This is a genomic window from Firmicutes bacterium HGW-Firmicutes-1 (assembly GCA_002841625.1).
Lineage (GTDB): Bacteria > Bacillota > Clostridia > Lachnospirales > Vallitaleaceae > HGW-1.
Map to the genome: position 1 here is coordinate 57,672 of PHAG01000007.1, position 57,671 is coordinate 115,342.

51 protein-coding genes (1 of these 51 only partly in view) are annotated in these 57,671 nt (G+C 33.6%); 39 read left to right on the forward strand and 12 right to left on the reverse strand.

What is annotated here, in order from left to right:
* The 3 genes in view from CVU84_09050 to CVU84_09060 are tightly spaced (at most 44 nt apart) and all read left to right on the forward strand, a layout consistent with a single transcriptional unit that may run on beyond the window.
* Window positions 1-170, forward strand: the final stretch of a protein-coding gene (locus CVU84_09050) for a response regulator (GenBank protein PKM94654.1). The gene continues 1,027 nt to the left of window position 1, outside the view; the window shows 170 of its 1,197 coding nt (coding positions 1,028-1,197); the start codon falls outside the window, past its left edge; its stop codon occupies window positions 168-170.
* Window positions 171-214: 44 nt separating this feature from the next.
* Window positions 215-1,267: a hypothetical protein gene (locus CVU84_09055; GenBank protein ID PKM94655.1), complete on the forward strand. Its 1,053-nt coding sequence runs from the start codon at window positions 215-217 to the stop codon at window positions 1,265-1,267.
* Window positions 1,268-1,302: 35 nt separating this feature from the next.
* Window positions 1,303-3,492 carry a hypothetical protein gene (locus CVU84_09060; protein ID PKM94656.1) on the forward strand — a complete coding sequence of 730 codons (2,190 nt, stop codon included), beginning with the start codon at window positions 1,303-1,305 and terminating at the stop codon, window positions 3,490-3,492.
* Window positions 3,493-3,621: 129 nt separating this feature from the next.
* Here CVU84_09060 and CVU84_09065 read toward each other — a convergent pair whose 3' ends face one another.
* Window positions 3,622-4,062, reverse strand: coding sequence for a hypothetical protein (locus CVU84_09065; protein PKM94657.1), 441 nt, complete (start codon window positions 4,060-4,062; stop codon window positions 3,622-3,624).
* Between the two features lie 103 nt (window positions 4,063-4,165).
* Here CVU84_09065 and CVU84_09070 point away from each other — a divergent pair, with 103 nt between their 5' ends.
* From CVU84_09070 to CVU84_09095, 6 genes are all read left to right on the forward strand, one after another.
* Window positions 4,166-4,405 (forward strand): DUF2164 domain-containing protein, encoded by a 240-nt coding sequence (locus CVU84_09070; protein PKM94658.1) that lies wholly within the window; start codon window positions 4,166-4,168, stop codon window positions 4,403-4,405.
* A gap of 657 nt (window positions 4,406-5,062) precedes the next feature.
* Window positions 5,063-5,656 (forward strand): 50S ribosomal protein L25, encoded by a 594-nt coding sequence (locus CVU84_09075; GenBank protein ID PKM94659.1) that lies wholly within the window; start codon window positions 5,063-5,065, stop codon window positions 5,654-5,656.
* 196 nt (window positions 5,657-5,852) lie between these two features.
* Window positions 5,853-6,896 carry a nucleotidyltransferase gene (locus CVU84_09080; GenBank protein PKM94660.1) on the forward strand — a complete coding sequence of 348 codons (1,044 nt, stop codon included), beginning with the start codon at window positions 5,853-5,855 and terminating at the stop codon, window positions 6,894-6,896.
* Between the two features lie 149 nt (window positions 6,897-7,045).
* Window positions 7,046-8,131 (forward strand): glycosyl transferase family 1, encoded by a 1,086-nt coding sequence (locus CVU84_09085; GenBank protein ID PKM94782.1) that lies wholly within the window; start codon window positions 7,046-7,048, stop codon window positions 8,129-8,131.
* Window positions 8,131-9,177, forward strand: coding sequence for a glycosyltransferase (locus CVU84_09090; protein PKM94661.1), 1,047 nt, complete (start codon window positions 8,131-8,133; stop codon window positions 9,175-9,177). The genes CVU84_09085 and CVU84_09090 overlap by 1 nt, the downstream gene beginning before the upstream one ends.
* Window positions 9,108-10,187 (forward strand): glycosidase, encoded by a 1,080-nt coding sequence (locus tag CVU84_09095; protein PKM94662.1) that lies wholly within the window; start codon window positions 9,108-9,110, stop codon window positions 10,185-10,187. Before CVU84_09090 ends, CVU84_09095 begins: the two co-directional genes overlap by 70 nt.
* Window positions 10,188-10,640: 453 nt before the next feature.
* On the opposite strand, the gene CVU84_09100 is transcribed toward CVU84_09095, so the two are convergent.
* On the reverse strand, window positions 10,641-10,838 hold the full coding sequence (locus CVU84_09100; GenBank protein PKM94663.1) for a hypothetical protein: 198 nt from the start codon (window positions 10,836-10,838) through the stop codon (window positions 10,641-10,643).
* 21 nt (window positions 10,839-10,859) lie between these two features.
* Window positions 10,860-12,314 (reverse strand): hypothetical protein, encoded by a 1,455-nt coding sequence (locus tag CVU84_09105; protein ID PKM94664.1) that lies wholly within the window; start codon window positions 12,312-12,314, stop codon window positions 10,860-10,862.
* 306 nt (window positions 12,315-12,620) lie between these two features.
* Between CVU84_09105 and CVU84_09110 the strand changes: the two genes are divergently transcribed.
* Window positions 12,621-13,439, forward strand: coding sequence for an undecaprenyl-diphosphatase (locus tag CVU84_09110; protein PKM94665.1), 819 nt, complete (start codon window positions 12,621-12,623; stop codon window positions 13,437-13,439).
* A 133-nt stretch (window positions 13,440-13,572) separates the two neighbouring features.
* Here the strand turns inward: CVU84_09110 and CVU84_09115 are convergent, their stop codons facing one another.
* A complete protein-coding gene (locus tag CVU84_09115) occupies window positions 13,573-14,247 on the reverse strand; it encodes a hypothetical protein (protein PKM94666.1) in 675 nt (224 codons plus the stop codon).
* 691 nt (window positions 14,248-14,938) lie between these two features.
* Between CVU84_09115 and nifH the strand changes: the two genes are divergently transcribed.
* The 12 genes from nifH to aksA all read left to right on the forward strand — a co-directional run bounded on the left by nifH (window position 14,939) and on the right by aksA (window position 26,787).
* The gene (gene nifH / locus CVU84_09120; protein PKM94667.1) at window positions 14,939-15,757 is read left to right on the forward strand and encodes a nitrogenase iron protein; all 819 of its coding nucleotides are present in this window, start codon (window positions 14,939-14,941) and stop codon (window positions 15,755-15,757) included.
* Between the two features lie 268 nt (window positions 15,758-16,025).
* Window positions 16,026-16,352: a P-II family nitrogen regulator gene (locus CVU84_09125; GenBank protein PKM94668.1), complete on the forward strand. Its 327-nt coding sequence runs from the start codon at window positions 16,026-16,028 to the stop codon at window positions 16,350-16,352.
* A 31-nt stretch (window positions 16,353-16,383) separates the two neighbouring features.
* The gene (locus CVU84_09130) at window positions 16,384-16,767 is read left to right on the forward strand and encodes a P-II family nitrogen regulator (protein ID PKM94669.1); all 384 of its coding nucleotides are present in this window, start codon (window positions 16,384-16,386) and stop codon (window positions 16,765-16,767) included.
* 67 nt (window positions 16,768-16,834) lie between these two features.
* Window positions 16,835-18,445, forward strand: a complete 1,611-nt coding sequence (nifD, locus tag CVU84_09135) for a nitrogenase molybdenum-iron protein alpha chain (protein ID PKM94670.1) — start codon at window positions 16,835-16,837, stop codon at window positions 18,443-18,445.
* A complete protein-coding gene (nifK, locus tag CVU84_09140; protein PKM94671.1) occupies window positions 18,439-19,806 on the forward strand; it encodes a nitrogenase molybdenum-iron protein subunit beta in 1,368 nt (455 codons plus the stop codon). The genes nifD and nifK overlap by 7 nt, the downstream gene beginning before the upstream one ends.
* A gap of 204 nt (window positions 19,807-20,010) precedes the next feature.
* Window positions 20,011-21,306: a nitrogenase iron-molybdenum cofactor biosynthesis protein NifE gene (locus CVU84_09145; GenBank protein PKM94783.1), complete on the forward strand. Its 1,296-nt coding sequence runs from the start codon at window positions 20,011-20,013 to the stop codon at window positions 21,304-21,306.
* Window positions 21,307-21,365: 59 nt separating this feature from the next.
* Window positions 21,366-22,754, forward strand: coding sequence for a nitrogenase (locus CVU84_09150; protein PKM94672.1), 1,389 nt, complete (start codon window positions 21,366-21,368; stop codon window positions 22,752-22,754).
* Window positions 22,755-22,770: 16 nt separating this feature from the next.
* Window positions 22,771-23,649 (forward strand): hypothetical protein, encoded by an 879-nt coding sequence (locus CVU84_09155; protein PKM94673.1) that lies wholly within the window; start codon window positions 22,771-22,773, stop codon window positions 23,647-23,649.
* Window positions 23,650-23,702: 53 nt separating this feature from the next.
* Window positions 23,703-24,008 carry a 2Fe-2S ferredoxin gene (locus CVU84_09160; GenBank protein PKM94674.1) on the forward strand — a complete coding sequence of 102 codons (306 nt, stop codon included), beginning with the start codon at window positions 23,703-23,705 and terminating at the stop codon, window positions 24,006-24,008.
* Between the two features lie 29 nt (window positions 24,009-24,037).
* Window positions 24,038-24,847, forward strand: coding sequence for a molybdate ABC transporter substrate-binding protein (gene modA / locus CVU84_09165; GenBank protein PKM94675.1), 810 nt, complete (start codon window positions 24,038-24,040; stop codon window positions 24,845-24,847).
* Between the two features lie 22 nt (window positions 24,848-24,869).
* Window positions 24,870-25,715 (forward strand): hypothetical protein, encoded by an 846-nt coding sequence (locus CVU84_09170; GenBank protein ID PKM94676.1) that lies wholly within the window; start codon window positions 24,870-24,872, stop codon window positions 25,713-25,715.
* A gap of 19 nt (window positions 25,716-25,734) precedes the next feature.
* Window positions 25,735-26,787: a homoaconitate hydratase gene (gene aksA / locus CVU84_09175; protein ID PKM94677.1), complete on the forward strand. Its 1,053-nt coding sequence runs from the start codon at window positions 25,735-25,737 to the stop codon at window positions 26,785-26,787.
* A 124-nt stretch (window positions 26,788-26,911) separates the two neighbouring features.
* Here the strand turns inward: aksA and CVU84_09180 are convergent, their stop codons facing one another.
* On the reverse strand, window positions 26,912-27,790 hold the full coding sequence (locus tag CVU84_09180; protein PKM94678.1) for an aldose epimerase: 879 nt from the start codon (window positions 27,788-27,790) through the stop codon (window positions 26,912-26,914).
* Window positions 27,791-27,941: 151 nt separating this feature from the next.
* Between CVU84_09180 and CVU84_09185 the strand changes: the two genes are divergently transcribed.
* Entirely contained in the window at window positions 27,942-29,201 is a 1,260-nt protein-coding gene (locus CVU84_09185) for a UV DNA damage repair endonuclease UvsE (protein ID PKM94679.1), read from the forward strand.
* A gap of 25 nt (window positions 29,202-29,226) precedes the next feature.
* Complete coding sequence (locus CVU84_09190) at window positions 29,227-30,018, forward strand: lantibiotic ABC transporter permease (GenBank protein PKM94680.1); 792 nt, start codon at window positions 29,227-29,229, stop codon at window positions 30,016-30,018.
* Between the two features lie 417 nt (window positions 30,019-30,435).
* Here CVU84_09190 and CVU84_09195 read toward each other — a convergent pair whose 3' ends face one another.
* Window positions 30,436-31,449, reverse strand: coding sequence for a low-specificity L-threonine aldolase (locus tag CVU84_09195; GenBank protein ID PKM94681.1), 1,014 nt, complete (start codon window positions 31,447-31,449; stop codon window positions 30,436-30,438).
* Window positions 31,450-31,652: 203 nt separating this feature from the next.
* Here CVU84_09195 and CVU84_09200 point away from each other — a divergent pair, with 203 nt between their 5' ends.
* The 11 genes from CVU84_09200 to CVU84_09250 all read left to right on the forward strand — a co-directional run bounded on the left by CVU84_09200 (window position 31,653) and on the right by CVU84_09250 (window position 47,674).
* Window positions 31,653-32,840, forward strand: a complete 1,188-nt coding sequence (locus CVU84_09200) for a peptidase M24 (GenBank protein PKM94682.1) — start codon at window positions 31,653-31,655, stop codon at window positions 32,838-32,840.
* Window positions 32,841-33,090: 250 nt separating this feature from the next.
* Window positions 33,091-35,628 (forward strand): hypothetical protein, encoded by a 2,538-nt coding sequence (locus CVU84_09205; protein PKM94683.1) that lies wholly within the window; start codon window positions 33,091-33,093, stop codon window positions 35,626-35,628.
* 49 nt (window positions 35,629-35,677) lie between these two features.
* The gene (locus CVU84_09210) at window positions 35,678-37,342 is read left to right on the forward strand and encodes a hypothetical protein (protein PKM94684.1); all 1,665 of its coding nucleotides are present in this window, start codon (window positions 35,678-35,680) and stop codon (window positions 37,340-37,342) included.
* Window positions 37,343-37,566: 224 nt separating this feature from the next.
* Entirely contained in the window at window positions 37,567-39,705 is a 2,139-nt protein-coding gene (locus tag CVU84_09215) for a hypothetical protein (protein ID PKM94685.1), read from the forward strand.
* Between the two features lie 396 nt (window positions 39,706-40,101).
* Window positions 40,102-41,055: a hypothetical protein gene (locus CVU84_09220; GenBank protein PKM94686.1), complete on the forward strand. Its 954-nt coding sequence runs from the start codon at window positions 40,102-40,104 to the stop codon at window positions 41,053-41,055.
* An 87-nt stretch (window positions 41,056-41,142) separates the two neighbouring features.
* On the forward strand, window positions 41,143-42,429 hold the full coding sequence (locus CVU84_09225; GenBank protein PKM94687.1) for a hypothetical protein: 1,287 nt from the start codon (window positions 41,143-41,145) through the stop codon (window positions 42,427-42,429).
* Between the two features lie 164 nt (window positions 42,430-42,593).
* A complete protein-coding gene (locus tag CVU84_09230) occupies window positions 42,594-43,022 on the forward strand; it encodes a hypothetical protein (protein ID PKM94688.1) in 429 nt (142 codons plus the stop codon).
* Window positions 43,023-43,409: 387 nt separating this feature from the next.
* Window positions 43,410-44,819 carry an RNA helicase gene (locus CVU84_09235; GenBank protein PKM94784.1) on the forward strand — a complete coding sequence of 470 codons (1,410 nt, stop codon included), beginning with the start codon at window positions 43,410-43,412 and terminating at the stop codon, window positions 44,817-44,819.
* A 293-nt stretch (window positions 44,820-45,112) separates the two neighbouring features.
* Complete coding sequence (locus CVU84_09240; GenBank protein ID PKM94689.1) at window positions 45,113-45,982, forward strand: radical SAM protein; 870 nt, start codon at window positions 45,113-45,115, stop codon at window positions 45,980-45,982.
* A gap of 87 nt (window positions 45,983-46,069) precedes the next feature.
* Complete coding sequence (locus CVU84_09245) at window positions 46,070-46,765, forward strand: PadR family transcriptional regulator (protein PKM94785.1); 696 nt, start codon at window positions 46,070-46,072, stop codon at window positions 46,763-46,765.
* A gap of 117 nt (window positions 46,766-46,882) precedes the next feature.
* Complete coding sequence (locus CVU84_09250) at window positions 46,883-47,674, forward strand: flavodoxin family protein (protein PKM94690.1); 792 nt, start codon at window positions 46,883-46,885, stop codon at window positions 47,672-47,674.
* Between the two features lie 17 nt (window positions 47,675-47,691).
* On the opposite strand, the gene CVU84_09255 is transcribed toward CVU84_09250, so the two are convergent.
* From CVU84_09255 to CVU84_09270, 4 genes are all read right to left on the reverse strand, one after another.
* Window positions 47,692-48,138 (reverse strand): hypothetical protein, encoded by a 447-nt coding sequence (locus tag CVU84_09255; GenBank protein PKM94691.1) that lies wholly within the window; start codon window positions 48,136-48,138, stop codon window positions 47,692-47,694.
* Window positions 48,138-48,497: a hypothetical protein gene (locus CVU84_09260; GenBank protein ID PKM94692.1), complete on the reverse strand. Its 360-nt coding sequence runs from the start codon at window positions 48,495-48,497 to the stop codon at window positions 48,138-48,140. The genes CVU84_09255 and CVU84_09260 overlap by 1 nt, the downstream gene beginning before the upstream one ends.
* A 12-nt stretch (window positions 48,498-48,509) precedes the next feature.
* On the reverse strand, window positions 48,510-49,910 hold the full coding sequence (locus tag CVU84_09265) for a hypothetical protein (GenBank protein PKM94693.1): 1,401 nt from the start codon (window positions 49,908-49,910) through the stop codon (window positions 48,510-48,512).
* 162 nt (window positions 49,911-50,072) lie between these two features.
* Entirely contained in the window at window positions 50,073-50,777 is a 705-nt protein-coding gene (locus tag CVU84_09270) for a hypothetical protein (protein ID PKM94694.1), read from the reverse strand.
* Between the two features lie 232 nt (window positions 50,778-51,009).
* Here CVU84_09270 and CVU84_09275 point away from each other — a divergent pair, with 232 nt between their 5' ends.
* The 3 genes from CVU84_09275 to CVU84_09285 all read left to right on the forward strand — a co-directional run bounded on the left by CVU84_09275 (window position 51,010) and on the right by CVU84_09285 (window position 55,083).
* Entirely contained in the window at window positions 51,010-52,131 is a 1,122-nt protein-coding gene (locus CVU84_09275; GenBank protein PKM94695.1) for a spore gernimation protein, read from the forward strand.
* A gap of 190 nt (window positions 52,132-52,321) precedes the next feature.
* Window positions 52,322-53,899 (forward strand): spore germination protein, encoded by a 1,578-nt coding sequence (locus CVU84_09280; GenBank protein ID PKM94696.1) that lies wholly within the window; start codon window positions 52,322-52,324, stop codon window positions 53,897-53,899.
* The gene (locus CVU84_09285; GenBank protein ID PKM94697.1) at window positions 53,896-55,083 is read left to right on the forward strand and encodes a hypothetical protein; all 1,188 of its coding nucleotides are present in this window, start codon (window positions 53,896-53,898) and stop codon (window positions 55,081-55,083) included. The genes CVU84_09280 and CVU84_09285 overlap by 4 nt, the downstream gene beginning before the upstream one ends.
* 65 nt (window positions 55,084-55,148) lie before the next feature.
* Here the strand turns inward: CVU84_09285 and CVU84_09290 are convergent, their stop codons facing one another.
* The gene (locus tag CVU84_09290; GenBank protein ID PKM94698.1) at window positions 55,149-56,003 is read right to left on the reverse strand and encodes a hypothetical protein; all 855 of its coding nucleotides are present in this window, start codon (window positions 56,001-56,003) and stop codon (window positions 55,149-55,151) included.
* 179 nt (window positions 56,004-56,182) lie between these two features.
* Here CVU84_09290 and CVU84_09295 point away from each other — a divergent pair, with 179 nt between their 5' ends.
* On the forward strand, window positions 56,183-56,872 hold the full coding sequence (locus CVU84_09295; GenBank protein ID PKM94699.1) for a DNA-binding response regulator: 690 nt from the start codon (window positions 56,183-56,185) through the stop codon (window positions 56,870-56,872).
* 106 nt (window positions 56,873-56,978) lie between these two features.
* Here the strand turns inward: CVU84_09295 and CVU84_09300 are convergent, their stop codons facing one another.
* Window positions 56,979-57,638 carry a hypothetical protein gene (locus tag CVU84_09300; protein ID PKM94700.1) on the reverse strand — a complete coding sequence of 220 codons (660 nt, stop codon included), beginning with the start codon at window positions 57,636-57,638 and terminating at the stop codon, window positions 56,979-56,981.
* Window positions 57,639-57,671 lie beyond the last annotated feature (33 nt).

A 57,671-nucleotide genomic window follows, 5' to 3' on the forward strand; every position in this document is an offset into this window, starting at 1 on the left:
ACGAAAACATAACGAATAATGAACTAGTATGTGCACTTCATATTGCACAGAGATATGCATGGGACTTGATGAAAGAAGAAACGTATGAAGATTTTGATCTGCGTGTTTTTGAATATTTAAAAATATCAAAAGGTGATTTTGAGATTAGTTTGGCTTCGTTTAAATTATAAAATTCTTTGAAAAAATAGTTGTTATATATAGGGGGGGTAATACAGTGTATGAAAAATATTCGGTACTATTTGTAGATGATGAAGTTAATATATTAAACTCTCTTCAAAGAGGGTTGATGGATGAAGAATATAAATGCTATTTTGCTTCAAGTGGGAAAGAAGCTTTAAAGCTTTTAGAAAAAACAAAGATCAGTGTGATCGTAAGTGATATGCGTATGCCAGAAATGGATGGACTAAAATTGCTTAAAGAAGTTGAGGATCAGTATCCTCGAATGATTAAAATAGTACTATCAGGTTATACACAATTGCCTCAGATATTGGTAACCATAAATCAAGTAGATATTTTTAAATTTATTACCAAACCATGGAAGTTAGAAGGAGAGTTCAAAGTAGTTATTCACAAAGCCCTTGATTATTATATTATGCAAGAAGAAAATGATGAAATTAAAAAAGCCTTACAAAATAAAAATTTAGCATATACCAACATTCTAAAAAATATTGAGGATACAGTTGCTTCGGCAAAGAAAAGCAGTGAAATTCTTGCAGAATGCGGAAAACAAATAATAGATTTTAATCGTAAAACCAGTAACCAATCAAAAGAAGTATACACGAGCTTTATAGATTTGCAAGGGAAGGTGTTTGACTTATTTATTCAAGCAGTAAAAGGTGATGAAAAAGAAACCTCATGTGAGGCATTATTTAATGAAGTTATTCAAGTTATTGAGACGTATATACCTATTTCAAATACCGAATTAAAAACTAGTTTCCGACAAAAAGCAAAAATTTATTATAAGATTGCAGTAGCACTTTTGTTGTCATGTACATTGATATTAGAAGATTTATATAATAAAAATGGCTTGTATATTGTTGCAGCTGTTAACAATACAAATAATCCAACCATTAGTTTGATATGTCCAAAGGTAAGCTTAAATCAATCAGAGGATGCTGATAAAGAAGGTTTGTTGTTAGACATAAGAATGGATTTACTTAATTCGGTTATTGCAAATGTTGCAAAGCTGAGCAAGATGGATTTTTATGTGACCCAATTGAATGGTAGTTTGATTGCAGTATTGACATTAAGTTTACAACAGGAATAACATTGCCTTGTAGCGAGTGAAAGGATGGTCGATCAATGAGTGCACATCAGATTGCGATTTTAGTGAGTATGACTAATTCTATTGTTATGTCTCTATTATTGCTTTTATTTTCAATAAAAAGTAAAGAAAAGTATTTATTGTATTGGGCTTGGGGATGGGGTATGTTCAGTATACACTGTATAAATCACTTGCTTTGTAGTTTCTTTTTTCATTTACCTAGTTTGAGCATTCTTACAAATTTTTTTGCTTGGATAAGTATACTTCTTATTTATAAGGGTGTTATGGTTTATAGAAATAAGAAAATTAACAAAATATATATTAGGATTAATTTAACTGCATTGCTTTTAATATACCTATTACATACTTTGTACAAAACAATAGATATGTTCAGTGTTTCAATATATTTTGCCTTATTGTTTTTTTGGACAGCATTTTTGATCTTTAAATATTTTACAGAAGGCTTGCTGGGAAAAGTCATAGCTGGTGGTGGATACATGGCTATGGGAATGATTTATGCGATTTCTCCTTTTTTAGCTGTAGTATTTAAGGAAGGAGTTTTTGATCATGTTGCAATTTCTGTTATTTCCCTTTTATGTGCGATTGGATTTGTTGTATTTTATTTTGAACGAATGCATCAAATAGTGATTCTTGAAAATTCAGAAATAAAAGCACTGCAGAGGGCATTGGAAAAATACAAGAGTCTTGCAGACTATGTAACTGATCTTGTGATTTTTATTGACAGCGATGGGAAAATAATAGATGCAAATCAAGCGGCAATCGAAAAGTACGGATATACAAAGGAAGAGCTTTTAAATAGCACAATCTATAAACTAAGAGGCTTGATGGATGTATCAATAATAACGAATCAAATAAATACAGCAATAAATGAGGGTATTCTATTTGAGACCATTCATTATACTAAAGATGGAAGAGCTTTTCCTGTTGAAGTTAATGCAACTGGAATACCATTTGATGGCAAGCGGATGATTGTTAACGTTATTCGAGATATCTCGGATAGAAAGAAGACAGAAGAAAACCTATTAAAGTTGACTAGAGCTGTTGAGCAAAGCTCTAGTGGGATTGTAATAACAGATATTTATAGTCATATCGAATATGTGAACCCGAATTTTACAAAAGTAACTGGATTTAAAAAGGAAGAGGTTATTGGTCAAAATCCTAGGTTTCTTACTTTGGGGCTCAATGGAGATGATAAATATAAAGAACTGTGGGGAACAATTACGGCTGGATTAGAGTGGAGAGGAGAGCTACTTTATAGAAAGAAAAATGGTGATGTCTATTGGGGTCTTACGACTATTTCTCCGGTAAAGAATGTAAATGGTGATATTGTTAATTATATTGCTATACAAGAAGATATAACTGAAATTAAAAATCTTCATGAGAGACTTTGTCAGAGTAATTTAGAAGCCAACAAACTATTAAACGAACTTCAACTGACCCAAGGTCAACTCATTCAACAAGAAAAACTTGCAGGGGTTGGTCAATTGGCGGCAGGAGTAGCCCATGAAATTAATAATCCACTAGGTTTTGTTGCAAGTAACTTTGAGACCATGAAAAAATACATAGAAACTTTAACAGAATTATTAAAGGATAAATTACAGGGTGATTCAACTAGTAAAAAGATTACTTTTATGATGCAAGATATTCCAGAGCTACTTAAGGACACAGAAAACGGACTCGATAGGATTACTTCTATTGTAAAAAGTCTTAAAAACTTTTCTAGAATCGAACAAACCGATATCCAACAACCGTATGATTTAAACGAAGGAATTAGAGATTCATTAACCATAATAAATAACGAAATTAAATATTGTGCGGTAGTTCAGACTGACTTAGGTGAGATTCCAGATATCATAGCAAATGGAGGCCAAATCAACCAGGTGCTGTTGAATATTTTGGTCAACTGCACACAAGCCATCAAATCCAAATACAAAGAACCTCTAGGGTGTATCCGGATTATTACTAAATGTATAAATGATCAGGTCATTTGTATGATTGAAGATAATGGTCCAGGAATTCCTGAAGAATTAAGGGAAAAGATTTTCGCACCATTCTTTACTACAAAACAAGTTGGGCAGGGAACAGGACTCGGATTGGGAATTGCTTACGATATTATTGTTAATAAACATAAAGGACGAATTACCGCTACTGAGTCTGAATTAGGAGGTGCTTTGTTTCAGATTTGTCTTCCCATTCAAAAAACATAAGTGAAAGCACACATCAAAGCTTTCTGATTAGTAGATCTATAAGCGATGTATTCAAAATATATGAAATAAACTGGGTAGAGATTTTTTCTACCCAGTTTTGAATTTATCTAACTCAACATATTTGACTTGTTATAAATCAATTCTCTTTATTTGTTGCCTTAAGTCTTTAAATAAATCAAGCATAAAAAGCTGCTCATCAATAATATGCTTCACTAATTCTTGCCAAGCCTTATTTTCCTCACCAAATTCTAACAATTCAGGATAAAAACATAAAGCTTGAGAATCATAAAGCAAAAAATCATGAATAGTCTTCTTCACTGCCCTAATATCTTTATCATTTAAGTCTGGATTTCCTAAAATATGTTTTTTTAAGCGTTTAACGTAGGTATATAATCCGTGAAATGTTTTGTGTAAATCGTCAAGGGTAGCGACTGCCTCTTTGGGTAACTTCACATTGGATAGAGAAGCTACAATCTTTAGAAAATTAGGATGATCACTAGATATATGACTCCATAATTGAAGTTCATTGAAAATACAAGAGAATTCATTTACAAAAGTGTAACAATACATGCCATTTCCTCCTAAAAAATTGTACCAATACATTATATGTGAGTTATAATATTAGGTGACGGAGAATAGGAAAGAATAATCACATTATACGAGGAGATTAAATATGAGAAAAGCTGGGATAAGTACAATTGAACTTACGAAAGAACAAAAGAAACAAGCATCGCAAGAAATCATAGAATACTTTGCTCGGGAGAGAGAAGAATCGATTGGAGATTTGGCAGGAGAGCTTATTTTGGATTTCATAACAAACAAAATCGGTCCATATTTTTATAATCAGGCAATTGTTGATGTACAAAAATACATGAGTGAAAAAATTGAAGATATGTATGGGCTTATGCACTAAGCTTTTGAATAAATCTTTTCCTTTACATAGATACTAAAGAGAACTATAAACCATTTAGTAGAAAGGAAAAGAAATATGGATAACAACAAAAATAGAATGAGAGATAGAGAAAAAAGCACTCCTGATTTAAGAAAGATGCAGCCAAAAGACAATGAAGATGTTGGGATTATTGATGGTCAGAAAATTGAGGTACATGAAAGCAAGCATGAAAAATAGTTACATGTTCAAAGGTTATCAATGAAAAGATAGCCTTTTATCTTTATAATATGACATACTGTTGTCAAGGAGCAGGTGTTATATTACTGAAATTATGATTAAAGTGAATTTTTTGACGCTAAATACTCATTAGGAATTATTGCGCGACAAAAGCATTTGTTCCGATGCAAAAAATTGAATTTTCAGAATTACATTGACGTTACATATATATAAAGGTATAATTATAGTATTAGCACTCGGATGTGGCGAGTGCTAATACTATAATTGATTAGACATTATCTCAAGGATTTATCCATTTCTTGAATATTTTCAAATACATTAACAAAGGATATTATTACCACAATGAACAAGCTGAACTAGCAGAGATTATTGAAAAGTTTGAATGAGCTTAAGTAATCTTTTGCATAATGATGAATGGCTATATGCCAATATAGGAGAAATATGGAAGAGATTATTTTAGAAGCAGTAGAAAGAACGAAACAACCAGGAAAATTCAGAGAAGCTGGTTTTGTACCGGGTGTAATTTACGGAGATAGTGTTGCTGGAGCAACTTCTGTAAAATTTAATGCAATTGCCTTAAGAAAGATAATTAACAAACATGGCTCTAACGCTAAAATATGGATTAAGTTTAATGACAGTAAGAAATTTGGATTTATTAAAGAGGTACAACAAAATCCGATCTCAAGGAATATTACTCATTTAGATGTTCAAATGGTTTCAAAAGAGCATGAAATAAAAATGCAAATCCCTATTATATTTAATGGTGATGAAGCGTTAAAAACGAGACAACTACAGCTACAAATATACAAATCTGAAATATCAGTTTTTGGGAAGATGGCTTTAATGCCCGATTCATTGACTGTCGATGTATCAGATATGCAATTAGGTGATTCCATCACTTTAAATAATTTTACTTTGGATGAAAAGTTGAAAGTGAATGAAATGGAAGATGTAATCTTAGGAATGATAATTCATTTAAAGAATCAAGCAGCAGAAGTTGAAGATGAAGCTGAAGTTGAAGCTGAAACTAAGTAAGAAATTCTACATTATATCTGTCTATTAACATGAAATATAAATTCAAACTGAACTGGGACTTTGTTTTAGGTCACAGTTCATATTTGAACTTTCTTTATCGACAACCATATCTTAAACACCTCAATTAACTTATCTTAAACTCAAATCAAATTTACGACTCTTGATTAACCTGCCTAGAAAATTACGGAGGAAAAAAATGAAAGCACTATTTCTTGCCGGAGGGATGGGCACTAGACTTCAACCTCTAACGGATAAGCTGCCCAAACCGATGGTTCCTATTATGAATAAACCATTACTTGAAAGAACTATGCTCAACCTTAAAAAGTGCGGCATATCGGATATTATAATAAGCACTTGCTATCAACCCGAATACATTGAACACTATTTCGGAAATGGAAGTAGTTTGAATTTAAACATAGAATATATAGTAGAAGATAGTCCAATGGGTACTGGTGGAGCTGTTAAAATGGCAGAAGATAAATTCGATGATTCTTTTGTTGTGTTTAACTCAGATATACTAAGTGATATTGACTTAAGCAAAATGATCGATTTCCATAAATCAAAACAAGCAATTGCCACAATAGCAGTAACTGAAGTTCAGGATCCTTCGATGTATGGCGTCATTGAATGTGATTCAAGTGGATATGCGACTTCGTTTAAAGAAAAGCCAAAACAAGGGGAAACATCGTCAACATCCATAAATGCTGGTATTTACATATTTGAGCCAGAAATCTTCGAAGAGATTGCATTCGATAAGTTAGTATCTATTGAAAGAGAAACTTTCCCCAAATTACTTGAAAAAGATAAAAAAATTGGGGTTTATCATAGTGGTAGTTATTGGATGGATATTGGCACAATTGCAAAATATATGCAGACGCATATAGACATATTGGATGGAAAATGCAAGCTTGTTGATTGTGAATTAAATAGTGACAAAATTAGCTTTGGTGAAAATGTTCAAGTCCATCCGAATTCTAAAATTATTGGTCCGGCATATATCGGAGATAACGTTATAATTGGAGAAGAAGTTGTCATAAAACATTCTGTAATAGGTAATAACGTTTCCATTGAGGCTAAAAGTAGGATTACTGGAAGTATTCTTTGGGATGGCGTCATTATAAACAAAAATGTGAGATTAATGAACACCATAGTTACATCAAACAGTTGTGTAGATAAGGACATAAATCTTTTGAACACAGTATATGATAGTGAAATTACCCAGCTATATGAAATTATCTAACGTAGTAACAGATTTTTAACAGATTGAAAATATGAAAGGATGTTGTTAATTTGAAACAAGCGAAAGCATATAAAAACATAGCATTTTTAAGCACGTATCCACCTAGAGAATGTGGAATAGCTACATTTACAGAGGATCTCATTACCACCATGGATCATATTGGGAAATTAAATACACATGTCATTGCTATTAGTAATTCTGAGAAGTGTTCTTACGGTAGTAAGGTTATGGCAGAAATTAGGCAAAATGAACAAAATGATTATATTGAAATGGCAAAGCAGTTGAATGCTTCAAATATTGAATTGCTTGTCATTGAGCATGAATATGGGATTTTTGGTGGCGATCATGGAGATTATATCCTTGACTTAGTGAACAATTTAGAAATACCAGTTGTGACTACTCTCCATACGATATTATCAAAACCTACGCCTAAACAAAAGCATATCATTCATGAGCTTGGAAAAAAGAGCGAGAAAATAATAACGATGGCTCAAAATACCAAACGAATACTTCAAGCTGATTATGGTGTTAAAGCAGAAAAAATCGAAGTCATTCATCATGGAGTTCCCAAAAAACCGCTACAATTAAGGGAAACGGTAAAGAAGAAACTTGGATATGAAAATAGACAAATTATATGTACCTTTGGTTTAATTGGACCGGGAAAAGGTATAGAACATGGTATTGAAGCTATAGCTAAGGTAATCAATAGTAGTTCTACTAGAGACAATAGTGATGTACTGTATCTTATTCTGGGACAGACGCATCCGTCATTGAAAGAAAAAGGAATGGCTTATAGAAATAAGTTAGAAGATCTTGTAAATGAGCTTGGCATAAGTGAAAATGTTAAATTTATTAACAAATACCTTACAAAAGACGAAATAATACTGCACTTGTTGTTAACGGATATTTATATGACGCCGTATCTGGCTAAGGATCAGGCAGTGAGTGGAACATTGGCTTATGCAGTAGGTTATGGCAAGGCAATCGTTTCGACGCCTTACCTATATGCAGAGGAAATGCTTGCAGAAGAAAGAGGATTACTTGCTGAATTCAACAATCCTGACTCATTGGCTACTTGTATAAAACAAATTTTAGAAGAGCCTATTAGAAAATCAAAAATGGAAAGAAATACTGCTAAGATTGGACGAACAATGTATTGGGATAAGGTTGCATTACGATATACAAATGTATTATTAGGTATTATGACAGCAACCACCGAAATTGGGGTAGTGTAATGGAACTAAAGAGCAGTGATGCATTATTTGAAAATTATCTAGCAGACATAACTGATGATGTGGGTATATTCCAACACAGCATTTACGGTATCCCAGACTTAAGTAAAGGGTATACGACTGACGATAATTCAAGAGCATTGATATTAGCAGTATTGCTTTTTGAACGATTTAAGAAAAGAAAACATTTAAAACTTATATATAAATACCTGGCTTTTCTGCTTTATGCTCAAAATGATAATGGAAAGTTTAAAAATTTCATGAATTATAACAGAGAGTTTTTAGAAGAAGAGGGGTCCGAAGATTGCTTTGGAAGATGTCTTTGGGCTATAGGACGTACAATTTCAAGTGATGCTATTCCGGAAAATATGAAAAGAAGTTGTTGGCATATTGTTAATAAAGCCTTAGAACAGTGGCCAACACTTAATTCGCCAAGGGCAAAAGCCTACTCTATAGTTGGATTAAGCTATTTGACACAGAGACCAGAAGTGATTAAACATATTGAGGATTTATCAATGTCCTTAGTAAAGCAATATTCAAAGTTCAAGGATGGCGATTGGCATTGGTTTGAAGACTCTATGACTTATGGAAACGCTTTTTTCCCGTGGTCTCTATTTAAAGCATATCATATTCTGGGAACAGATATTATGCGTGAAACGGCTATTGAAAGTATGGATTTTCTTGGTAGCATAACCTTAAAGGAAGCCTATTTTAAACCGATCGGATGTAATGGTTGGTTAATGAAAGGTGAAGCACCAGCAGCGTATGATGAACAACCCTTAGAGGCATGCGAGACACTACTTGCGTATCTAGATTATTATGAAATGACTTCAGATAAAAAGTATCTTGAGAGTGCAGAAAAATGTTTTAATTGGTACAAAGGTCAAAATTCAAAGGGACTATCTTTAATTGATGAAGATACCGGAGCTTGTTATGACGGTCTAAATGAAAATGGCTTGAATTTAAATCAAGGCTCAGAATGTGTAGTATCATATGGTATAGCGTTTATGGAAATATCAAAACATTTAAAAGTCCAAACTATTCTTTAATAGTTTGGATTTTAACTCGATTAGAAAGGAATTCTATAATGATAAAATTTACTAAACTAGGTGTTGTGATGAGACCATTTAAGGATCAATTTGGAAGCTTTGCTAGATTCAATCCTGGCATACAATTGAAGGACGGAATTGTACATATGTTATATAGAGCGACAAATAGTGATATTAAAGATAAAGAAAAATATATATCTTACATTGGTTATGCGAAGTTAGATACAAAAACCAATATTTTATATGACTCAAATGATAAGGTGATTTATCCAACACTACCTGAGGAGATTAAAGGTTGTGAAGATCCGAGAATTGTTGAATTTGAGGGTTGTTTTTACATTTTTTATACTGCCTATGATGGAATCACAGCTAGAGTGGCTATAGCTAAAACAGAGGATTTCATTAAATATGATAAACTGGGCGTAATAAAACATTTTAGTTGGGATAAAGACGCGTTTATTTTTCCTGAAAGAATTAATGGAATGATTGGATATTTGCACAGAATTTCGCCGAATATTCAGTTAGACTATTTTGAAAGTTTTGATGAACTTCTTTCTATAAATTCATGGGAAGATTATGAAAATAAGATTGAAACATCAACAATTATGAAAAGCGAGTATTTCTGGGAGAATCAAAAAATTGGCGGCAGCGTGCCACCAATTAAAACAGCAAAGGGATGGCTATTATTATATCATGCAGTTGATGATCAGTTTGTATATCGCGGTAGTGTAGCGCTTCTTGATTTAGAGAATCCTTCAAATGTAATTGCTCGCATACCTTACCCTCTTCTTGAGCCGGTGGAAGAATATGAACTATTCGGTGATGTCAATAATGTAGTCTTTCCCGAAGGTGCTTATATCCATGAAGGAGAATTGTATATATATTATGGTGCAGCTGATAAGTATATAGCCGTTGCTAAAATAGAAGTTGATTTACTACTTGCGGAACTAACCAAGTATCCTGTAAATTATAAGCTAGTTAAGCTACAATCATTGCCAAAGGATATTTAGGATTGGTTGATTATTATCGTATTAAATAGTAGATTTAAGTTTATTGCATAGACTGAATTAATCAAGGTAAAAATAAGTAGTGATAATAATACATTGCAAATTTGCGTAATTAATGGAGGTCTAAATATGAATTTATTGAAATGGGTAGGTGGAATTGTTGTAGGTTTTTGGATATTAGGGTTGGTATTTAGGATCGGTGGAGGGCTTATTCATTTATTACTTATTGTAGCGGCAATTGTGTTTATAGTAGATTTTATTAAAAGAAAAGTTTCTTCATAAAACTTGATGCAAACGTAGATTTTAGTGGTAGTCAGATTATAGGGGAGAAAGGTATTAGTAAATACTTTTCTCCCCTTCAAATATATTATATGTAATTTTTAACAAAAAAAACTTAAACCTTTTTATCGATTTAAGTATGGCAGAATATATGTAGTTATAGTGATATTTGAAAACTCACTTGCTATTGCTAGCTCCATCATATGCCTCATTGCGGTCATCTGAAAATAGACAGCTGCATCTACAAACATTTTCATTGGTTTGACCATTGCTTGCTCCATCAAAAGTACTGTTTTGATCATCAAATTGACTGCACTTACAATTACAAGTTGCTCTTACTGCATCTGATTCAAAATTACCCTTAACTTCCTTCATCTTATTTCACCTCCTTATTGATTAATAAATAGTTGCATTATCCCATTCTTGTATTTTCTCAGGGTATGTTTTTGATATACTGATATAATCAGCGATTTTTTGGTTGAAGGAACGTCTTACCTTTTCGCAATTAATTCTTTTCTTATCTTGGTTAAACAAACCATTTTCATAAGCATGAAGATAACACAAGGTACAATTAGAAATGGCAACACAAGACTGACAATCCTCGAAGGATTTTTCTGCATATTCCGCTATCACATTCTGAATATTTAAAAGATCAATTCCTGTGAGAGCATGACCAATATTTGGGCAACCATGAACGCGTTCACATATTTTGTAATGTCCCTCGACTGATACATAGAGTTTTTGAACTGCGGGTACACAACATCCATTAGGATAAAAACTATTCCTATGACCTGAAAAGGTAGGTCGTTGGTGAAAAAACAAGTATGATTTATCAAACATATTTTCGAGCAATGTGTTTTTTTTCTCGATTCTGATTTCTGATAACCATTCATCGTAAAGGCTCATGTCAATTCCTTTATGAGGAGGTTCCTCAAAAATGAAATGTTCAGGAGCATCTACAAGGGAAGTTTGCGCACGAATGTTTCTTGGTAGCCAAGACTCTTGGTCCCAAAGCTGATGAAGCTGGCTCAACCAACTCAAGGAAGGAATAACCATATTGAGACCAATTAAGTTGTGTCTTTCGGAGGGATATATATCTAATAAGGTTTTCAGTCCATTAATCGTAGTCTCATAGCTACCTGTCCCATTAGGATATTGGCGAAAACGATCATGCATATCCTTTGGACCATCAAGACTTACTAAAACGTTAAATGAATGGTCATTTAAAAATTGAGCTATTTCAAAATTAATGAGTGTTGCATTGGTAGTAATAGAAAAGCTTATAGGACGAAGGGAATGTGTTTTAGCAAAAAATACTGCATACTTTATTTTTTCAAAAGCTAATAAAGGTTCACCACCATAAAATCCAATAGATATACGTTCGCTTTCTTGACTACATTGGATGGCTTCTAGGATTGCCTTTTCAAGAATGACAGTGGACATTTCCAAATTGCCATGGGTACGATGGTCGCTGTAACCACCACCAAACGCACAATATTTACATCTTAAGTTACACTTGTCGGTTATTTCAACTAGAGTTTTTGCTCTTTTGCTGTTGATTAGCGTTATGATTTCAGGCCAAGATGCATGAAATGACAAGTATTGTGGAGGATTACATGAAAATAAGCCCCGTTCAATCATTGTCTTAATTTCAGATACAATTTCCGAGAATTGAAGCTGGAGATCGGTAAGACTAGTTCCACTTAGCCATCGGCTGAAAACCTCGCTTTCTGACTCGGATATTTCAAACAAACGATTCGTGTGGTGATCGAGCACATAGTGGCCATCAGGAGTATTGTAAAGTGCAATATATGGTGGAGCTGAAATGAAATCGAACATGTCATTGATCATAGCTGAATTTGCCTCCCAATAGAGTTGACTGTAGAAAAAAGAGTAAGGGGGAACGATTATTTAAAAAACAGTATAATACTGCTATATATTACCACTAAATCGATTGTTTTTCAATATATCAACGAAATAAATTCGTATATTTTTGATAACTATGATAGTGAGGATTTTCTATAAAGGAGAACATATAGATGTTTTTTGCTTTCTGTGATAAAATAACTTAAAGGGAATAATGAAATAGTTGAGATTGTTCAACTCCTAAGTTTAGATGTGAGGATAAGTAAGAACATAAAATGGAGGAATTTTTAAATGCAATTTATCGAAATTATTAAGGCGATTATTTTAGGTATTGTTGAAGGTCTTACGGAGTGGATACCTATCAGTAGTACAGGACATATGATTTTAGTGGATGAGTTTTTACAGCTCAACATGAGTGATGCTTTTAAAGAAATGTTTTTTGTAGTGATACAACTAGGTGCAATCATGGCGGTTGTGGTGTTGTATTGGAAGAAGCTAATGCCCTTTCAATTCAAAGAGAAGTTAATTGTAAAAAAAGATACGATGTCAATGTGGTTTAAAATTATTACGGCTTGTTTACCAGCAGCAGTAATTGGTCTTCTATTTAATGATAAAATTGATGAACTATTTTACAACTATTTGACTGTTGCAATTACTTTGATCGTGTATGGAATTCTATTTATTGTAATTGAGAGTAAGAATAGAAAGCCCTGGATAAATGAGCTTTCTCAAATTACGTATAGAACCGCAATATTAATTGGTGTATTTCAAGTACTGGCGTTGATTCCTGGTACATCTAGATCAGGAGCGACGATACTTGGTGCAATATTAATAGGAACATCACGAACAGTTGCTGCAGAATTTACCTTTTTCTTAGCTATTCCAGTTATGTTTGGAGCGAGTTTGGTAAAAATATTGAAATTTGGTTTGGTATTTACCGGAGATGAACTTATTATATTATCGACTGGGATGCTGGTTGCCTTTGTAGTTTCAATATTAGCGATTAAATTCTTGATGGGATATATTAAGAAACATGATTTCAAGGCATTTGGATGGTATAGAATTGTTTTAGGTGTGATTGTTATTGCGTACTTCTTAACGATGGGTTAGATAGGAAAAAATAGATTACATACTATTTGTATTTGAAAAAGAAAGAGGATGTTCTTTATTGCACATCGCATTTGCGGTCATGTATAAAGAACGTCCCTTTATTTTTAATTAATGTTTGTATGAGCCGATATTTTTATTTTATTTCAATGCCACCACAGATGAGGAAACATTTGATAGTAACTACCTTGGCTGATGGATTAGGAGTTACATTTGACCTGCGTTTATTATCCCAACCACCAAGTAATGGCAAGCCTTTCATTTCTACTCGCCATTCATCTGGCACTTTGAAGGTAATGCCTCCGAAGGCTGTAAAGGCGTCAATCACAATAGGTTCATTAGTTGTTATAACTGAATTTCTTAGGTCAACATCCATACCACCAAAGATTGCTGTTACTTCTCCGCCTCTAAAATCTTGAGAGGTATTAATGATATTTGCGCCTGAAAAAATCACAGTATTATTAAGTGTATCGAAGTTGAAGGCTTGTTTTCTTTTTGGAAATATAAACCAAATTCCTACTAAAATGATGATGGTAGGCCATATGAATTCCCATATATTCACTCCTTCAAAGAACCATCCAAGTATTTTTAATTGATAAAACACCCCGATTATGATAGCCATCAAGCCAAAGGAGTTACGCGTTGATCGATCCAATAAGGTATAAAGGCCAAAGATAATAAGGAGTATTGGCCAATAGGTTTCAAAGATATTTTCATCTAATATACCCATCGTATTCAAAAACAAACAAATACCAACTAACATAATCATGACACCTAAAAAAGAACGTTTGCTAAATTTATATTTTTCCATTTTTCATCCTCCCAAACATAATGCATTTGTCTATAACCTCATTATATACATTAATATTTTTTAAAGCATTAGAATTTGGTTAAAATTCAATCAAATATTCTTAAGGATTGAGTTCTAATTCTAGATTGCTAATAAAAAGATATATTTTGAAAAATGAATCAAAATTTTCTTGAAGCTTCAAAATTAATAAAAAAACCAATGTTCATAAAAAATAATTTTATAAAATAAAAAAATAATTGTTAGAAATTACTAACATATATCATGAAATTGATATACATTAGGCATTTTAACACGGAAAATATCCGATATATTAAAAAAATAGATAATATTATTGAGTCATAACAGTGGCGATTGGTGATATTAACCATATAAAAATATGCAAGAAAATAAAATGGAACTTGTAAAAACTTGATTTCTTTAAATTGTCATGTTATAATTTCATCAGCATCATAGATTAGATAAAGATAATGTTGTCTTTATACCATAATCGATGAGGGCATAGGAGCTCTAACAAATCTACGTACGTCAAGTATGTGAATTTGTTAGAGCTTTTTTATTGATAAGAAAGTCCTGCATAAGCAATTGGAAAAGCGGCAGATAGGTAACGCGAGTTTAACTCGGAGTAGCCGATTTTCTTATCTATCAGGAAGGTTCTAAAACCCAATTCATTGTTTGAAAGGATGGTAATTATATGAGACAAGTAGCGATTTATGGAAAAGGCGGTATTGGTAAATCAACAACAACGCAAAACCTTACAGCAGCACTAGCTGAAATGGGAAAACAGATTATGATCGTAGGTTGTGACCCTAAAGCTGACTCAACAAGACTAGTACTTGGTGGTATGCACCAAAGAACAGTTCTAGACACCTTAAGAGAAGAAGGCGAAGACATTGATCTAGATGAGATTTTAAAGATTGGATATGGAAATATACGAGCGGTTGAATCTGGTGGACCAGAACCAGGAGTTGGCTGCGCAGGAAGAGGAATCATTACATCAATTAATATGCTAGAACAACTAGGTGCTTATACAGATGATTTAGATTATGTTTTTTATGATGTACTAGGAGATGTTGTTTGTGGTGGCTTTGCAATGCCAATTAGAGAGGGGAAGGCAGAAGAGATTTATATTGTTGCTTCAGGAGAAATGATGGCAATGTACGCGGCCAATAACATCAGTAAGGGTATACAAAAATATGCAAATACAGGGGGAACAAGATTAGGTGGTATCATTTGTAACTCTAGAAAAGTGGATAATGAGCTAGAAATGCTTGAAGCATTTGCTAAAGAATTAGGTACTCAACTGATTCATTTTGTACCTCGTGATAATGTTGTACAAAGAGCGGAGATTAACAGAAAGACGGTTATAGAGTATTTGCCTGAAGAAGCTCAAGCAGATGAATATAGAACATTAGCTAGAAATATTGACAACAATCAAATGTTTGTGATACCGAAACCAATGGCTCAAGAAAGATTAGAAGAAATACTAATGGAATATGGAATGCTCGACTGATCATATAAGGTTGGACGCCCCATGAGGAGTCAGCATCCCAAGTTCCATAGGCACATAGTGCCAGTATATTTTAACATAATGAATGGGATTAAGCAATCTATACGTATATAATGCCTATCCCATATACACTAAAATCAAAGAGAATTAAAATAAATCAAGACAAAATAAATCAAAATAATATAAGACCTAACCAAAAGAAGACCTAAACAATATAAAGTATAAAGCTAAGCCATAATAAAAAATACAAACTAATATAGGAGTGAATGCCATGAAAATGATTAGAGCCATTGTTCGACCAGAAAAAGCAACAGAAATAATGAAGGAATTATCCGATGCAGGGTACCCAGCAGTAACGAAAATTGATGTTGTAGGTAGAGGTAAGCAACGTGGTGTAAAGGTTGGAGATATCCATTACGATGAAATACCAAAAGAGATTTTAATGATCGTAGTAAAAGATGATGAGGCAAAAGAAGAAGTAGTAAGCATCATCAAGAAAACAGCTAAGACAGGAAATGGAACATTTGGAGATGGTAAAATATTTGTTACTGATGTTGAAGAGGCTTATACCATTAGTACAGGTGTAAAGGAACTTTAATAAACGCAAATCAAAATAGGGAGTGAACCTTATGAAAGAAATATCAGCAATAATCAGAATGAACAAAGTGAATGATACAAAAAAGGCTCTATCAGAAGCAGGGTTTCCTGCAGTAACTTGTAGAAAGGTATCTGGTCGTGGGAAAAAAGCTGTTAATTTTGAAATCATTCAAGAATTACTTGAGGGACATGATATTCAAGCACCAGCCTTAATGGAATCTATAACGGAAGGTCATCGTTTGATTACAAAAAGAATGATTATGATGGTTGTTTTAGATGGTGAGGTAGATAGTGCGGTAAAGGCTATTATTGATGCAAATCAAACAGGTAATATGGGTGATGGTAAAATATTTATTTGCCCAATTTCAGAAACGATTAGAATTAGAACCGGTGAAACTGGTGATGAAGCAGTATAACTCAAACCATTTAGACCATCAGCTTAAGCGAAGGGTGGTCATTATGACTTAGAAAGAGGTGATAATTATGCCGCAAAATATAAATAAAGTTGTTGAGAAGGTGTTAGATTCTTATCCTGCAAAAGTTATGAAAAACAGAAAGAGTCACACCGTGATTAGAGATACAGGAAAAACCCAAGAAATTGATGCGAATACAAGAACAATACCAGGAATTATTACCAATAGGGGTTGTGCCTACGCTGGATGTAAAGGTGTTGTTATTGGGCCAATTATTGATATGCTGCATATCGTTCATGGTCCAATTGGTTGCTCTTATTACACTTGGGGAACAAGAAGAAATAAAGGAAGAACCAGAGAAGGCGGTCAAAACTTCCTAGAATATTCGTTTAGTACAGATCTAGGTGAAAGCGATATTGTTTTTGGTGGAGAAAAGAAACTTATAAAAGCTATAGATGAAGCTGTTGAATTATTTCATCCGAAAGCGATCTCCATTAGTGCAACATGTCCAGTAGGTTTGATTGGTGACGACATACATCAAATAGCAAAACAAGCTACGCAAAAATATGGTATACCTGTTTTAGCTTTTAGCTGTGAAGGTTATAAAGGTGTTAGCCAATCTGCAGGGCATCATATTGCCAACAACAAATTAATGTCAGAAGTGATTGGTAAAAATGAAACCTATGAAGCAAAGGCTTATTCAATCAATATGTTAGGTGAATATAACATAGGTGGAGATGAGTGGGAAATATCCAGAGTCATGAATAAGATTGGCTATCATGTCGTCACTTCTATGACTGGTAATTCAGTTTATGATGAAATTGCTGCAGCGCATAAGGCAGATTTAAACATTGTTCAATGTCATCGTTCTATTAATTATATTGCAGAAATGATTGAAAAAAAATATGGTTTGCCTTGGATTAAAGTGAATTTTATCGGTATTGAATCTATGAGTAAATCCTTAAGAGATATTGCGAAGTATTTTGGAGATGAAGAGCTTATAAAAAGGACAGAACAAGTTATTGCTGAGGAGATTGCTGAAATTGAACAGGATATTCTACATTATAAAAAAATGTGTGAAGGAAAGACAGCAATGTTATTTGTGGGTGGATCTCGTGCACATCATTTCCAAGGTATGTTAAAAGAATTGGGTATGGAAACAATTTTAGCTGGTTATGAATTTGGTCATAGGGATGACTATGAAGGTAGAGATGTTATACCTAATATAAAAATAGATGCAGATAGTAGAAATATCGAAGAAATACAAGTTGAGAAAGATCAAGACAATTATCAACTTCGAATTTCTGAAGAAAAATACAAACAATTACAAGAAGAAATTCCACTTGGTAAATACAAAGGTATGATCAATGAAATGGGAGATGGAACCGTTGTTATTGATGATTTGAACCATTTTGAAACAGAGCAATTTGTAAAGGCTTTGAAACCAGATATGTTTGGCTCAGGTATCAAGGATAAGTATATGGTTCAGAAAATGGGTGTTTATTCTAAGCAAATCCATTCCTATGATTATGCAGGTCCTTATGCAGGATTTAGAGGTTCGGTAAACTTTGCTAAAGATATTGCTGCAGGTATGAATACTTCTGCATGGAAGTATATCATTTCGCCTTGGAAGAAAGAACCAACTATTACAGGTAAGATGGGAGTTGATCAAGTATGTTAAATGCTACACCAAAAGAGCAAATTGAAAGAACAGGACTTACAATTAATCCGGCTAAAACTTGTCAACCTTTAGGAGCTATGTATGCAGCCTTAGGGATTAACAAGTGTTTACCACATAGCCATGGGTCACAAGGTTGTTGCTCCTTTCATAGAATGCACCTAACAAGACATTATAGGGATCCAATCATCGCATCAACAAGTTCCTTTACAGAAGGCTCTTGTGTATTCGGTGGGAAGTCAAATTTAACACAAGGTCTAACAAATATATTTAATGTTTATAATCCAGATGTTGTTGCTATCAATACTACCTGCTTGTCGGAGACAATTGGTGATGATGTAGGTGAAATTGTTAGGGATGCCAAAATTCCTGAGGGTAAAACAGTAATATATGCGAGTACCCCAAGCTATCAAGGTTCTCATATTACAGGTTTTTCTAATATGTGCAAGTCCATGGTTAGCCAATTGGCAGTTAAGGAAGAAGATAAATCAAATGGAAAAATCAACATTTTTCCTGGTTTCGTAGAACCTAGTGATATGAAAGAAATAAAACGTATCGCTAAAGAACTGAAGGTAGAATTTATTATGTATCCAGATACCAGTGAGGTTGTAAATACGCCAAATACAGGTAGATATGAAATGTATCCGAGTGGTGGTACAACAGTTGCGGATATTAAAGATTCAGGTAATTCAATTGCAACTTTAGCATTGGGTTCTTATGCCTCACAAGATGCAGCATTTACGCTTGAAAAGCAATGTGATATCAACCCATATATTTTAAAAACACCAATTGGTATTAAAGCTACAGATGCTATGATCATGAATCTATTAGAACTAACTGGAGGATCTGTTTCTAAGGAATTAGAAGTTGAAAGAGGACAGCTAGTGGATTTAATGGTTGATATACATCATCATTATCATGATAAAAAGGTAGCAATCTATGGTGATCCAGATATCATTTTAGCTTTAACTGAGTTTGTGATTGATCTTGGAATGATTCCTAAATACATCATAACTGGTACGCCAGGAAAAACTTTCGATAAGGAAATAGCTGAAGTATTAGAAACAGCTGAAATAAAGGACTGTATCGTAAAGATAGAAGGCGACTTATTTGGACTACATCAAATGATCAAAAACGAACCAGTAGATATGCTTATAGGGAATACCTATGGAAAATATATTGCAAGAGCAGAAAATATTCCCCTTGTAAGAATTGGGTTTCCAATTCTTGATAGAGTAGGTCATAGCTTCTTTCCAACTGTAGGCTACAGAGGTGCTATGAGATTGATTGAAAAAATCAGCACAGCCTTCTTAGATAAGTATGATGTTGAATGTCTTGAAGAGGATTTTGAACTTGTTATGTAAGGGTAAAAGAGAATAGATAATAAATCATTGTTAAATCTATTTCGGGTTGTTGCTGCACAGTAATAAGGGTTTATTAATGTGATGGTTTCATCCCGAGATGATTTTAAACTATAAATAAGCTTGCTCTAGACGTAAAAAAATAAAAGAATTGTGGTGATTCTGGTGGAAAAAAACAATCTATTAGAGGGTAGAAAAAAATTCATTATGCAAAAAGAAAACGAAGCACCGATGGTTATCAGCTGTGATGAAAATAGCTTATCAGGTGCAGTAAGCCAAAGAGCATGTGTTTACTGTGGTGCCAGAGTTGTCTTAAATCCTATAACAGATGCGTTACATCTTGTGCATGGTCCAATTGGTTGCGCAAGTTATACTTGGGACATTAGAGGTAGTCTTAGTAGTGATTCACAGTTGTATCGAAACAGCTTTTCCACTGATTTAAGAGAAAAAGATATTGTTTTTGGTGGAGAAAAAAAGCTAGCTTCGGCAATTGTTGAAGCTTATGAGGAGTATCATCCCAAGGTAATTTTTGTCTATGCTACTTGTGTTGTAGGGGTTATAGGTGATGATATTGATGCTGTTTGTAAAAATGCAGAGAATGAGTTAGGTATTCGTGTACTTCCTGTTAAATCACCAGGGTTTTCTGGGAACAAAAGGAGTGGGTACAAGGCTGGGTGTAATGCTATTTTGCAGTTAATGGGAGAAACAAAGGTTGCTGAAACAATACCTGATTCTATTAATTACTTAGGTGATTTTAATTTAGCCGCAGAAGCTTGGATTATTAAAAGCTATCTAAATGAGATGGGTGTTAAACTCCTTACAGTACTTACAGGTGATTCAAATTATGAAAGTCTTTTGCAAGCACCAAGAGCAGAGCTGAATATTGTCCAATGTGCGGGATCAATGACTTATTTGGCCAAGCAAATGGAAAGTGCTTATCAAATTCCGTTTGATAAAGTGCGGTTTCTTGGAGTTGATGAGACTGTAAGTGCGTTAAGGAAAATAGCCAATCTGCTAGGCAATACTGATATTATCATAAGAACAGAAAAACTTATTGAAAGAAAACTAACTGAAGTAAATGACGTATTAGATCAATATCGTAAAAAGGTGAAAGGACATAAAGCGGCTATCTACGTTGGTGGTGGATTTAAGGCAATAGCACTTATAAAGCAATTCAACAATTTAGGTATAGATACAGTTGTAATTGGTACGCAAACAGGCGATCAGGAGGAGTATGAAATGATACGAAGCTTGACCAAACAGGGTACAGTCATACTCGATGATACCAATCCAAATGAATTGCAAAAATTTATACTTGAAAAAGGTGCTGACATTCTTGTAGGTGGTGTAAAGGAAAGACCCCTTGCTTACAAACTAGGAATCGCATTTATTGACCATAATCATGAAAGAAAGCATGCATTAGCGGGTTTTGAAGGTGCAATTAATTTTGCTCAAGAAGTAGACTTAACGGTCAATAGCCCAGTGTGGGATTACTTAACCTAATGCGGAAGCTTTGTAACATTGGAAATAAATATATAAAATTTGAAAGGGGAGTAGTCCATATGGTCCAATCAAAGTCAAGAAGCTTCGTTAATTTAAATGTGAACCCTTGTAAAATGTGCATGCCAATGGGAGCATCTCTGGCTTTTGAGGGTATTGAAGACAGTATGGTACTCATTCACGGTTCTCAAGGCTGTAGTACCTATATAAGGCGCCATATTGCAACTCATTTTAATGAACCTATAGATATAGCCTCTTCTTCCTTAAGTGAGCAAGGTACTGTTTACGGAGGTGCCGCCAACCTAGTTCAAGGTCTTAAAAATGTTGCAGCAATTTATAACCCGAAGGTCATAGGTGTATTAACTACTTGCTTAGCAGAAACCATAGGTGAAGATATTACACATATCATAAAGGAAAGTGGTATTGCAAGTGAACTTAAAGGAATTGATATCATACCAGTTCCCACTCCGGGATATGCAGCAAGTGAATATAATGGATATTTTGTTGCTCTCAAAAAAATAGTAGAGTTTTATGCAAAGGAACCCAAAGTGAAAACCAAACACATTAATGTGATCGTGACTGATTTGACACCAGCAGATATCAGAGAGCTTAAAAGGATTCTAAACTTGTTTGAAGTGGAATATACCATTTTTCCGGACATATCAGAAACCTTAGATGCTCCTTATAAAAAGGGTTTTGATAGAAAAACAGAGGGAGGCACAACGAAATCACAGCTTAAAAGAATGTCAGCTGCCATTGCAACGATTGAGTTCGGTTGGATGACGCCAGTAGGCTTATCGTCAGGGCGATATTTAGAAGAAAACTTTGGTGTACCTCTTTATTCCTGTCCGTTGCCAATTGGATTGAAAGGAACAGATTTATTTCTTGAAGCTATTTCCAATATTTTCGACAAGCAAGTGCCAGAGGAGTTGAAAAAAGCTAGGGGTCGTATGCTAGATGCGATGATTGATTCTCATAAATTAAATCGTGAAGGTAGATCCGTGATTTATGGCAATCCAGAACTGATCTATGCAGTAAGCAACTTATGTATTGAAAATGGTATTGAGCCTGTTGTTATTGCCACAGGTACTGATACAAATCCATTGGAAGATCAGTTAGAAAAGCTACTTGTTAAATATCAGTATAAGCCTATCATTTTAAAGGACTGTGACTTTGAAAGTATACAAAAAAAAGCTATAGAGCAAAAGGCAAATCTATTGATTGGAAATTCAGATGGTAAATTTATGAAAGAAAAAGAAAATATTCCGTTAGTGCGAATTGGTTTTCCTATACATGACAATATTGGGGCTTCTAGACAACTTTTCATAGGATATGAAGGAAGCTTAAGATTTTTAGATCAAATAACCAATACGCTAATCGATAAGAAGCATGAGGCCTATCGTGATAAAATGTATAACAAATATTTTGTAAATGAAGGATTAATCTTGTGAAAAGGGAGGATAACCGATGTTAAAATGCAATAATAATACGCCTTTAAACAAACAATTCATGTCTTCAGAATTAAAGGAAAAAACAGCAAAGCATCCCTGCTATAATCCGGATGCAATAGATTATGCGAGGATGCATCTCCCAGTTGCACCAAAATGTAATGTGCAGTGCAATTATTGCAATAGAAAATACGATTGCCAAAATGAAAGTAGACCAGGAGTTACCAGTATGATTATGTCACCAAAGCAGTCCTTTGAACGATATAAAGAAGAAAAATTAAAGTATGATAAATTAACAGTAGTAGGTTTTGCAGGACCAGGAGATGCCATGGCAAATTTTGAGGAAGTCAAAGAGACCATTGAGCTCATTAAAGAATATGACGCTACTGCAATTTTTTGTTTATCAACCAATGGATTGGCTTTATATGAACATATTGATGAGGTGATCCAATTAGGGGTTTCGCATATCACGATTACAATCAATACTATTTATCCAGAGGTAGCTGCCCAAATATATAAATTCATTGATTTAGATGGAAAGCGTTATACGGGTATTGAAGCAGGAGAAATAATTGTAAAAAGACAGTTTGAAGCTCTAGAAAAGCTATGCCAAAACAATGTTATGGTGAAAGTAAATATTGTTTATATCAAGGGTTTAAATGATAATCATATTGATAAGGTTGTTGAAAGAGCAGCAACTTTAGGGGTAGCCATGACAAATATTATGCCACTTATACCAACAGAAAACACAGCCTTCGCAGAATTTCCTAAACCATCAGCTACAGAGCTTTTATTGGTTAGAAAAAAATGTGAAAAGTATGTAACTCAAATGTATCATTGCAAGCAGTGTCGTGCAGATGCAGTTGGAACACTATGTGGGAAAAAACAAATAGGGTAGTAATACCATGAAATATGAACTTAATAAAAAAAATTGTTTGGAGGTAATGAAAGATGGAAAAACCTAAACATCATATTTTCGTATGCACAAGTTCTAGATTAACAGGAGAAAATAAGGGTTTTTGTGTTCAACAAAAAGGAAAGGAAATTATCCAAGCCTTTGTAGAAGAGATACAGGATCGAGATTTGGACTCAGAAGTATTGGTGACGAACACTGGTTGTCTTGGACTTTGTACTATGGGCCCTGTTGTAATCATTTATCCAGACCAAATATGGTATGGAAAAGTAACAGTTCAAGATGTCGAAGAAATACTAGATGCACTAGAAGAAGGAAATCTTGTAGAACGATTATTACTATAAGGGTTATTAATTTATAAGGTGGATAAAGTATGGTATTAAAAAAAGCAAAAATAATTTTTATAGCATTAGGGTTATTACTTACTTGTATCAGCTTAATAGGTTGTTCGCAAGAGGAGAAAAAAACAAAATTAACGATCTTAGCGGCTGCGAGTCTTACAGAGGTTTATACTGAGCTAGAAAAAGGGTTTGAGGCACAATATACAGATATAGATCTTCAATTTACCTTTGCAGGAACCACAACATTATTACCTCAAATCAAAGAAGGTATAGAGGCTGATATTTTTGTATCTGCCAGTGAATCGGCTATACTTGAACTCTTAGATGAGGGATACATAAAAGAAGAAGCTGTTAAGGTATTTGCACATAATCAATTGGCATTCATGATTTACAAAGATTCAAACTTTGATGTTAAATCTATGGAAGATGTACTCCAAGAGGGCATCAAAGTTATTATTGGAGAACCCAATCTACCTGTTGGGAAATACACAGTTGAGATGTTAGACAAAATTGAGGCCGAAGGACTCTATGGAGAAAATTACAAAGAGCTTTTCATGGATCATGTAGTATCAATGGAAAATTCGGTGAAGGCTGTAGCTATAAAGGTTGAAATGGGTGAAGCAGATGTTGGGGTTGTGTATGCTACAGATTTTACGTCTTTAAATAACAAATGGGTCTATGGTATAGATATTCCAAAAGCTTATAATCCTAAAGCAACCTATGAATTGGCAACGTTAAAAAATAGCAAGAATAAAAGAATGGCCGATAAGTTTGTTGCGTATGTTCTTGGTAAAGAAGGGCAAGATTATTTGCTTAAATATGGTTTTATCTTACCCGAGTAGGGCAGTTGGGAGTTGATATGTTGTGGAAAGAAGTGGAGTTACGCTGGAGGAATCAAAATTTTTCCTTCAACCAAAAAAGGAGTTATCTTTTAAAAAATTAAACATTACTTACCTCATGTTATGGTCGGTAGTATTGGTTAATTTTATAGGTATTATAAGCGTTTTATATGCGATGATTGCAAATGTTTCCACTGAGAATCTGAATAAGCTTGTAGCAACAGGAGATACATTTTCTGCTCTTAAAACAACTTTTTTCTCCATCCTAATTTCTGTAAGTATCGTATGTATCATCGGTATTCCTGTAGCATATATGCTAGCTATCCATAAAGGTGTTTTTTATAATTTGATTGAGATCATTACCTTTATACCGCTAGTTTTACCTCCATCTGTCGCTGGTCTTGCCTTGTTAATGACATTTGGAAAGCATGGAATAATAGGCGAAAAGTTAGACCAATGGGGCATTCAATTACCCTTTACTTTTTTTGCAATTGTACTAGTTCAAGTTTTTATATGTATGCCATTTTTTATTCAAATTGTTAAAAATGGATTTGATACTGTAGAAACGGAAGTAATAGAAGCCGCAAAAGTATTTGGGGCAGGAGACGGGATTCTTTTGTGTAAGTTTTATATACCAATAAATATAAAGGCTATATTTGCAGGGATCATTCTTTGTTGCCTGAGAGCGGCAGGGGAATTTGGTGCAACAATTATGTTAGCAGGTAATATGGTTGGAAAAACGCAGACGATAACAACAAGAATTTTTTCGTTATATCAATATGATGTTATGCAAGCGGTCGCTTTGGCTGCTGTTCAGCTATTCTTATTACTAATTCCATTGCTTCTATTAAAATTGTTTTTTAAGCATTAAAAAGAAGGAGAGTGGCTTTATGTCCAGGCTTTATATTGTTGATACAACCTTAAGAGATGGGGAACAGACAGCGGGCGTTTCTTTTGCGAAAGATGAGAAACTTAAGATTGCAGTAGCACTTGCTGATTTGGGTGTAGATATTATCGAGGTAGGAATACCTGCTATGAGTGCGAGAGAAAGGGAAGTTATTCGAGAAATCAATGAACTTCACTTATCCTCTGAGTTATTGGTATGGAATAGGATGTCAATTTCTGATGTTAAACTGTCTATAGAGACAGGGGTACAGCAACTTCATATCACTGTTCCAGCATCAGATCTTCATATGCAGAAAAAGCTAGGAATTACCCGAAAAGAGCTCATAAAAAGAATGAATGAAACGATTTCCTTTGCTATAGAAAAAGGATGTAAAGTTTCAGTAGGAGCAGAGGATGCTTCGAGAACAGAGTTGAATTTTTTGATTCAACTTTATAAAGAGGCTGTTAGCCAGGGTGCTCATAGAGTACGATATGCAGATACGGTTGGTCGACTAGACCCTTTTTCTACCTATCATATTATTCGCTCTATTAAAGAAGAGATTGGTGTAGATATTGATTTTCATGGGCACAATGATCTAGGAATGGGAACTGCGAACGCGTTAGCGGCCTACAAAGGGGGAGCTGGATATATTAGTTGCAGTGTCAACGGACTAGGGGAAAGGGCAGGAAATACGCCATTAGAAGAAATTGTTACAGCAATTCGCTATGTTGAAGGTTGTGAAGAGAAAATGAAGATGAAGAAAATTATGACGGTATCTAAAATGGTTGAAAAGTATTCGGGGCGAAAGGTTCAAGATTCCAAACCTATTGTTGGCAAGGAGGTTTTCTCCCATGAAGCAGGTATTCATGTGGATGGCTTATTAAAAGACATATTAACCTATGAAGAAATCTCTCCTGAGATATTTGGAAGACATAGAAAAATTGTTTTAGGTAAGCATTCGGGAAAACACGCGATTAAGCATGACTATCAGAAAAGAGGTATTGTCATTTCTGATGCAGAGGTTGAACAAATATTAAAGGAACTACGACAAGGTTAGAGGATAAAAATTTGAATAGTGCGCGTACTGAATTCTAGGAGTTCATACCATTCATAATATAATGCCCGACAGTTGCTGAATGTCGGGCATTATATTATGAATGTAAGTATATATTTGTGAATGACTACTTTATGGTGATTGAGTAATGAGCTGAAAAGGTACCCATTGCTTCAAGTGATTGAATACCTAGCTTTTCTTTTAATTGACCACTAGCAGTCACTTCATCGGCAATACCAAACCAAGGTTCAATGCATACAAATGGAGCATCCTTTTTTGGAGGTGACCATATACCGACATAAGGGAAATCATCTAGGGTGAAGGAAATAGAATGCTCTGTTTTATCTGATTGTATTGAAAAAACATTCCTTCCTTTTGTTTCATAAATGATGGCGTCATTGTCAAATAAGTTTCTATTTAGAGCAAGATTAGCAGTGGTTTGTGTTAGAAATTTATTTGAGGTATCTAAATAAGGTCCCTTCAATGGGATTATCGTTCTTGAGAGTGTTGGTGATATTGCAAGGTAATAATCTTCGAATTTTGTGTCTTCAGTAATAGGAACATTGAAGCCAGGATGACCACCTATTGAAAAGTACATCATTTCCTTCACGTTTGGATTTTCAACTAAGTAAGTTACAGTTACTGTATTTTCTTCTAGTTTATAAGTAATGGTTAAGTTAAAGTCATAAGGATATATGGCTTTTGTAGTGGAATCAGAGGTTAAGCATAAACTGACGTTTGTGTCACTTTGAGAGCTAATCCTAAAAGTGTAATCACGTGCAAAGCCGTGTTGTCCCATAGGATAGATTTGTTCATCAATTAGGTATTGATCATTGATCAAACGTCCAATAATTGGGAACAGTACGGGTGCTTGTCTTCCCCAATAGGTTGAATTCCCTTGCCACAAGTATTCAAGCCCAGTATCAATGCTTTTTATGCTTGAGAGTTCTGCACCTTTTTCTGACACCAAAACGATTAAATGATTATTTTGAAGTTGTATAGTCATATCTGCTCCTCCAATTATGTAAATTATTAATATTATAGCATATAGCTACAAAAGGATATACTACATAAAAACATTTCGTTTGCAATAAAAATGGAAAAGTGATTAAATAAATACATATAGAAAAATGAAAAGATGAGAGAGGAGTTAGACAATGAGCATAGGATATGCGTGCCTAACGGTTGGAGTACTAGGAACTGATCAAAAAAGTTGCATTCTTAAAAATGTGAGCAAAGAAAAACTGGTGGAATTAATTGCCTACAACTTGAATTCTCTAGAAAAAATAATTGATTATAATATTGAAAACAATATAAAGTTGTTTAGAATTAGTTCGGATTTAATACCATTTGGATCAAGTCCTGCGAATAATCTTCCTTGGTGGAATATATTCGCAGATCAATTTCAAGAAATCGGGAACAAAGCACAACAGAATGGAATTAGGCTTTCTATGCATCCAGGGCAATATACAGTGCTGAACTCCCCTCATATTGAAGTGGTAAAGAGGGCGATTGATGATTTGAATTATCACACTCAAGTGCTGGAAAGTCTTGGTGTAGGACCTAACCATAAAATTGTTTTGCATATCGGAGGCATCTACAATGATAAAGCGGAAGCCATTAAGAGATTTATAACGAATTATCACCATTTGCAGGACTCGGTAAAGCAACGACTCATCATAGAAAATGATGATAAATCCTATAATATAAGTGACGTACTGGAAATAGGTACAGCCTTAAGTGCTCCTGTTGTTTTTGATAATCTTCATAATAAAATAAATCCTTCTAACAAAGAAATGAGCGATTTATATTGGATTAATGAGTGTAGAAAGACTTGGAAGGGAAAGGATGGCCAACAGAAAATCCATTATTCTCAACAAGATCCATTCAAGAAGGCCGGATCACATTCTAGTACTATTTATATAAATGAATTTATGGAATTTTATGATAACATTGATAGAAGTGACCTAGATATAATGCTTGAGGTTAAGGATAAAAATCTCTCAGCTGTCAAATGCATAAATTGTACTTCTGTTGATAAGAACATAAAAGCACTTGAGTTGGAATGGAGTAAGTACAAATATAAAATTCTTGAAAATTCACATCTAGATTATGTGGAAATACGAAAACTGCTACGTAATAAAAATGATTATCCTGCTATTTCTTTTTATAATTTAGTAGAAGGGGCATTAGAAAAGGAAAGTAATGTAGGGGGTTCCATAAATGCTGCGCAGCATATTTGGGGGTACTTTAAAGATATTGCTTCAGATAAAGAAAAAGACAGTTTTTTCAAAAGCATTGAAAGCTATAAACAAGGTTTAACATCGGTTAAGACGATAAGAAATCTATTGTGGAAAATGACGGTTAAATACAATCAACAATATTTATTGAATTCCTACTATTTTGTGATTCAATGATAATTAGAATGGAGGAGGAATAAAAATGACTACTAATAAAACGAGTTTATTTATAAAAGTATTTGTTTCTATAACGTTTTTGGCAATGATTCTTGTAAATGCACTGGCAAATAGTATTCCAATTAATGGAATAGGAACTGGTCAAGTATCTGATTACTATAAAAATCTATTTGCACCAGCTGGTATAACATTTGCTATATGGGGGCTCATTTATCTATTGCTTGCGGGTTATACACTTTATCAGCTTGGGGTTTTTCAAGGTTCGAATAAGTCAGACTTATTGAATAGAGTTGGAGTTTGTTTTTCCATCTCATCAATTGCAAATGCAGTGTGGATTTTCTCTTGGCATTACCAAGTGATAGCTGTATCTATGGTTCTGATGATCATAATATTAGGTTGTTTAATTTTCATTAACAAAGAAATAAATAAAGCAGAGCTTATAAGCAGAGAAAAATTTTTTGTTAGGTTGCCTTTTAGTGTGTATTTCGGTTGGATTACAGTAGCAACAATTGCAAACGTCACCACACTTCTAGTTAGCATAGGTTGGGATGGGTTTGGATTACCAGAACAGACTTGGACTGTAATGATACTTTTGGTTGGAGCTGCAATTGGTATTGCTACAACATTGAGAAATAAAGATATGGCTTATGGGCTTGTTATTATATGGGCTTATGCAGGGATATTATTAAAGCATTTATCAGAAAGTGGGTTTTCTAAGCAATATCCTACAGTAATTATGACAAGTATTATTTGCTTGGTTTTATTCTTTATGGTTGAAGTTTATGTTTTGATTTTCAATAAAAAAGAACTTATATAGATTAACGCCTACATAAAAATGAGATTCTAATATTGCGGTATTTATTTATCAGGTATATAAAGTGATTAAATACAAGTGTACCAGTTATAGTTGGTGATCAGACTGTCGATAAAAGCATTTTTTCTGATAGGTGTATACATTATTGGGCAGTAAGTGTTCATTTTTCTGGCCTTACCCTTCGGCCGGTCTGGCGAAAAATGAACACTTACTGCCTTTTATATTTATATAGAAGAAAAAATGCTTTTATCTCTGTTTTGCTAATTTATAGTTAATTAAATTGTCAACAACTGAAGTCCCCTACGAATAATGGGGACTTCTTTAATGAAACAAAATTTAGTTTAATCAGATAGTACTTGATTAAAATATCATAGAGATGTTAAGGGTAGTAGCTTGCTTTCGCTATCTTTAGTACGTCTTTTAATAGGAAGCCAGCAAATCAATAACATTTTCGATGTCAGCTTCTTTGACATCATTATGAGTAACAAATCTCCAGATTCCATTTTCTGGGCCATTTATTTTTATATGATTTTCAAGAAAAAATGACACCAATTGATCAGGTTGAATGCGTTCAGGAAGTGTAAAGAAGACCATGTTAATATGGATATCATCAAGGAATACTTGGACGCCATCAATTTTATTCAATGCTTCACCTAGTTTTAAGGCCAAGGCGTGATCCTGATATAATCGCGGAATCATTCTATCTAAGGAGACGAGCGCAGGTGCAGCGAGGACGCCAACTTGTCTTAAACCGCCACCCATAATTTTTCTGTTTTTTCTAGCTCTTTCTATAAAAGATTTTGATCCAGCTAGGATGGAACCAACAGGAGCACATAGTCCTTTAGAGAGACAAAACATAACAGAATCACAGTATTGAGTAATCTCGGTTGGAGCTACCTTAAGGTAAGTAGCTGCATTGAAAATTCGTGCACCATCTAGATGGACATGTACAGAATGCTTTTCTGCCATATTATGTACTTCTTTCATATAGGAAAGAGGAAGAACTCTTCCATTAGAGTAAGCATTTTCTAAGCAAATGAGAGCTGTTTTGGGGTAATGGATATTTTCTTCTTTTCTAATTTTAGCATCTATTTCATTTATATTCATATAACCCATTTCTGTATTTATAGTTCTTAATTGTACACCAGCAATAATCGCTGAAGCGCCAGTTTCATGACATACGATATGAGAATCATCCCCAACAATAACTTCATCACCTCTATTGCAATGTGTAAAAAGTGCAAGTTGATTTCCAAAGGTACCGCTGGGAACGAATAAAGACGCTTCTTTTCCAACAAGCTTTGCTGCTTTATCTTCAAGTTCCTTAACGGTAGGATCATCTTCGTAAATATCATCGCCTACTACTGCTTCATACATGCTCACGCGCATTTCCCAGGTTGGCATTGTTACGGTATCGCTTCTTAAATCTATCATAATGTTCTCCCTTAACTATTCAATCATATTTAAATCAATTATACTAAGAGAGGGGTTATTATACAAGGGGAATAACAAGGTAATTGTTTATGCTTTAGAAAATTCACATCAAAAAAAGTCCTTAATAATTTTCACTACCCCAGCATTTCATTTTATGGTACTATTAAAGCATTAAATTTAGTATAGCTCAAGGAGAAAAAACAATGATTTTAAATCCAACAAAAAAAGAATTAGAATATAGAATTTCAAAGTTATTTGAAGCTTTAAATGCTGCAGAAAATCAGTTTGATACTGCAATCATTATCAGCAAGGTGAATCAATATTACTTTACGGGTACGATGCAAGATGGCATTCTGATCGTGAAAAAGGATGGCACAACAGCTTTTTTTGTAAGAAAGAGCTTTGAAAGAGCAAAGCTAGAATGTCCACTAGATATTGTACATAAAATGTCTACTTATAAGGATATGTTAAATGTTATTCCATCAGCGTTAGGCAGCACCTATATAGAAACCGAAATCGTTCCGATTGCAATGATTGAAAGATTAAAAAAATATTTTAGTATGGATAAAATAAGTCCTCTTGACAGGATCATATTAAGTCTTAGAGCTGTAAAAAGCGAATATGAATTAGAAATCATAACGGAATCAGGTAAACAGCATCAGTACTTACTTGAAACGATCGTGCCAGAAATTTTGCAAGTAGGTATGAGTGAAACGGATTTTCTTACAGAATTATATAATAGAATGGTGAAGTTAGGGCATCATGGCGTCTCAAGATTTTCAATGTTTCAAATGGAATTAATTGTTGGACAAGTAGGATTCGGAGAAAGCTCAATTTATCCAACTAATTTTGACGGTCCAGGTGGAATGCTAGGTATGAGTCCTGCGGTCCCAATTATTGGAAATAGAAAACGCTATCTTAAAAAAGGGGATATTGTTTTTGTTGATGTGGGTTATGGTGTTTTGGGATATCATAGTGATAAAACACAGGTATACTCTTTTGGAATAAAACCAGATCAAGATGTTGAGAAAATTCATAATGACTGTAAAGACCTTATTATAAAAACAGCAAACCTATTAAAAGTAAATGCGATACCATCAGAAATTTACAATGAAATTACTAGCAATCTCCCCATTAGCCTATCTGAGAATTTTATGGGCTATGGTGAAAGTGTTAAATTTTTGGGACATGGTGTTGGACTTCACATTGATGAGATGCCAGTGATCTCGGGTGGGTTTAAAGTTCCACTCAAGGAAAATATGGTGATAGCGTTAGAACCAAAATGTGGGTTAGCAGGTGTAGGAACAGTAGGTGTTGAGGAAACTTATGTTGTGAAAGAGACTGGTGTGGTTTGTTTAACTGGTGGTCCTAGAGAGATCATGGTTGTATAGATGAAAAAAGTTTAGAGCAAGAAATAAAGCTTTCTATGAATGAAGATTCAATAAATAGAGAGCTTTATTTTTTTTGACTACTTGTCTTTTTGATTTTATAAAATAGTGGCTCAATTAACAGTATAATGTTAAAATATATAAATAATACAAAGTAAATATAACAAATATGATTAAATTTCGGTATGTAAGTGAGAGTAATTCAAATAAAGTTCATATAAAAAAATAAAATTATTGAGGAGTGATAAACGGAGTGGGAAATTCATTTACAAGAATAAACTCAATATTTGTTGGATTAGTAATGATGTTATCAATGTTTATGAGTATGCCATCAATGGCAACAGATAGTGATGCAGGCCTTAATGACATTTATAGCGAGTATGATTATATAGGAGCTTTTACCGAAGGTCTTGCAATAGTTGAAAAAAACGGGAAATATGGTCATATAAACAAAACAGGTAAAGTTATAGTTCCTATAATTTATGATGATTCTTTGTGTTTTGAAGAAGGATTAGCTGGAGTAAAAAGAAATGGGAAATGGGGTTTTATAGACAAAACAGGAAAAGAAATCATTCCAATTATTTATGATAGCATTGGTCGTTTTTCTGAAGGCTTCATACATGTGAAAAGAGATGGTAAATGGGGATACGTAGACAAATTGGGAGAAGAAATAATTCCTATTATCTATGACGATGTATGGTACTTCTCAGAAGGATTAGCTGGAGTTAAAGTTAATGGAAAGTGGGGTTTTATAGATAAAACTGGTGAAGAAATAATTTCAATTATTTATGACTATCCAGAGTGTTTCAGCAATGGAATAGCTATCGTCAATAAAAGCGGGAAATGGGGTTCGATAGATAAAACGGGTAAAGAATTAATGCCGTTCATTTATGAGGAGAATATGCTAATTAGAGCAAATGATGATAAAGTATTTAGAGATTATGAATATGTGCAGTTGTTCTCTGACGGACTTGCAATGGCTTGGAAAAGTGGAAAATGTGGTTATGTAGATGAGAATGGGAAAGAAGTAATTCCTGTTATTTACGAATCTTTAGATTCCTTGTACGGGGATTATATCATATTTGAAAGAAATGGAAAGCTTGGTTATGTGGATTATAAAGGCAAAGAAATAATTTCAACCAATTATGATAGTATAGATTTCATGTTCGAGGGTATGGCAGTAGTTGAAAAAAACAATAAATTTGGTTATATAGATGATACCGGTAGAGAAGTAATTTCGACTATTTATGAAAGCGCAAGTTTTTTTCTTCAAGGTTTAGCAATAGTTGAAAAAAACGGGAAGTTTGGCTTAATTGATAAAATGGGGAAAGAAATAATTCCTTTTATTTATGATCAAGTAGAATACTATTACTCTGAAAATGGTTTTATTGAAGTTAAAAAAGATGGAAAGCACGGATTTATAGATCAAACAGGTAAAGAGATATGCCCACTTATTTATTCCTACGTATCTCGATTTTCAGAAGGTTTTGCAGCGGTTGAGAAAGATGAAAAGTATGGCTATATAGACGAGACAGGAAAAGAGATTATACCCATTATTTATGACAGTGCCTTTGAATTTGAAGAAGGATTGGCATGTGTTAAAGTAGATGGAAAATATGGTTATATAGATAAAATAGGGAAAGAAATAATACCTATTATTTATGATGATTTAAGAAGGTGCTTCAAAGAAGGTTTCATTTTTGCAAAAAAGAATGGAAAGTATGGTTTTATAGATAAAACAGGAAAAGAAATAATACCTATTATTTATGAGGAGTTAGAGGACTATTTTTCTGAAGGTTTATGTCGAGCAAAAAAGAAAGGAAAATATGGTTATATTGATAAAACAGGCAAAGAAATCATTCCTTTTATTTATGATGATATAAACTGGTTTTCAGATGATTTGATAGGAGCTAAGAAAAATGGAAAATGGGGCTATTTGGACAAAACAGGCAAAGAAATAATATCAATTATTTATGATGAAATAGGCAGTTTAACAGACGATTTAGTAAGAGTTAAGAAAAATGGAAAATGGGGCTATTTGGACAAAACAGGCAAAGAAATAATTCCATTTATTTATGATGATATAAGTTACTTTTCGGGGGGGTTAGTACTAGTACAAAAAAATAATAAATGGGGTTACATAGATAAAACGGGAAAAGAGATTATTCATGTTATTTATGATAATATAAGAAATTGGTGGGGCATATTAGAAGTTGAAAAAGATGGAAAACGAGGTTATTTGGACAAAACAGGCAAAGTAATCATACCAATTATTTACGATTATATTGAACGCATTTCAGAGGATTTGATGCTAGTTGTAAAAGATGGAAAATATAAATTGCTAGACAAATCTGGAAAGGAAGTGTTTGCTACTCCAACGTTTTCAGTCGTTCTGGTAAATGGAAAACAAACTTCCGTTGATGCGTATACAATCAATGGAAACAATTACTTCAAGCTAAGAGATTTGGCAAAGATGATAAACGGAACAGAAAAACAATTTGAAATCTCATGGAATCAAACTGAGAAGGCAATCAACCTTATATCATATAGCCCTTACACTGTAGTAGGCGGGGAGATGGTTAAGGGAGATGGAAAAACTATAGCACCTTTAGTCAACTTTTCTAAGATATTATTAGATGGAGTAGAGATTGGACCTATGGCCTATACAATTAATGATAACAACTATTTTAAATTAAGAGATATTGCAGAAGTTCTTGATTTTGGTGTTACATGGGAGGATAGTACAAATTCAATAGCTATTGATACTAATATAGGGTATACGAAACCATAAAAGAGAAGTTAAAACAATAAGTTTAAACTTTAACATAGGAGGAAAAGTTATGGAAAAGTTAGTTAAAAAAATTATAAAGGGATTTTTTGCAGCAACTATAATTTCGTCAATGTTGATGAGCATGTCTGCAATGGCAGCCGATGAAATTATTTGGATTAATAACGATTATGATGTCGTTGGTGGTTTATGTAACGGATATGCAATTGTTATGAAAAGTGGAAAATGGGGTCTTATAGATAAAACCGGTGAAGAAATCATACCACTTATCTATGATAGAGTGGATTTTATTTATGACGAAGGTTTAGTAACGGTAAGTAAAAACGGAAAATGGGGCGTGATTGATGTTACTGGAAAAGAAGTGATTTCAATTATTTATGACAATATAGGATTTTTAGATAATGATGTTACTATTGTTGAAAAAGATGGAAAAAGTGGAGTTGTTGATAAAACTGGCAAACAAATTATTCCGATTATTTATGATGAAGTTGGTCGTTATTATGAAGGGTTTGCAACAGTTAAAAACAATGAGAAATGGGGTATTGTAGATAATGCAGGAAATACTATAGTTCCATTGACGTATGATTGGATACAATGCTTTTCGGAAAGCTTAGCTGGGGTTGGGAAAAATGGGAAATATGGCTTTGTAGACAAAACGGGTAAGGAAATAATTCCGCTTATTTATGACAGTGTAGGATATTTTTCAGAAGGCTTAGCGGGTATTGAAAAAGACGGAAAATGGGGTTATATAAACAAAACAGGTAAACAAATGGTTCCATTTATATACGATTATGCTTATAGTTATTGGAAAGACTTAGCAGAGGTCAATAAAAATGGTAAGATTGGATGCATAGACAAAACAGGGAAAGAAATTGTTCCAAATATCTATGACTATATAGGTTATTATAGTGAAGAGCTTGCAGTGGTTGAAAAAGATGGTAAATATGGTTTCATAGATAAAAAGGGCAAAGAAATAACTCCAATTATTTACGATGTTGCTGAATATTTTGCTGAAGGTTTAGCACTTGTTACAAAGAACGGAAAATGGGGATATATAGACTCTACCGGAAAAGAAGTAATTCCTTTAATTTATGATGGGGGAGAAAGGTTTTTTGAAGGTTTAGCAGTGGTGCAAATAGAAAACAAAAGTGGTTATATTGATAAAACTGGTAAAGAGATAGTACCAATTATATATGACAAAGCAAGCGATTTCAGTGGAGGTGTTGCAATAGTTGAAAAAAATGGTGAATATGGCATTGTTAACATAACAAACAAGAAAATCATACCTATTACTGCTATACCAACATCTTCAAAGGTATTAGTAAATGGCAAAGCAATTTTTTTTGATGCTTATTCAATTAATGATAATAATTATTTCAAGCTAAGGGACTTTGGTAAGGTTATTATTGGAACAGAAAAACAATTTGAAGTAACTTGGGATAATGATAAAAAGGCAATTAACCTTATATCTAATAAACCGTACACAGTAATAGGTGGAGAGATGGCTAAGGGTGATGGTAAGATTAAAACACCGGTAGTAAATACTTCTAATATTTATATTGATGGTGTAGAAAGCGATTTAACTGCCTATACGATTTATGGTAATAACTACTTTAAACTTAGAGATATTGCACAAGCTTTTAATATTGGAGTTACTTGGGAAAGTACTTCTAATACAATAGTCATAGATACAAGTCAAGGATATACTACGCCATAAAGAATCATAGCGGAATATAATTCTTAAGTAGGGACGGGACGTAAACACGGGAAATTATTGAATCGAATGATTGCAGTATTAGTTATCTGGGGTATGATGTATATCTGTTATTAATTTAATATATCACCATCACCTAACAAATCTGCCAAAAACCTAACAAATATGATATATTGAAAGCCCAATCCTTGGTATTATTATAGAATAAATTGAGGAGGGCATATCATATGAAACCTATCAGGAAAAGTCTTAACAAAAGTATTCAGCTCAGAAACTCAATTGGTTTTAAGCTATTAAGCATTATCCTTGCTATTGTAATAACAGGGATGAGTATACTTTCATTTTTTGCCATTGAGATTGCAAAAAAGAGTCTCGTTACCAATGAGATTGAAGCTTCAAAAACGCTTATGAAAGAAATTCAGCTTTATCTAGAAAGTGTTTCTAATCAAATTAATGGTAGTAGTGAATTAATATTTTCAAATAAACGATTGGTTTACGATGTTTGGTTAAATGAAAATTTGAAAGGTGATATCAAAGAAATCAGTAAGATTAACACACAAATGGATGAGGAAATTTTTCGGCCAATGATTACTAGCAATAAAGCCATTCGTGCGATATGGATGCTAAATGAGGATGGGATTGCGTTAGGAACGAATGAATTTGACTTGAAAAAAGCTAATTCTGATGAGTTCCAATATGCTGCCCTAGCTGGCTTTGATAAAATTCAAAACTTGCAAGAGGCGGACAAAGGTAAAATAAAATGGGTTCCAGTACATAAAGAAGAATACAAGCTTTATAATAGCTATCAAGTGATTTCCTTAATGAGATGGTTTAGAACGGGCGTATCCAGAAATCAATCGATTTATAGTGGTATTATAGTCTTTAATTTAGAACCTTCCTTTGTTTCAAGCGCTTTAGAAAGCTTAGCGCAAATGGATATTTTAAAAAAGGACGCAGTATTTTACATAACAGATATAAATGGTACAGTTCTATCTAAGCTTGATGAAACAGGGCAAATCATTAAATTTAGTCAAGAATCAGAAAATGAAAATCTATCTAAGGAGTCCTTTTATAAGGATTGTTTAAGTGCAACAGAAGATATAAATTCTACTATAGTAGGTGATTATTTAATTTCCTATGCTAAATCAGATGACTTAGGATTGGTTGTCATTAGTAAAACACCTTTGAGCAGTTTATTTACAAGTATTGAGCAAATGAAAACCACCATACTCATTATTGGTATCATAATTATATTGCTTATCGTGATCTTGACAACAATGATTGTATTGAAAATGTCACGTAGAATGAAAAACATGATCCATGCCATGAAGGCAGTTGAAGCAGGTGATTTTTCTATAGAAATACAGGATAAAAAAGCAGATGAGTTAGGGTTACTGAGTCATGCTTTCAATAAAATGATCCGTAGCGTAAGAGAACTTATCATCCTATCTACGAATAGTGCGAACAATGTTACACTTGTTTCAGGGGAAGTAGAAGCACATTCTGAAAACAGTTTGGTACTTGCAAGTGAAGTTGGGAATGCGATTGAGCACATTGCAGGATCTATTGATGAACAGGTCTATGCATCACAAGAAGGCTTGAAGAAAATTCTAGAGTTGTCTGATAATATGAATGAAATATCAAAGCGTTACGAAAAAGTTGATTCTATTTCTAAAGCAACTAGAGAAGTTAGTAATTCGGGCATTGCAATCATCAGTGATCTTGATAAGAGTTCAACAATAATGAATTCAACGATCATTCAAGTATTTGAACTTGCCAATCATTTAATTGAATCTTCAAAACGCATTAGTCAGATAGCAGATAGCATTACTTCAATTTCAGAACAAACAAATTTGATTTCTATCAATGCTTCTATAGAAGCTGCAAGAGCTAGTACCGCTGGTAAAGGCTTTGCGGTTGTAGCTACAGAAGTTCGTAAACTAGCGTCTCAGTCTGCTAATGAAGTTATAGAAATTGAAAAAATTATTAAAATGACCATACAGGATATTAATAAGACACGTCAGATTTCAGAGGAGCTTTTGCAAATTAATCAGAATCAACAGCTATACGTCAAAGACACAATTGACATATTTAAAGATATCAATCAAAACATTGAATTCATTAATGATGCGGATTCTGAATTAGACGCTGCACTAACACTCGCACTTAAAAACATTAGTTCCATTGAAATAGAAGTCAATCATATTGTAGAAACTATTGAAGCGGCCTCGGCGGCCACCAATGAGATTTCGGTTTCCACAGAGGATCAGATTGAATCTATGAAAGATTTAAAATCAATGGTAACCAAGATGAAAGATGTTATTGTGGGATTGGAAAAATCGGTAGCCATATTTACACTGGAATAAGGATTTAATACAAATCTTCAGAATACACCCTATCATTTTATATATAATATTATCTGATGTAGAAATATGTAGGTTACAGCAGAATGGTTTAAACCACCTTTAAGAGGATGAAATACTCATTAGGTGGTTTTTATCATCTAATGGTAATTGAGTTGTAAATAATATTTAATAAAAAAATTGTGATATAGAAGTTGAAAATATAGTACAATGAGATAATACAGTACATACAATAATGTTTTAATCGATGTGCAAGCGAAGTTTGCGTTTCGCTTTCGAAACCGTAGCGAATGTGGAGGTTTTGTAACATTGACTAGAGTATATTACTGAAACGGTCGATACTTTAGATAAATGACGTTTTTGATTAGTACCAATAATTTTATAACAGGGAGAATAAATATGTTTGATACAGATAAGCTAAGTGAAATGAATGTAGCAATTCAAGAAGTTGTTAACACGATACAAGAAGGTAAGATATATAATAGTCAAAAGAGAAACGCGGAGGAGTCTTTAACTTCGCTAAAACATAGACTAAATGAGCTAAATGATCAGTTGAGAAAAGAAGAGAAGGATGTTGATAAGCTTCAATCTATCTCATTTTCAAATCTGTTTCATAGTTTAATCAACGACAAGCCTGAGAAACTATCAAAGGAAGCTCAAGAGGTTCTCACCGTAAAGGCACAAATAGATAGTTTGCAATATGAGATTGTAGCAACTGAAGAACGCATCAAGGTTCTTGAAGGTAAGTTATCAGAAGTAGTAGATGCAAAAAAGAGATATGAGGAATTATTCCAACAAAAGAAAGATTATATTGAAGCTGAAATACCTGATAAATGGAAAGAAATCGATAGCTATACACATCAGATCTATGATTTAACACTTAATCAAAAAGAACTCACGGAAGCCTTGACTGCTGGGAGGATGGTAATGAGTTGTATTGAAGGTATTCAAGATTCATTAAACTCTGCAGAGGGTTGGGGAATGTATGACATAATAGGTGGAGGTCTGCTTTCTACAATGGTAAAAAGAAATCACATGGATGTGGCACAAAATCAAATTCATGAGCTTAAACATAAACTAACAACCTTTGATCAAGAGCTAAGTGATGTTGGAACCGCACTTGATGTTAACCTAGGGTTAGATGATTTTCTAGGATTTGCAGATTGGTTCTTTGATGGGTTATTTGTAGACATTGCGGTGCAGTCAAAAATCAACAATGCGATAGACCAGATTGAGAGCTTAAGAAATAAGGTAGATAGCATCATTTGTCGTCTGGAAAATGATTATAAAACAATAACTACGAAAGCAACAACTATGCAGAACGAATGTGATGACTTTATTAAGAGTATTTAACCGATGTGCAAGCGAAGCTTGTATTCAGTTACGAAACCGTGGCGAATGCGGAGGTTTTGTAACATTGACAAAAAGAGGGGGGTTATTATGAATACAACAGACCAAAAAATATTTCCATTAAATGGTCAGGATCGTTTCAATTATCTTGCTAGCTTTAAATCATTTAATGCGCAGATTCATGCGATTTTAACATTTCAAGAACATTTAGATATTGAGTTATTGAAAAAAGCGGTGAGACTATCCATTGAAGCGGAACCAATATTGAGTTGTGGAGTAGTGGAAGAAGATTTAGTGCCTTTTTGGAGAAGCTTTGATAATCTTGATACAATTGAATGGTTTACGTTTGTTGAAAGTAATGAGGTAGAGTATAAAACTCAAGAATTTCTTCAAAAACCACTAGGTTTAGAAGGGCAACAACAGTTATATGTACAATTAATTCGATCAGTTGATGAGGATGTTCTAGGAGTTAAGATGAATCATGCAAGTGCTGATGGTGGAGGTGTCAAGGAGTATTTAATTTTATTGGCTGGAATATATACACGACTATGCCAAGAGCCTCTTTATCAACCACAAATTAATTATGATGCTAGACGAGATCAAAAGAATTATTTTGATACCCTCGGGATATCTGAACCTATTACCTTGTTTAATCCAGATCAATCACCTGAGTTACCGACCTGGACATTTCCTTATCAGAATCTTGATATAGGGAGTATGTTCGTTTCAAAACGAAGAATAAATGGTGAAAATTATCGTCGTTTGTTGGAATATAGCAAAGAGCAATCGGTTACAGTAAATACAATCATATTAACTTCACTATATAGGAGTTTGTTTAAGTTGATTAGGCCTCCATTTGAAGAGGAGATGGAAATTAATGTGACCAAGGACCTTAGAAGGGAATGTACTTGTAAGCAAACAATTTGCAACCTATCTTCAAAATTGTCGATGAGAATCCCGCGATTACAAGAGGAAACATACGTAAGTACGTTGAAACGTGTTGATTTTGAAATGAAACGAATGAAAGAACGAGATAGTGGGTTAGATACAGCACTTTTTTTTGAAGTTCTTGGGGTGATTGAATATGCTCAAGCAATAGAAATACTTGACGGTTTAAAGCAGCAAGCCATTGAGAGTGGTAAATGCACACCGTTTCTATCCAATATGGGTGTTATACAACCGCTAAATTTTAATTTCGTTCAAGCAAAAGACGCATATATGCTTACACCATATATGTATGCACCAGAGTTTATGTTAGGGGTAAGCACTTATAAAGAGACGCTAACTTTAGCAGTTAGCTACAGTGAAATTTCTACTAGAAAAGAGGATGTGGAGACGTTTCTTCAACAAATGTATGAGGAGTTAACTGAGCTTTAGAAGATGTATTCCTACACAGACTTAAGTAATGTGTGATATTATAATTGTATAACAATATGGGAAGAATTATAAAACACACCTTATCTATTTCTTTAATGGTTTTAACAACATTTGGAATAGGATATTGACGAAGTTAAAAAAATTATTACTAAGGAGTGAAGAGAATGGCTATACAAGTATATATTAATTTTAATGGAAACTGTCGTGAAGCTGTAGAATTTTATGCTGAGGTGTTTAAAACAGAAAAGCCACAATTTATGTTGTTCGGAGATACACCACCAGACCCTGACTTTACAATAATCGAAGAAGCTAAAAATCTAATTATGCACACAGAACTTAACGTTGAAGGAAGCACGATTATGTTTTCCGACACTCCCCCAGACATGCCTTATGTTCAAGGGAACAACATAAGCTTAACAATTGTAAGTAAGGACATGGATAATATCAAAAATATGTTTAATCAACTTAAGGTCGATGGAACTATCATCATGGAGCTTCAAGAAACCTTCTGGAGCAAATGCTATGGATTTCTAATTGATCGATTTGGAATTGGATGGCAGTTTAGCCATGATAGTGGTGAAATGGAAGCCTAGTTATAAAAAAAGCAATTACTACTCTAGTAAAATAGAGAAGGATTAATTGCTTTTTTATTTTATTCAAAATACTTAGGAAAGATATTTAATGGTGTAATATTCATTGCTATTATTGCAACGGTCGGGGAAGCGGCTAAGCATGTTTACTATATGTTTAAGAAATAATTACAGGTTTAATGGATTGAGTAGGGTGATTTTACAGTTCAATTGCTTGACCTTTTACAATAAATAGATTAAAATACGCATATGATTGATAAGTTGAATAAATAAAGTATAAATTATTAGGCTAGATAAAATCTAGCCATTTATTTTGAAAAGGAATTGGGTTTATAGCCAGGAAGGTAAAACAATAATATGATAAGCAATTTAGAAAATGAATTTAGTAAGATGTATGGTATAGGTGAAGATATCTGTAAGGCGTTAGATATTCTGGGTTATAATAAGCCTATGGCAGTACAAGATATCGTTATCCCACATATACTTGAGGGAAAAGATTTGATTGTACAATCTCAGACGGGAAGTGGTAAAACTGCAGCCTTTGGTATTCCAATTGCAGAGAAGTTGGAGATTGATGAAAACTTACCACAAGTGCTTGTCCTAACTCCGACTAGGGAGCTAGCAGTTCAGGTATGTGAAGAAATCGCGAGTATTGGTAGATATAAAAAAATACGTTGTCTTCCTATTTATGGTAAGCAACCCATTCATATTCAATTAAGACAATTAAAGCAAAGAGTTCATGTGGCGGTTGGTACGCCAGGACGTGTGGGTGATTTAATAAGCAGAAAAAATCTTTTGTTGGAGCAAATTAAGTATTTGGTTATAGATGAGGCAGATGAACTGCTTAAGAGGGGTTTTCTGGAGGATGTTGAGGCGATTATACAGAGATTACCAAAGGAACGTACAACACTTCTCTTTTCAGCTACTATGCCACCAGAAATAGAAGCAATTTGTTCAGAACATATGATCAGTCCATTACGCATTGAGGTTGAGTCAACACAAGCACCGATTGATCAAATCAAACAAGTTTGGTATGAGGTTGCAGATGATTGGAAGTTTATGCTTTTAACAAAGCTGATGGATGAATTGAAACCAAGAAGTTGCATGATCTTTTGCAATACCCGAAATAAAGCCGACCAATTGGTACAAAAGCTTATTAATGGAAAGTATGATTGTATCGCGCTTCATGGTGGTATGGCTCAAAAGGATCGACTAAGATCTATATCTGCCTTTAAAAATGGAGAAGTAACCTATTTGATAGCTACTGATTTAGCAGCAAGAGGGATACATGTAGATAGTCTTGATTTAGTAGTTAATTATAATGTTCCTAGTGATAATGAAAATTATGTCCACCGTATTGGTCGAACGGGACGTGTCGGTGAAGAGGGACGAGCAATCACATTCGTATCAGTACATGATCAAAAAAAGTGGGATGAAATTCAACATTTTATTGGATACAAGGTTCCACTTGGAGATTCAGAAGTACTGAACAAGAGGGAAAATACGAAATCAACGAAACCAAAAGACAAACCAAAGCCAATTAGAGAAAAGAAAGAGAAACTTCATAAAGATATTACAAGACTTCGCATTAATGCCGGAAAAAATAAAAAAATGCGTGCAGGTGATGTACTTGGTGCTATTAGTAATCTTTCAGGTATTGGATCAGAAGATATCGGAATTATTGACATTCAGGATACGTGCACCTATGTAGAGATTTTTAATAAAAAAGGTCAACTGGTTCAAGAAGGATTGAGTAAAGTTAAGGTCAAGGGTAAAGATGTAACGATTAAGAAGGTATAGTTGGATTTATTCATGCAGCAGCTCCAGAATCGAAAGGGTTCGATTCTGGAGCTGCTGTTTTTTATCCAGTAGGAAAGTTCTACTTTCCACGAAGCATAGAATAAAGCGTTAGATAAGCATAAATGTTACGTAACGAGCTGACAAGCGCTTTGTTATATTGCAAAAGAAAGTGCTGCTAACTGGAGGATTAGAAAATAATAATTATAAAGCGAAGTAATATTGATGTAGTAATTGTAATGTGTTATATTTTTATATAAGTAAAGATAACAGCATGCAGCAGAGGAGGGTGAAGTATGAGCAATCATGTTGAATATATAACAATGAACGTACAGAGCGCACTAAAAGAATTAAAAAGAAAGGTTCCATATGGTTGGGATTTAAACATATACAGAGGTTGTCAGCATGGTTGTGAATATTGCTATGCTATGTATTCCCATGAATATTTAGGAGCAAATAGTTTCTCAGAAGAAATATATGTAAAAGAAAATATTGTAGATGAACTAGAGAAAGAACTAAAAGTTGAGGGGTGGAAAAGAGAGATCGTTAATATTGGGGGTGTTACAGACAGTTATCAGCCAGCAGAAGCAATTTATAAGTTGATGCCAGCAATATTGAGGCTGCTTATTAAGTATAAGACACCAGCAATCATCTCTACGAAGTCCAGCTTGATATTACGAGATTTTGATTTAATAGATGAGTTGTCAAGGTTAACTTACATAAACATTGCAGCTACTATAATAACTTCTGATGAGGAGCTATGTGCTTTGCTTGAACCTGGAGCAGACAGTTGCGTGAATAGATTTAAAGTATTGGAAGAGTTTAGGAAAACGAATGCGAGCATCGGAATGCATGTAATGCCTATTATTCCTTTTGTTACAGATAGCCCAGAGAATTTAGAAAGCATCTACAGTAGTGCAGCAAGTGTAAAGGTTGATTACGTTCTTCCAGGAACCCTTTATTTAAGAGGTGCAACTAGAAAGTGTTTCTTTGAATTTATTGAAAATAAATTGCCTGATCAGCTTAATGATTTGAAAGCTTTATATAAGACTGGAGGAGCTGGAGTTGAGTATAAAAATCAACTTTACAGTACGGTGAATCAGCTTAAAGAAAAGTACGGAATTTCAAGTAGTTATACGAAAGCCATGAGAGATAAAATGAAATAAAAAACATTGACGCTAACCAACATTGGATATATAATAAACATATACAACGTTGGTTAATTTGGAGGAAACAATGTGATAAAAACGTTTATTTTGTATTATTTAAATATTAAGTCAACCCATGGGTATGAGATACAAAAGTATATTCAAGTGAATCAAATGGATAACTGGACTAAAATCCAATCTGGTTCCATTTATTATGCACTTAGCAAGCTTGAAAAGGAGAAAAGTATTGAGCTTTTCAAGGAAGAAAGCATTGGGGCTAAGGTAAGAAAAATTTATAAAATCACTGAACAAGGAAAACAAGAACTAAAAAAAAGCATGAAGGAAGAACTCAACAAAGAAATTTATAATATTGGATCTGATAAATTTATTATTTATCCAATATTAAATGGTCTTGAAAAAGAAGTACTTGTTGAAGAGATCAAGAAGCATATTAAGTCGCTTTATTCAAAGAAAGATTATGTTGGTAAATGGAGAAAAATTAAGATAAATGTGCATTCTCTAAAGGTAGAAGCAATTTGTTTTGAAATGATGTTATCAAGTATAATGTATCAGATAAGTTGGCATGAAGCTCTACTAGAAGAAATTGATTCATGTATTATGGTAAGTAAACAATTATCAGATTTGATTAGACAGGTAGATTTCTCAACGGTTGAAGATATAGACGAAACAATTCTATCGAATACAAAAGCGAGTGTTGATAAACTGAGAGAAGAAATTCTTGCAAATCCTGAAGCTGCAGCTCAAAAGCTAGAAGAGCTTATTAAAATGCTGAACAAATAAGGCTAAAGAATAAGATTGAAAAATAAAGATAACGCCTATCTAACTAGATAGGCAAATTTTACCCCCAACATATCCAACGTTGGATATGTTGGGCCATAATTAAAGGAGAATTAGAAAATGAAAGTATTGGTATTAATGGGAAGTCCACGTAAAAAAGATGGGTATCATATTTGTGAACAAATGAAAGATCAGTTGAACCAAAATGAAAAGGTAGAATTCGAATATGTTTTTTTGAAGGCGCTTAATGTTGAAGAATGTAGAGGCTGTGATCAATGTTTTCAAAAGGGAGAAGCTTATTGCCCTATGCAAGACGATATAAAACAGCTAAAAGAAAAGCTTGTTCATGCGGACGGAATCATATTTGTATCTCCTGTATATGCGTATCAAGTAACGGGTACCTTTAAAAAGGTAATTGATAGATTGGCATATTTATTCCATAGACCTGAACTTGTTGGGAAACCCGCATTAACTGTTGTGACAACAGGTGGAGGTGGAAGCAAAGCGGTAACGAAATATCTCAAAATGACGGCATGTGGATGGGGATGCAATTTAGTGGGCAAAATTGAAGTAATTTCTTCGATGTACTTTGAAGATAATGAGAAGAATTCTTTTTATAGACTTAAATATTATTACAAGTCTACCCAAAAAATAAATACTGCCACCATGAAATTTCTTGCAACCATAAAAAGCAACACATTACCATCTCCAAGCTTTTACAATATCTACATGTTTAATGGCTTGAAAAGCAAAACATTGACCTCTCAGGCGGATTATAAGTTTTGGGAGAGTAGAGGTTGGTTAGAAGCAAATTATTATTATGAAGGCAAGCTTAACCCTCTTAAGAGGCTATTTGGATATTTCCTAGATTGTCTAATAAAGTCAGTGTGGAAGAATATGCTAAAAGAATAGAAAACGCAATGTGATTTTTACAAGGTATCAAATAAATCATCAAGGAGCTGGTTATACTCGGTCAGTTGATGAATTCGTGTGGTTTGGATTTTTATGATCTCATTATAAAGTATGAATAAAGCATCAAAATCCTTCACTTGTCTAGCAATCAATATATCATCAGTATATGCGTTAATTTGACCTAGAGTAGCCTTCATAGCTTCTTGTTGATCTGTTATTAAAACAGCATAGTTTTTCAATGTTTCTAATTGTTCAGTTGATATTTCAACGTTATTATCGGATAGAAGTTGGATTTTTTCCTTGATTAGCATTGTATTATCTCGCACATCGTTCGCTAGCGTTTTGATCGTAGCTTTATTCTCTCCAACCACTTTTGCTGCTGAAAAAGGACTTGTTCTCTCTTGCGCATAGGAGGAAGAAACGAACAGGATAATCAGAATTAAAAATATGAGTAATTTTTTCATTATTTGACACCTCCTTCTTTTATAATATTGTCGTCGGATAACGTATCTTCTTCTAATTCCTCGAGATTGCCTAAGGTGACATCTAGCAAATAATCTATTTCATAAAGAATTAAAGTTCTTTCGCTTATTTCAGCCAAATCTTTTGATTTAGCAATGATAATGGAGTCTTGTGAGCTAGTATTGCTGGTTATTTGAGCTTCAATCAGTGGTTCTTCGTCTTCAAAGTAAGGTGAATCTTCAGCGAGTTCATTAGGTAATGCTCCATCAACCACTACTAATTTAGTAACCTTTCTATCTTGACAGCCGGATAGCAATAGCAATAACATAAATAGTGTAGCAACAATAAGCCGGTTTCTCATTTTTTATCTCCTTTATAAGGGGAACCACATGGTTACAGTCGTTCCTTTTTTTAGCTCACTTGAGATTTCTATCTTTCCTTTATGAAGCTCAATTAATTTCTTCACTATACTTAAACCAAGTCCACTGCCTTCAAAGGGTTCAGAGATATTTCTGACACGGTAATATTTTTGAAAAACCTTCTCTAAATAAACTTTTTTAATGCCAATACCATTATCTTTAACTTGTAGACAGAGCGAATCCTCTTTTACAAAACAATAAATATTAATATTTACTGAGTGATTAGAGTACTTAATGGAATTACTAATTAAGTTTGAAAGTACTTGTCTTATTTTGTTTTCATCAGCATAAATAGTTATATTTTGTTCGCAACTAAGCGTAAATTCAATGTTCTTTTTAATATTGACGCTTGATAGCTTGATGATGTCTTCAAGTAAAGGCCTGAGCTTAAAAATGGTTGGTTCAAGGTAGATTTCTAAATCTTTATTGCTCGTTTTTGTCACAATATCTTTTGTGAGTTGGGTGAGTCGATGGGTTTCTTGATAAATGATATCTAAAGCTTCCGTGACTTCGCTCCCATCTATGACGCCATCGTGAATTGCTTCTAAATAGCCAGAAATGACGGTCAGAGGTGTTTTGACTTCATGAGATATCATGCTTATAAAGGCTTTTTTATCACTTTCGATACGGATAAGTTCAGATTTCATATAGTTGAATGCATCGGTGAGTTCATTGAGTTCTGAGTAAAGAGAGTTATCAATATCTTCTATGGTCTCGCCATTCGCAATTTTGAGGGCGGAATCTCTAACTAATTTGATGGGTTTAGCAATCTTTTTAGCACTAACAAAGAGTATAACTCCTACTATAATCATTGAAATCAGGGATATGCTTAAAATTATGGTTACCATCACTCGGATATTTCGACTAACGGAGCTAATAGGTGAAAAGATAATGATTGCACCTTTGATTTGGTCTCCTTCTATGAGTGGTCTTCCATAAAAAATCATCCTGGTATCAAAGGTTTCTGTGTATTGACTATTTCTAAATACCTCTTTTCCATTTATAATATCCTTCAAATCCTCATATAAATAATCATCTAAATCTTCATTTGCAAGATCAAGACCTTTTAAGTTTTTTATATTGCCGTTGTCAATGTTCAATATGTAAAGCTTCGATTTAGAAACATAGGCCATTGCATCCATATAATCTTGTAATTTAGTTTCTACAATGAGCCCTTTTTCCCAATTAGAATAAAGGCTTTCTGTTTTCAGAGCCATATCTGCCAAACGTTCTTTTTCTAGTTGATATATATGGTTGGAATAAAGGAAGGAAAGGGCAAGGGATAGCACCACAATCAAGCCGAATAAGATATATAAATTGGTCATGAGTAATTTTGAAAAAATACTTCTATTCAATTGAAGGCCCCCTTATGATTAAGGTCTGAAGTGGTATACTTTTATTATAACAAATAAATGTAAGAAAAGTGTGTGAAATTAATTCTTAATGATTAAAAATTATGAAAGGGTATTAAATAGAGGCCAATTGGCCTCTATTATTTATGTAAATTTATTGCTATATTAGAACAGGGAGTTCATGCAATCTAACTTAAATTGTTCAAATTCATTTTCTTGTAGTAAGTAAGCGTAGAGTTTCTGTATACTTGATGCTGCATCGTTGGTGTCATTGGCTTCAATAGCTGTACGAAGTTCTTCACGAACGACTTTGATTTCAACAGCTTTTGCGTCCCATTCGTAGCTTGTAGCTGAGATGGCATCTTTATAAGCAGCTTTACTGGCTTTAAATTCAACTCGTCTATCTTTTATGTAGGATTTTATGCTTTCTTGAGCTTCTCTATATGTCAATTTACCTTCATTCACTTGTTCGAAAAGATCTTTCTTTAGTACTTCTAATTCCACCTTTGTTTTGTCACTATAAGTTGTTCTTATAGTAGATTGTGTGTCTAAAAATTCTATACGAAGGGCATCTTCATTTTCGATTGCTGTTTTATTGGGGATTACTAAGTCTGGTGAATATTTTTCTACTATTTCTAAATACTCTGCATTTTTTTCTTGTTTTCGATCTGAAAATCTTGAATTAAATGACTCTCTTAAATTAATTGAATTTTTTATGTTTAAGGAACCTTTTAAACTTAGTAAATCTTTTATATTAGTACGTGAATCTTGATTGGTACGTGAAATTTGTTCTTGTTCAGAGGAATAACCATTAAATCGATCATTATCTGTTGCTTTGGTTTTGGGGGCTGCATTAGCGCTAACCACCATTGTTGAAGAGAACATCAGGACCATTGTAAAGACTATAAATACTTTTTTTTCATATGAAATCACTCCTTTTTGATTTGATAAGCCTAGTATAACCCTGAAATCAAGTAAAAATTAGGTATAAATGTATGAAAAGTATGTGAAGTGTTAAACGTATTTTAAGCATAAAGAATAAAATTACATAAATTTGCTAATAGTAGTAATGATAATCTCTTTTTAAGCTGAGGGTAAATTTATGACAACAGTTAACATTAACAAATGGCAACTCTATTGTTTAATGATGTTATTTGAAATAGGCAGTACTACGGTTTTTGGTTTAGGAATAGATGCAAAACAAGATGCATGGATTGCTATTTTAGTAGCCATGTTATTTGGATTTGTATTAGTTCTAATATACAGTGAAATTCAAAACCATTATCGTGATAAAGATTTTGCAGAAATCATATCCACAGTATTTAGTAAATGGCTCTCAATACCGTTGATTTTAATATATGCATTAGAATTCTTTTGGGTTTCAACTTTAAATTTTCGTGAGTTCGGGGAGCTTGTCTCAATGATTTTACTCCCGGCAACCCCCTTATGGGTTATTCTAACCGTTTTTATGCTTACTTCTATATACATTCTTTTTTTAGGAGTAGAGGTATTGGCTAGAATGGGAGAAATTATGTTTCCAATAGTAATCTTTTTCATTCTTAGTATCATTGTTTTTAGTATAATATCAGGAGAAGTAGATTTAACTAGATTACAGCCAGTTCTAGGGAGTGGTCCAATGCCTGTTTTTAAAGCTGCAGTACCTGCCGTAGTAAACTTTCCCTTTGGAGAAATGGTTGTTTTTTTAATGTACTGGAAATACATTAATGATAAAAAAGCTGTAAGAAAAGTTGCACTTTATGTTTCATTAACAATAGGGTTATTATTGTCTAGCATCTTAGCTCTAATGGTTGCTGTTTTAGATGTTGCCTATGTTGTAGGATCAACCATTCCAATATATGAAGTTATTAAGCTAATTAATATTGCTGATATCATAACAAATCTAGATGCAATAGCAACAGTTGTAATGTTTATTGGTGGGTTTTTTAAAATGACCATTCATTTTTTCGGTGGGGTATTGGCTATTAAAGCGTTATTTAATGCAAGGAATGATAAAGGGATTATCATAATATCTGGAATTATTTGGACTGTTTTTTCACTCACCTACTATCCTAATCTTATTTTCCATAGATGGGCAGGCTTGAAGTTATCCATTACTTATTTTTACAGTGGATTTACTGTTTTAGAAATTGTCTGTCCGTTACTTATTTTAGTTGCAATACTTTTGAAAACAAAAATCCAAGAGAAAAAAATGGTAGAGGGTTAATAGGATGAGTGCTAACTTAGATACAACATTAGATTTTCAAACTATTATTGATATAGGCTTTGTTCCAAGTGCTTTAATTATAGGGGGATGGATATGTGCTTTAATCTTAACCCTTGTATGCATTTATTACTCAGTTGTCTATATTTATTATCACACAAGAAAAAAACCTTGAAATAGGAGTTGGATTCTATTGATTAAAATAATTTCAAAAAAACTACCAATAAATAAAGCTATAAAAACAACCAAATTTATTGAAAGTAAAGTAGATAAGAATATCCACCAGAATAAAATTATGTTGGATGATCTAATTGGTAGTAGTGACGATGTAATTATTCGAAAGTTTGAAGTCGAAAACAAGATGTTTATGGTTTGCTATATTAAAGGTATGGCAAATGTTAAAATGATTGATGAAGAGATTATTAGTGCTATTATGGATCCCTTAAACAAGTTGAAGGAAATAAATCCTGAAAATTTGTATCAAATTGTAAAGGATAGCATTATCTGTGTATCTGATTTGAAAGATGTTGAAGCTATGGATGAAGTAGCATTGGCCATTTTAAGTGGTGAATCAGCTCTTTTTATTAATGGATTTGAAACAGCTATAGTGATTAATACAAAGGGTTTTGAAGCAAGAAGTGTTGAAGAGCCTCAAACAGAAACAGTAGTTAGGGGGCCAAGAGAAGGCTTTACTGAAAATATTCTGGTGAATACGGCATTAATTCGTCGCAGATTAAAGAGTCGTGAATTGGTTTTTGAAAAAATGATTTTGGGAAAACAGACGAATACGACAATTGTTATAGCCTATATTAACAATATTGCAAATCCAAAAGTAGTTGAGGAAGTTAAGTTGAGATTAACACGAATAAAAGACCATATTGATGCTATTTTAGAATCTGGATATATTGAGCAATATATTGAAGACAATCCTAGATCCATTTTTCCAACTATAGGAAATAGCGAAAGACCAGATGCTGTTGCAGGTAAATTATTAGAAGGTAAAGTTGCAATAGTGTGTGATTGTACACCATTTGTCTTAATGGTACCATATTTATTTATTGAAAACATACAGCATAGTGAAGATTATTATATTGGTCCATACATTGCCACTTGTTTTAGGTTAATTAGGCTTTTGGCTTATATCATTACCATATCCTTACCCGCATTATATATTGCCGTTACAGTTTTTCATTATGAGATGATTCCAACGATACTTTTTATAACAATGGCAGCAGCGAGAGAGGGAATACCATTACCTTCTTCTGCTGAAGCTTTTTTTATTGTAATTATTTTTGAAATTATTAGAGAAACGGGAACAAGAATGCCTAAGCCTGTAGGACAAGCAATTAGTATAGTTGGTGCATTGGTTCTTGGGCAGGCGGCGGTAGATGCAGGAATTGTTAGTAGTCCTATGATTATAGTAGTAGCAATAACAGGAATAACAACTTTTATAAACCCTTCGCTTGTCAATACTAGTTTTATTCTGAGAGCTTTCTTTATGATCTTGGCTACTGGTCTTGGATTATATGGTATACTCATTGGATTTTTCTTTGTTTTAGCGCATATGTGTTCCTTAAGATCCTTTGGTGTCCCATTCTTTACACCTATAGCACCAATGGTTTTTAAGGAGCTAAAAGATTCTATAATTAGACTGCCATTATGGTCCATGACGACAAGGCCGGAGTCTATTGCCCAGGGGGGGAATAGTAAAAGACAGGCCACAGATTTAAAACCAGGGCCTCCTAAGGAAAGAAAGAAGGGGAAAAAGTGAAATTAAGATATTTTTTAATACCATTTTGTTTGTTTTTTTTAGTTGGTTGTAGTGAATCTCAGCTTAATCGAGTGGGTATAGTTGTAGCGGTAGCAATTGATAAAGATCAAGCTACAGATAAAATAATTTATACTGCCCAGGTCATTAGGCCTGGTTCACTCATCAAAAATTCTAGTAGTAAAGAAGCTGTTATTGAAATGGTTACCTCAGAAGGCACTACAATATTTGAAGCCATTAGAAATAATACCCAAGAATTTGATAGAATTAACTTCTATGCACATACAAAAGTCATTATCTTAAGTGAAGCAGTTGCCAAAGATGGAGCGTTATCTTATCTTGATTTTTTTGTGAGAGGAAAAGAATTAAGAGGGTATACCTTAATATGTGTTGCAAAAGATGTGGAAGCTAGGGAAATAATTGGTGTTAAAGAGGGAATTGATAATATAGGGGCAATTTATTTGATGAACATTATTGAAAATCAGAAATTTCATAACAAATCAATTGCATCAACGGTAATACAATATTATAGAGATGTATTAAAAGAAGGAATAAATCCAACCATGGGGGTATTAGAGTTAGTAGATACAGAAAATTATGCAAACGAGGATAAGCAAACAAATAAATCTCAAGCAGTTAAACTCACAGGGACAGCAGTATTTGATAAAGATGTTCTAGTTGGGTATCTTACTGAGGAAGAAACAAAAGGATATAATTGGATTCATGGTGAAGCAAAAGATGTGGCTATGGTTTTACCTTCTATATTAGAAGAAGGAAGGTTTGTAACGATTGAAATTGAAAAACAAAAATCAAAGATTATTCCTAAAATTAAGGACGGAGATATATCCTTTACTATTGAAGTAGAAGTGAATGCAAGCTTAGTCGAAGAACAAGGTGAAAAGAGCATCATTTATCCGAAAGCAATGCTTGATTATCTTGATGAATTAAAGGTTGGCGCAGAAAAGCAAATTGACGAAGATATCAATATTTCGATGAAAAGAGCACAAAAAGAGCTTGATTCAGATATTTTTGGATTTGGTGTAGCATTAAATAATAAATATCCAAAAAAATGGAAAGAGGTAAAGGATCATTGGGATGATATTTTCCCCTACATTGTTTATGACACAGAGATTAAGGTTAATTTTATTGGCACTGATTTAAAGGAAGGGATATTTGAAATTAAATAACCTAAAAATAGAGGCCAAGTGGCCTCTATTTAGGTTTGAAAACTGTGTTTATGAAAGTTGATATATTAAAACATTGCGTTCATGGTATCTAACTTAAATTGTACTAATTCATTATATTCTATTAAGTAAGTATAGAGTTTCTGAATGCTAACTGCTGCAGTGTTGGCGTCTTCGGCTTCAGTTGCTGTACGCAGGTCTTCTTGAATGGATTTGATTTCAATAGCTTTTGATTCCCATTCGTTGCTTGCAGCTAAAATGGCAACTTTATAAGCAGCTTTACTAGCTTTATAAGTATTCAAACTATCTATCATGAAGGTTTTTATGCTTTGTCTAGCTTCTTCAGTTGTAATTTCTCCTGCTTTAACTTTGGCATAAAGATCTGTCTTTACAACTTCTAATTCAGCCATTGTTTTGTCTCTATAAGTTGTTTTTATAGTAGATCGTGTATTTGATATTGCTACTTTAAGCTCATCTTTATTCTCAAGTGCTGTTTTATAAGAGTTAACTAACTCTGGTGAATATTTTGCTACTGTTTCTAAATACTCTACATTTGTTTCTTTAACTTCTGGATTAGAGCATTTTGAATTACATAAACCTTTTAGGTTGGTACATGTATCGTTTTTATCAATACAGGTATCTTTTGTATTGGTACATGCATCTTTTGTATTAGTACATACCTCTTGTTTATCAGTGCGATAATCTTTTTTGTATGTACGAAGGTCTTGCTTATCGGTACGAAAATCTTTTTCATTTGTGCGAAGGTCTTGTTTATCGATACGAGATTCTTGTTTCTGGTCAAATGAACAATCATTATATTTATCATTATTCGTTGATTTAGTTTTGGGAGATGCATTTGCACTAACCACCATTGTTGATGAGAACATCAGGACCATTGTGAAGATTATTAATAACTTTTTCATATAAATCACTCCTTATTTAATTTGATAAGCCTAGTATAACTTTGAAATTAAGTAAAAAATAGGTATAAATGTATGAAAAGTGTGTTAAATACAATACCTATTCCTTAAACCTTGTGAACTTCTATTATAATAGATATAATAAGGAGACAAGCAATCCTAGAATTAAGGAGGCTAAAAGAGTGAAACATATTTTTGTTGTTGATGATGATAAAGAAATTCGACTTCTCATAAAGAAGTATCTTGAAAAAGAAAGCTTTAAGGTTACTGATTTTTCGGATGCTACCTTAGTTTATTCTGAGATACAAAGACTATCACCTGATTTGATCATATTAGATATTATGATGCCAAGTATTGATGGCATTGAACTCTGTAAGAAGATAAGGAAGGATTACGACTTGCCTATTATTTTTGTTTCTGCTAGAGGAGAAGAAGTGGATCGTATCATTGGTCTTGAAGTGGGCGGGGATGATTATGTAGCGAAACCCTTTAGCCCAAGAGAATTACTTGCAAGAATAAAAAATATATTACGAAGATTAGAAAAGGTGAGTGATCATGGTGAAGAATTAGAAGAGTCTGTTATGATTAGAAATACAACTCTTTCATTTTCCACAAGGCTTGTAGAGATCAATGGAACTGAAATTAGCCTAACTGTAAAAGAATTTGATATTTTAAAGCTCATGATGGAGAATCAAAACAAAGCTTTCAACCGAGATCAGCTCCTTGAAAAAGTTTGGGATTATGATTTTGCTGGGGAAGGTCGAGTCGTTGATGATGTGATAAAGAGGATAAGAAAGAAACTTAATGATGCAGGTAGTGAGATGGAGATTTTGACTGTTTGGGGGTTTGGTTATAAAATTGAAAGCTCATAGAAAGGTAGACTACTTACAAACTAAAAGAAGTCCAACACTGATTAGGTGAGGGGCTTCTTTTGAGTATTACTTCTAATATACATGGTAAGGGTTTATGGTACATCTCTTAGTTTTGCACTCCAACGATCACATCTGGATCTGTCTCAGTTACTGCGATAATTTCAAGATTTAGGCTGGTATGAACTGCAACCAATGCTTCGGCTCTACTAATGGGTGCATTAGGTTTGAAACTGCCATCTGGGTATCCGATCATGATATTTGCTTCAGTTGCAGCAATAACGGCTTGCTTGCTCCAAAGTGCAATAGAAGACGCATCGGTAAAGTAAAGTGTATTCGATATCGCTGTCAGAGATTTGAGACGTTTGATAATGACAGCCCCTTCCTGACGGGATATGTTGCCTTCGGGACGAATACTACCATTTGGATAGCCTATGATATATCCTGCTGTTTGAGCTTTTTCAATAACGGGTACATACCAGGAATTACGTGCCACATCCGTGTATGTAGTCATTGAAGCACTCGTGTAGTTAAAGGCATTGTTTACTAAGGAAAAAAACTCTGCTCGTGTAATTGCTTCGTCGGGCTTGAATGACCCATCAGGATATCCTTTTGTAATTCCAGATTCGAGGGATGACTTTATTGTTTCGCTAGCCCAATGTGACGCATAGTCATTTACCGGAGTTGCACCAAATATTGGTACAATTGCCGAGAAAACGATAAGCAAACAAAGAACCAGTGTTAATGGTCTATAAATTAATTTTTTCATTTTATTCTCCTTAGGTACTTTTATCCCTGTGAA

Coding starts and splice junctions, on each gene's coding strand:
- CVU84_09060 (PKM94656.1), top strand. CDS start 1,303: ATGAGTGCACATCAGATTGCGATTTTAGTGAGTATGACTAATTCTATT.
- CVU84_09065 (PKM94657.1), bottom strand. CDS start 4,062: ATGTATTGTTACACTTTTGTAAATGAATTCTCTTGTATTTTCAATGAA.
- CVU84_09070 (PKM94658.1), top strand. CDS start 4,166: ATGAGAAAAGCTGGGATAAGTACAATTGAACTTACGAAAGAACAAAAG.
- CVU84_09075 (PKM94659.1), top strand. CDS start 5,063: ATGGAAGAGATTATTTTAGAAGCAGTAGAAAGAACGAAACAACCAGGA.
- CVU84_09080 (PKM94660.1), top strand. CDS start 5,853: ATGAAAGCACTATTTCTTGCCGGAGGGATGGGCACTAGACTTCAACCT.
- CVU84_09085 (PKM94782.1), top strand. CDS start 7,046: ATGGATCATATTGGGAAATTAAATACACATGTCATTGCTATTAGTAAT.
- CVU84_09090 (PKM94661.1), top strand. CDS start 8,131: ATGGAACTAAAGAGCAGTGATGCATTATTTGAAAATTATCTAGCAGAC.
- CVU84_09095 (PKM94662.1), top strand. CDS start 9,108: ATGTGTAGTATCATATGGTATAGCGTTTATGGAAATATCAAAACATTT.
- CVU84_09100 (PKM94663.1), bottom strand. CDS start 10,838: ATGAAGGAAGTTAAGGGTAATTTTGAATCAGATGCAGTAAGAGCAACT.
- CVU84_09105 (PKM94664.1), bottom strand. CDS start 12,314: ATGATCAATGACATGTTCGATTTCATTTCAGCTCCACCATATATTGCA.
- CVU84_09110 (PKM94665.1), top strand. CDS start 12,621: ATGCAATTTATCGAAATTATTAAGGCGATTATTTTAGGTATTGTTGAA.
- CVU84_09115 (PKM94666.1), bottom strand. CDS start 14,247: ATGGAAAAATATAAATTTAGCAAACGTTCTTTTTTAGGTGTCATGATT.
- nifH (PKM94667.1), top strand. CDS start 14,939: ATGAGACAAGTAGCGATTTATGGAAAAGGCGGTATTGGTAAATCAACA.
- CVU84_09125 (PKM94668.1), top strand. CDS start 16,026: ATGAAAATGATTAGAGCCATTGTTCGACCAGAAAAAGCAACAGAAATA.
- CVU84_09130 (PKM94669.1), top strand. CDS start 16,384: ATGAAAGAAATATCAGCAATAATCAGAATGAACAAAGTGAATGATACA.
- nifD (PKM94670.1), top strand. CDS start 16,835: ATGCCGCAAAATATAAATAAAGTTGTTGAGAAGGTGTTAGATTCTTAT.
- nifK (PKM94671.1), top strand. CDS start 18,439: ATGTTAAATGCTACACCAAAAGAGCAAATTGAAAGAACAGGACTTACA.
- CVU84_09145 (PKM94783.1), top strand. CDS start 20,011: ATGCAAAAAGAAAACGAAGCACCGATGGTTATCAGCTGTGATGAAAAT.
- CVU84_09150 (PKM94672.1), top strand. CDS start 21,366: ATGGTCCAATCAAAGTCAAGAAGCTTCGTTAATTTAAATGTGAACCCT.
- CVU84_09155 (PKM94673.1), top strand. CDS start 22,771: ATGTTAAAATGCAATAATAATACGCCTTTAAACAAACAATTCATGTCT.
- CVU84_09160 (PKM94674.1), top strand. CDS start 23,703: ATGGAAAAACCTAAACATCATATTTTCGTATGCACAAGTTCTAGATTA.
- modA (PKM94675.1), top strand. CDS start 24,038: ATGGTATTAAAAAAAGCAAAAATAATTTTTATAGCATTAGGGTTATTA.
- aksA (PKM94677.1), top strand. CDS start 25,735: ATGTCCAGGCTTTATATTGTTGATACAACCTTAAGAGATGGGGAACAG.
- CVU84_09180 (PKM94678.1), bottom strand. CDS start 27,790: ATGACTATACAACTTCAAAATAATCATTTAATCGTTTTGGTGTCAGAA.
- CVU84_09185 (PKM94679.1), top strand. CDS start 27,942: ATGAGCATAGGATATGCGTGCCTAACGGTTGGAGTACTAGGAACTGAT.
- CVU84_09190 (PKM94680.1), top strand. CDS start 29,227: ATGACTACTAATAAAACGAGTTTATTTATAAAAGTATTTGTTTCTATA.
- CVU84_09195 (PKM94681.1), bottom strand. CDS start 31,449: ATGATAGATTTAAGAAGCGATACCGTAACAATGCCAACCTGGGAAATG.
- CVU84_09200 (PKM94682.1), top strand. CDS start 31,653: ATGATTTTAAATCCAACAAAAAAAGAATTAGAATATAGAATTTCAAAG.
- CVU84_09210 (PKM94684.1), top strand. CDS start 35,678: ATGGAAAAGTTAGTTAAAAAAATTATAAAGGGATTTTTTGCAGCAACT.
- CVU84_09215 (PKM94685.1), top strand. CDS start 37,567: ATGAAACCTATCAGGAAAAGTCTTAACAAAAGTATTCAGCTCAGAAAC.
- CVU84_09220 (PKM94686.1), top strand. CDS start 40,102: ATGTTTGATACAGATAAGCTAAGTGAAATGAATGTAGCAATTCAAGAA.
- CVU84_09225 (PKM94687.1), top strand. CDS start 41,143: ATGAATACAACAGACCAAAAAATATTTCCATTAAATGGTCAGGATCGT.
- CVU84_09230 (PKM94688.1), top strand. CDS start 42,594: ATGGCTATACAAGTATATATTAATTTTAATGGAAACTGTCGTGAAGCT.
- CVU84_09235 (PKM94784.1), top strand. CDS start 43,410: ATGTATGGTATAGGTGAAGATATCTGTAAGGCGTTAGATATTCTGGGT.
- CVU84_09240 (PKM94689.1), top strand. CDS start 45,113: ATGAGCAATCATGTTGAATATATAACAATGAACGTACAGAGCGCACTA.
- CVU84_09250 (PKM94690.1), top strand. CDS start 46,883: ATGAAAGTATTGGTATTAATGGGAAGTCCACGTAAAAAAGATGGGTAT.
- CVU84_09255 (PKM94691.1), bottom strand. CDS start 48,138: ATGAAAAAATTACTCATATTTTTAATTCTGATTATCCTGTTCGTTTCT.
- CVU84_09260 (PKM94692.1), bottom strand. CDS start 48,497: ATGAGAAACCGGCTTATTGTTGCTACACTATTTATGTTATTGCTATTG.
- CVU84_09270 (PKM94694.1), bottom strand. CDS start 50,777: ATGGTGGTTAGCGCTAATGCAGCCCCCAAAACCAAAGCAACAGATAAT.
- CVU84_09275 (PKM94695.1), top strand. CDS start 51,010: ATGACAACAGTTAACATTAACAAATGGCAACTCTATTGTTTAATGATG.
- CVU84_09290 (PKM94698.1), bottom strand. CDS start 56,003: ATGAAAAAGTTATTAATAATCTTCACAATGGTCCTGATGTTCTCATCA.
- CVU84_09300 (PKM94700.1), bottom strand. CDS start 57,638: ATGAAAAAATTAATTTATAGACCATTAACACTGGTTCTTTGTTTGCTT.